The organism is Clostridium sp. MCC353, assembly GCF_018785315.1.
In the GTDB taxonomy this organism is placed as follows: Bacteria; Bacillota; Clostridia; order Lachnospirales; family Lachnospiraceae; genus CHH4-2.
On record NZ_WQPN01000054.1, the window covers coordinates 57,672 to 115,342 of the forward strand.

The window sequence follows — 57,671 nt, forward strand, 5'->3', positions numbered from 1 at the left end:
AAGCGGAGATTCTGGATACTCAGATCCGCTATATTACGCTGCTCTATACGGGCGGTGGAATTTTGATTGCCCTTCTGCTGTTTTTAGGCATTTACGGGGTAGCGGTTAATTACAGGCATATCCAGTCGATTATAGAACGGCTGATGAAGAACAATGAAAAAGAATGTGAAAAAAACTACTCGGAATTTGATTATATCAACAATGCCTTAAATGCCCTGGAGGAAAAAATGCAGGGACAGGAGAGAGAGGTGCTTGACAACTGTATCAGGAAGGCAATTTACGGGCTGCTGGATGAAGAGGACAGCGGCTGTGTGCATTTGTTTAAACATCAGGAGCAGCTTTGTTATGGGCAGAGCATGATTGCAGTGTTTGAAAACTGTTCTGAACATGAAAGGGAAGCCAAGGAAGTTAATCTGGATCTGTTTATCATCGATAATGTTTTCAGGGATATTTTTGAGCAGAACGTGCAGAGCTGGGGAGTAGCGGTCTACCGATGGGAAATCCTGGTCCTGAACTGGTGCAATGAAGGCGGTATCGAGGCAGAATATGTGCAGAACGGCCTGAGAAGCGCCAGAAAGTTTCTGGAAGAGAGGCTGGAACTGCCCTATACGGTGGGAGTTTCCGAGCCTGTCTGCGGCATTAAGGAATTTCCCCGTGGATACAGAGAGGCAGTGGAAGCTGTGGAAGAAAAGCAGGTTTTAGGGGAAAAGCAGGTGATCTGTTATGGGAAGATCAAAGATGGCGGCCATCATTTTGAGTATACCGGCGAGATGGAAAAACGGTTTAAAAACTATATCCGCTTAGGGGATTACGAAAAGGCCAGGGAACAGATTGAAAACATCTATAATGAAGCATTTCGCCAGAATCCCATATCGCCTGAAGGGGGCAAGCTTCTGCTGTTAAATCTGATAAAAACCGTCAATGAGATATCCAAAGAACGTAATGACCCAAGGCAGGTTGACGCGGCTGCCGTATTGAAGAAAAAATACACGGCTCATTCCATGAAAAATGAGATTCTGGAAGTGGTGGAATACCTGTGCGCCCAAAGTATGGAGACTGTGGACAGCGCGGAAACACGGATAGACCAGATCCGGCAGTATGTGGCTGCCCATTATGAAAATGTTGATTTGAACGTATCCATGATTGCGGAAGCATTTCATTTAAACCCATCCTATCTTTCCAGATTCTTTAAAGAGGAGACTGGAGAGAATCTTCTTAATTATATCAATCATTTCCGGGTGGAGAAGGTGAAGGAACTTTTGAGGTGCACAGATGAGACAATAACCGTGACGGCCGGTAAGACGGGGTTCTTAAATGCGGCGGCATTGTCCAGAACATTTAAGAAGATGGAGGGGATAACGCCGGGGCAGTATAAGGCGATTCATCAGGCGGAGGGGAAGCTTTGAGCAGATGTGAGAGGCCTGATTGGTCCTATCAATACGTGAATTTAACATGACAAAAGGTAATGTTTTCCGAATGAAATGTTGAGTAATCCTAAGAAAGCGATTTGTATGTTTGTAAAAAAGGGGGAGATTATAAAAGCTGGGATATAGAAAACAAAGTTCAGAGTTGGGAGAAATTTTATGAAACTTATGCAGATGATGAATTTGTGACAACACTGTTGTCACAAATAAGCTGGTCCAATCATCTGGCTATCATTTCAAAGGGAAAAACCCCTGAAGAACGTCATTTTTATATAACTCTTTGTATAAAAGAAAATTATTCGGCACGAGAATTGGCCCGTCAGATAGATAGTGGATATTACGAACGATATATGTTGTCTAAGGAAAAAACGTTACCTGAGCCGATAAAGGGATTGAAAGAAAATCCGTTTCTGGACTCTTATGTGATAGAGTTTCTGGATTTACCATCTAACTTCAAGGAGCCTGATTTAAGAAAGGGCCTGATTAAAAATATGAAAGATTTTATTCTGGAGGTTGGCAGGGATTTTACGTTCATTGATGAAGAATTCAAAGTCCAGGTTGGCGGTGAAGATTACAAGATTGACCTGCTTTTCTTTCATCGGGGATTGCAGTGCCTTGTGGCATTTGAACTGAAAATTGGCAAATTTAAACCGGAGTATATATCGAAAATGGATTTCTATCTGGAAGCTCTTGATCGTCAGAAGAAAAAGGAAAATGAGAATCCAAGTGTTGGGATGATATTATGTGCGTCTAAAGACGATGAAGTTGTTGAGTATGCTATGAGCAGAACATTGTCTCCAATGATGGTTGCAGAGTATCAACTTCAATTGCCGGACAAGAATGTACTGCAGAAGAAATTGCAGGAATTGATCAATATGCCTTTATTAGAGAATGATGAGTAAATATTGGTGTTAAGGAATGTGGCGAGAAGATATTTTTAATGGTCTTTGATATAGTACCAAAGGACATTACCTCGACAGAAGCATAAAGAGGAATTGCACCTTCATGGTTGTAGAAATTATGTTCTATAAAAATAACGTTTGAACGGCTGATTTCAGAGGCAATCGTGCCTTGATTTCTCCAGTACAATTATTTGTCCTTAAATGCGGAAGGATCATGGAGATTTAAGGCATCCTGTGTAGTCTGAAATACATTGACGAGACGCGCTCTTAATGCAACTTCAATTTGAGATAAGCAGCTGAATAGCAGATGGGATAGTTCAGAGTCAAAGTGATAGAGTTTTAAGATGTGGGAAAATTTCGTGCCTGCTATGTACTTTTTCGTAACAGGGTCAATACGATGAAAGCTGTAGCCTTTCAATCGATAATATCCGATTGTTGTTAATGCCCCTTCCGCTTCGTCAAGTGTCATTCCAGAATCTTTGAGCTTTTGTATTAGCTGTGTAACTGATAAAAAATTCTTAGGGTATCGATACATTGGTTCTCTTCGAATATAAAAAGTCCCGCCGGGTTGCGCATTCTTACTGAAGCAAGACTAAGCGTGGCGGGTTCTGTTGTTTATAGTGTACTTACAATGAGCCGTTTTGTCAATTGATTTGAGAAAAATGCCTATATTGGCATAACGTTGGTACATTTCATAATTAGTGTAAAAAAGAAGCTTCCCGGTCTGGGAAAGCTTCTTTTTTAGAATACCTCTGCGCAAGTTATTTTAGTTAATTCTGATCAGCTGGTCTTCAGGAATGAATTGACCTAGAGTGTGGTACAAATACATCTCTCATATACAAGATATCTTTGCTTAACACTGCCTCAATCTGCCGGTTAACCAGTTCTTCCATCGCTTTCACGCGCCATTCCGGGAAACGTTCATCTCCGCGGAAGGTGAATTGAAAACCTTTAAGCCCTACCAGGTCAGAGCGGATTTCGGAAGTCACGGCCTGCCGTCCGTGGTTAATTCCGGTGAAACATTATTGAGTTTAATTCCGTACAGCCCGATTCCTTTGAAAGCCAGTTTGGAGATCACTTCATTGAACTCATTGAGGTAAAAGGACACGTCCTGCCACTGGATATCCTCCTGTTCTTCTTTTACCCAAAAGGTATCATTAATGGAGGCAGCATGGGTAACCCGAATAAAACCCTCGGTCCTGTCGCATCCGCAGTTCTTCATGATCTGCCGGAGGTGGGAATTGTGCTTCGAAGCTTTCCGGTTATCAAGCCACGCTTCGATATAATCAAACCCTATCGGCAGATGTTCATTTGTATGTTTTTCAAGGGAATATGTGTTCCCAAATCCGCTGTCTGTGATGGTAAAACGGGCGGCTTCCCGGTCTTTGTTCATAAGCAGATACATTTTGACACCTCCCTGCTCTGTAATGTTCTAATTATATGTAAATCCGTACACAATGTAAAGATTATCCTTTTCTCTCCGATGCGGTCTCCACATGATGTGCAGCTGCCGTTTTTCTCAAATCCGGGGTTATTATCAGAAAAATTTCATACGCCTAACCACACGGAAATAAAGCTGAGGTAAAAAAATGATAAGAAAGTAAAAAAATGATGGGCCAAAAAGTAAAAATCAGGCAAAAAAGCAAAATATTGGTTCTGGGAAAACCCGGATAAAATGATATATTCAGGGAGTAACGGCGCTGAGACCAGTCGCCCAGCGGTGCTGAGACCAGCCGCCGCGGAAAAATAATGAGAATCGGGAGGTATTTATCAGTGAAGGGAAAGAAACTGGCATGTTTGTGCATGGGGGTTATCATGGCACTGGGTACGGCAGGATGTGGAAAGAAGGCAGAGAATCCGCCGGCGTCCGCCACAGGAGAGACACAGAAAGAAGCGACGGAAAAGAGCGGGGAAAAATCGGGAGGCAAGTTCACTTATTGGGTGGAGATGAATCCCAGTGCGGCCACGGTGGTTCAGAATTATGGAGATATCGAGTATTTTAAGAAGCTTCAGGAAATCACCGGGACCCAGATCGAGTTCATGCATCCGCCGGCAGGGCAGACCACGGAACAGTTTAAGCTGTTGATCGCATCCAGAAAAGATCTTCCGGACGTGGTATCGATTAACTGGCTGACAGAGTATCCAGGAGGGCCTGAGAAAGCGGTAAAAGACGGGGTGATTATTGATCTGAACGATTATATTGATCTGATGCCCAATTACAAGGCATTTTTGGAATCCGATCCGGAGATCAAGAAACAGTCCGTTACCGATGAAGGAACCCTTTACGGTTTTCACGGCATCAATATGGAAACAGTCAGGACATGCGCCTGCGGCCTGATCGCGAGACAGGACTGGCTGGATGATCTGGGGCTGGAAGTGCCGGAAACCATTGATGAGTGGGAAAATGTGTTGAGGCTTTTTAAAGAAGAAAAAGGGGCGACAGCGCCATTTACTGTTCAATTGAAGGATTTCTTCAAATACAACCTGTTTAATGCCGCTTACGGCATAACCAATGAATTCTATCTGGATGATAACGGCCAGGTGCAGTACGGGCCGATCCAGCCGGAATATAAAGAATATTTAACTACAATGAACCGCTGGTATCAGGAAGGGCTGATCGATCCTGATTTCGCATCCATTGATAAGAAAATCATCAGTTCCAATATGCTGAATGATAAATCAGGCGTTGCGTTCGGTTTCGTAGGAAGCGGCATGGGCACATGGCTCAATGCTGCATCCCAGGAAAATTACGCTTTGACCGGCTGCCCGAACCCGGTGCTGAGTAAAGGGGACGAAGGAAAGTTTTCACCCGAATATAAGGGGAAAGTGCTGATTACGGCTGCTGTCACCACCAATGCCAAAGATATTGAGAGCATCATCAAAACATTCGATTATCTTTATACGGAAGAAGGCAGACTTCTTAAAAATTTCGGCATCGAAGGTTTGACCTATAACATGGTGGACGGAAAACCGGTCTACAGTGACCTGATCACCCATAATCCGGACGGCCTTGCCATCTCAGACGCCATGGCTAAATACATCCAGCCCAACTATCCGGGCGCAGGACAGGCCAATCTGCCGGAATACATCGACCAGTATTACGCGGAAGAATCCCAAAAAGAGGCTAATGTCATCTTCAACAAGTTCTCCGAAGCGTCGGCGAAATACTCCATGCCGCCTGTGACGGCTACCGCGGATGAGAGCAAAGAGCTGGGCAACATCATGTCCCAGATATCCACTTACAGGGACGAGAAAGTGGTAGCGTTTATCACCGGCGCGGAATCCCTGGATCATTATGATGACTTTGTGGCAGAGATTAAAAACCTGGGAATTGACCGGGCGATTGAGATTAAAACGGCGAGTTTGGAACGCTACCGGGCGCGCTGATGAACCACAGGCAGGCTGGAACCACCGGCCTGCCTGTAATAAAAAGCAGCGCAGAAATGAGGAGAACAATGGGTAAAAAAATCAGGATAAAGATTCAGAGGGAGTGGAACCGGAATAAATACCTCTATTTTCTTTCCGTGCCCTTTTTATTATATTATCTGATCTTCCACTATGGCCCTATGAGCGGCCTGTTGATGGCATTTCAGGATTACAGCATTGTGGATGGAATATGGAACAGCCCATTTATCGGGCTGGAGAATTTCGTCCGTTTTTTCCAAAGCCAGTATTTTTGGAGACTATTGAGAAATACATTTTTTTTGAGCATTCAGAATATCGCCTGGGGATTTCCCGCGCCGCTGATTCTGGCGTTGTTATTAAATGAAATCCGCAATGAAAGGTTTAAAAGGACGGTGCAGACTGTCACTTATCTGCCCCATTTCATCTCACTGGTGGTTGTATGCGGTATGATGACCCAGTTTTTAGCAAGAGACGGTTTCATCACCAATCTGCTGGTAAAAATCGGCCTGATTGAGCCTGCCAATCTGCTTGGGATGAAGGAGTATTTCAGAACCATCTACATTACCAGCGGAATCTGGCAGGAAATCGGATGGGGAACCATCATCTATCTGGCGGCGCTTACCGGCGTGGATGAACAGCTTTATGAAGCGGCCAAAATCGATGGGGCCAACCGTTTCCGGTGTCTGATTAATATCACACTGCCTTCCATCGCACCCACAATCATCATGCTGCTGATCCTTCAGGTGGGGAAGGTGATGAGCGTTGGATTCGAAAAGATCATCTTATTATACAATCCCCAGACGTATGAGGTGGCGGACGTATTGTCCAGCTACATTTACCGGTATGGTTTGGGCGGCAGCTTTGATTATGGATATACCACGGCAATCGGGTTGTTTTCTTCTGTGATCAACTTCATTTTAGTGATATCGGCAAATAAAATCAGCAGAAAAATTACGGAAACAAGCTTATGGTAAAGGAGTGGGGACATGAAATATAGAGGTTCTTTAGGTGAACGGATTTTTGATGGACTGAATGTGGCAGGGCTCACCCTTCTTATGGTTGTTACCCTGTATCCGGTGATCTATGTGGTGCTGGCGTCTTTCAGCGATTCCAATAAACTGCTGGCCTATACGGGGCTGCTCATCAAACCCCTGGGATTCAACCTGGCGGCTTACAAGGCAGTTCTTAAAAATCCTAATATTTTATCAGGATATATGGTAACATTGTTTGTAGTAGTTATCGGCACATTTTTAAATGTTCTGGTTACGGCGGTATCCGCTTTTGTACTGACCAGAAAGAGATTCCCGCTGAGAAATGTTTTTGTGCTGTTTTCCGTATTCACCATGTATTTCAGCGGCGGCATGATACCCAGATATTTGTTTGTAAATGATACTCTGGGGCTGGGGAACAATGTGTGGGCGCTGATTCTGCCCGGACTGATTTCCACCTATAATCTGATCATTATGAAAAGCAATTTTGAATCCATACCGGACAGTCTGGAGGAATCGGCCAGAATCGATGGGGCCAATGATATTGTGATCCTGTTTAAGATCATTCTGCCGCTTTCGAAGGCCATCCTGGCGGTTATGGTCTTAATGTACGGAGTGAGCCATTGGAACGCCTGGTTTGACGCCATGCTGTTTATCAGAACCAGGAGCCTGTATCCCCTACAAATCATATTGAGGGAAATTCTGATCGCCAATTCTACGGACAGCATGATGTCCGGCGGCGGCACAGGCGGCGATATTCAGGCTATCGGAGAGAGCATAAAATATGCTACAATTGTAGTGGCCACAGTGCCGATTCTATGTGTTTATCCCTTTGTACAGAAGTATTTTACTAAAGGAGTTATGCTGGGAGCAGTGAAAGGATAGGAAAAATGGAGAAGAAACCAAATGTAGTGATTATTATGGCGGATCAGCTTAGATATGATGTGATGGAAATGGGAATCACGCCCAATATACGGAAGCTGGCCGAAGAGGGAGTGGAGTTTACAAACTGTTACTGCGCGTGTCCGCTCTGCGTGCCGGAAAGAGGGGCATTTTTTACGGGAACTTATCCCAATCACAATGGAAGCCTGATCAATCCATGGGCGGAAGCGGACCGGGGGTACGGTTCGGTGAAAGAGGGAATTGATAATCTGTATACACTGATGGAAGAGGAGTGGGACAGCATCCATTCAGGAAAACAGCACCTCTATACAGAAGGGGTGAAACTGGAAAACAGGGAGGACAGTAAAACTTACTTTGCGGCTACGGATGATATCTATTTCAGGCATCTGGAAACGGAAGGAAAGAGAAAACCGGGCGGCCCCGGGTTCCGCACCCTGGTTCCTGAGATGACGGAAGGGAAATATACCAGGGCGGTCAGCTATTCCACCCCGGCCACCGGATGTTATGAAGATGGATATGAGCATTTTTATGACGGATTTTATACGGAGCAGGGTTTGAAGGCGCTGAAACAGAGGAACCGTGAGAAGCCGCTGCTTCTGAACATGATGTATCTGGCCCCCCATCCGCCCTTTGACATCCCTGAACCATGGTATTCCCGGTTTGAGGAAGTAAGCCTTCCTGAAAATGTGGGCGAATGGTACAGCAGGCAGTCGCCGCTTCAGATGTACAACCTGACCGGCGTGGTGGGCAGCAGGTACAGCAGGAAGGAATGGGAGCAGCCGTGGAAGGTCTATCTGGGCCTTGTTAGCTTATTAGATGACTGTGTGGGAAAGATTCTGGACGAATTGAAGGAGCAGGGAATCTATGACGATTCGCTGATCATTTTCACCTCGGATCACGGGGAGATGCTGGGTTCCCATAAGCTGTTCCAGAAGATGTGCATGTATGAGGAATCGGCGAAAACGCCTTTGTACATAAAGTTCCCCAAGGGATTTAAGTCTGGGAAAAAGGTATTTGATGAGCTGGTCAGCGGAATCGATGTATTCCCCACCCTTTGTGAATATCTGGGCCTGAAACCGGGACATGAGGTGGACGGACAGTCGCTTTTGGGGCTGATAGAAGGAAGGGAAGAGGAGCTGCCCAGAAAAGAGGCATTTATCCAGTTCGACGGTAATGGGGCCAGATCGAATTTCCAGAGATGTGTGGTGAAGGACGGGTATAAGCTGATTGTGGATTTATTCAAGGATGAAATATTCCTGGAACTGTATCATGTTCAAGAAGACCGGCAGGAGAAGGTGAATCTTGCGTTTGATGAGGAGTACGACGGGATTACAAATGAGCTTCTGGGCCATTTGCGGGAACATATGAGAAAGACCGGGGACGGGATTGAGATCGGGGCGATTTCTCTGAAAGAGTTCAGGGATAATTATAACAGAGGGTTTAGAAAATAGAAATTTAAAAAGCATAGATCAAGAACTGGCGGCGTTTTTTAGAAAACGCCGTCATTTTTATCAATAAGAGTTTTTAATTAACCTTGTTTTTATGCCTGAAATTGTTTATTTTAAGTAAAAATCATAAAAATACGTAAGACAAGGGAGTGGATTGGATGGTATTGAGTATGGAAATGATTCCCGCTTTTGAAAAGTACCTCTATGAGCAGGAGCGCAGCCAGGCGACGATTAAGAAGTACATCAGAGATTTGAAGAAACTGTTTACTTATCTGGCGGAAGACCTGGAGATCAGCAAGGAGAAAATGATCCGGTTTAAGCAGGAGCTGACGGGCTGTTATAAACCTGCCAGTGTAAACTCTATTTTGGCGGCGGTCAATCATTTCCTGGAGTTCGCCGGGCTGGGAGAATATAAGGTAAAACAGGTACGGGTTCAGAAAACGCTGTTCTGCCAGCAGGAACGGGAACTGTCAAAAGAGGAATATTTCCGCCTCGTCAATGCGGCTAAACAAAAGAAAAACCAGCGGATCAGCGTCTTGATGCAGGCAATCTGCAGCACCGGAATCCGGGTGAGCGAGCACCGTTTTATCACAGCGGAGGCGCTGAAGGAAGGATATTTCAGGATCTATAATAAAGGAAAGTCCAGAATCGTCTTTCTCCCTCCGGAACTAATCCATGTTTTGAAACAGTACTGTCTGGAAAATGGGATCGAACACGGGCCGGTGTTCATCACAAAAAGCGGGCGTCCCCTGGACCGGAGTAATATCTGGTCGATGATGAAGGCGCTCTGCGGGGAGGCGGGGGTGGATCAGAAAAAGGTGTATCCCCACAATCTCCGGCATCTGTTCGCATTTACCTTTTACGGAGTGGAAAAGGATCTGCTTAGGCTGGCGGATATATTGGGGCATACCAGTGTGGATACCACCAGAATTTATACGGTTTCAAGCGGATGGGAACATAAAAGGATCCTGTCGAAATTAGGACTGGTACAACAGAACGAGGGGCAAATCGGTGAAGGAGGGCCGGAAACGCCACAACTATTTTCCGGGCAAAGCTGGGGAAAATGACTGGGGAATGAACTGGGAAAAGAATGAGGTAAATGACAGGGAAAAGGATGAGGGAAAGAGCTGGAGCAGGTCTGTGGAGGACTGAACGGAATGCGCAGAAGATTTTGCTGTAATCGAATGACCGGGCAGACAGGCGGATTGCCACGCCTGCTCTTATGGTATCCGAAAGTATAGAAATAGGAAGGAAAGGAACCGGAAACTCTTTAATGGGGCCCGTTTTTTTGTAGTGGGGAGTTAAGTGTGCAGGGGGGGATTTTGTGGGGATGATTTTGCGGGGATGGAAATATGACATAATCGGAATTATGTGATCATATTATAGTTTTTTTGATTTCCACATGATAAAATACAATAGAATTAAGTATTTTTTTACCTGTTTTTTATGTTGCGTTATATAATAGTGTAGTAAAATTACGATAAGACTTGAATTTTTTGCCGAAAGATTGCATAATAGGTTAGAGCATCAAGAGCTATTCAGAGAAACAGACTGAACCAATCATTATTTGTCCTAAACAGTGTGCGAAAAACAGATTCATTTTGACGCCTGGGCCTGCAATTTTATGGAAATCGTATTTTTAAATATTTGCTAAAACCGTTTTATGTTTGTATTGTAAAAAAATCGCTTTGAGACTTACTACATAATTCCGATTATGTGGTAATTTTTATATCATAATTATCGTATAATTACGATTTTGGCCGAAAGTGAAGAGAGCTGGAAGGATTGGGCGGAAAGGGAGAAAACATGGAACCGGTGATCGATGTGCATACCCATATCCTGCCGGGCATTGACGATGGGGCAGGGAATATGGAAGAAACAAGAGAACTGCTGAAACTGGCTTACATACAGGGAATACGCGTTTTAATAGCCACGCCCCATTATCACAGAGGAAAATATTACGTGGATCCGGATGGAATCCGTGAACTGGCCGGCAGGGTGCAGAGCGAAGCCGATAAGATGTTTCCCGACATGCATATATATGCAGGCCAGGAGCTGATTTACTATAATGGGGTGTTCGATGCAGTATCTGCGGGAAAGGCCGTGCCGTTGGCGGATTCTGACTGCTTTTTAATAGAATTTGTGCCGGACATTTCTTATGAAACTATTTATCAGGCAGTAAGGCAGATGGTTTTAATGCGTTACCGTCCGGTGCTGGCTCATGTGGAGAGATACCCGTGTCTGAAGGCCCCTGGACGGATTGAAGAACTTCGTAAATCCGGTGCATATATGCAGATGAATTTTGACAGCCTGAGGGGAGGGTTCCGGCAGAGGAGAGAAATATCCTGGTGCAGGAGAATGGTCCTGGAAGGTAATATCCGGTTTTTTGGAACAGACATGCACCGGACCGATTTCCGGCCGCCGGATATTGAGAAGTCTGTGAAATGGATCTATGACAAATGCGGGAAAGAACAGGCAAAACGGTTGACGGTCGTTAATCCGATGGAAATTCTGCTTTAAAATGTCCGGTAGGCAGTGGGAGGACGGAAACAGACTGCATTTGACGGCCCGCAAAGCCTGAAAAAACGACAGATAACATAGTAAAGGAACCGAATTATTTATGGAAAAGAGATTTAACGAGGATCAGGACGAAATTGAAATTGACTTACGGGAGCTGCTGTTTGAATTAAAGCGGAGATGGTGGGTTCTTTTGATGGCGCTGATTTTGGGCGGTGGACTGGCGGGGGCTTACAGCTATTTTGTGCTGACACCCCAGTATACCTCCAGCGCCAGTTTATATGTGCTGTCCAAGGAAACCACCCTGACTTCTCTGGCGGATCTTCAGATCGGAAGCCAGCTGACCCAGGATTATAAAGTGATGGTAAACAGCCGCCCGGTTTTGCAGAATGTGGTGGTAAAGATGAATCTGGATATGGATTACAAAGAACTTCGCAGAAAAATATCAATCGACAATCCAAACAATACACGGATTCTCATCATTTCTGTTAAAGATTCTGATCCGTATCTGGCAAAAGAGATTGTGGACAGCATTGCTGTGGAAGCTTCCGATTATATTGGGGAGATCATGGAAATGGTGCCGCCCAAAATGATCGAGGACGGCGTTGTGGCGACGGAAAAAACCAGTCCCAACGTGAAGAAGAATGCAGCCGCAGGCGGTCTGGCAGCTCTGTTTTTCGTCTGCGCGGCAATTACCTTGAGCGTGATATTGAACGATACCATTAAGACGGAAGAGGATATCAAAAAATATCTGGAACTGCCGGTTCTGGCAGTCATCCCGTCCAAGGAATCGGTGGGTGACGATGACCGGAGCCAATCACAGAAAAAACGGAAGACATCAAGAAGAAAGGCGGGCAAAGCCAATGGAAAATAAAATCAGTCTCTCCCAATATGAGGTAACTGACTATAACTTTGTGGAAGCGATCAAAACGCTGCGGACCAACATCCAGTTTTCAGGAAGCAGTATCCGGCTGATCATGTTCACCAGTTCCGTTTCCAATGAAGGAAAGAGCGAAATTTCTTTCCAATTGGCCGCGTCCCTTGCACAGCTTGGAAAACATGTGCTGCTGATAGATGCGGACATCCGAAAATCGGTTCTGGTATCCAGATACCAGCCGGACCGGGAAGTAAATGGCCTGTCCCAGTATTTGAGCAGCCAGATAACCAGAGAAGAGGCTGTCTACCAGTCCAATGTAAACGGTCTGGAGATCATGTTTGCCGGGCCCTATTCGCCAAACCCGGCAGAGCTTTTGGAGGAAGAACAATTTGGGAACCTGCTGGATTGGGCTAGGGACGCCTATGACTACGTGGTGATTGATACGCCGCCTATGGGAAATCTGATTGACGGCGCCATTGTGGCAAGGCACTGCGACGGTGTGGTGATGGTGATTGAAAGCGGAGCTATTAGTTTCCGCCTTCTGCAGAAGGTTAAGGCCCAGCTGGAAAAGAGCGGCTGCCGGATTTTGGGAACGGTTCTGAATAAGATTACGGTGAATCACTGCGGTTATTACCGCTATTATGGGAAATACGGCAGATACGGCAAGTATGGAAAAGAGTATGAGAAGGCAGGAAAAAGGCAGTAAGAAAGTCATTTCAGACCCGTCGGCATGGTGTACGGCCTGCAATACAAAGGAGGAAACGGAGGGGTGAATCATGCTTGTGAAAAACAGGTCTTTTTACATATTGTTTGATATTTGCGAGATCATCATTTCCTTTGTACTGGCGGTTCTTTTGAGGTACAGAGTGGTGCAGGGAAGGATGATATCCGATGCATGGTATGGCTGTATTTTGATGATATTTGTTTATATGGTCATCGTTCTGGTCTGCCAGGCGCCAAAACCATTGATGAAACGGAGTGGCTGGGACGAACTTCAGATTGTGCTGTCCGCAAATCTGTACATGGCGCTTCTGCTGTCCCTTATTTTGTATTTAAACCGGGCTGGGAACCTGTTTCCACGCTCCGTATATATCACCTTTTTTGTATTGAATACTGTTTTGATGTATGTTGGCCGGTTTTATTTAAAGAGGTTTCTGCGGGCTTATTATAAGAAATCCGGAAACCGGAAAAAACTGCTGATCTGTGCCAATCAGGAAAATCTGATCGCGGCGATTGATACGTTTGTCCATTCGTCCCTGATTGAATATGAAGTGACTGCAGTTGTGGAAGTGGGTAAAAAGGGTAATGGAAAAGAGATCAGGATACATCAGATTGAACAGGGGCCCCGAGGCGAACGGATTGTACTGAGCAGGGAAAAGCTGAGGGAGTTTTTGAAACATCAGGTAATTGATGAAGCGCTTCTGTGCATGCCTTTCAGCACACGGGGAGAGATAAATGATTTTATCGTCCGGCTGGAGACTATGGGAATCGAAACGCATGTGGCGGTGGATACTTATGACCATCAGGAAAAGGCAATCGAGCGGCTGGGGGCTTACCGGGTTCTGACTTACAGCCCCAGGATCTTTGAACCTACGGAATTATTTATAAAACGGGCCATGGATGTGGTGGGAGGGGCAATAGGATCTCTGATTACCATCCTGTTAAGCATAGTGATCGTACCTGCAATCCACCTGGAATCCCCTGGCCCGGCTATATTTAAACAGGTGCGGATCGGCCGGAATGGCCGCCGTTTCCAGATCTATAAATTCCGGACCATGTATGAGGATGCGGAAGAGCGGAAAAAAGAGCTGATGAAGCAGAACGAGATGAAGGGCCTGATGTTTAAGATAAAGGACGACCCCAGAATCACCAAAGTGGGAAAATTTCTCAGAAAGACCAGTCTGGACGAATTCCCCCAGTTTTTCAATGTTCTCAAAGGTGAAATGAGCCTGGTAGGTACGAGGCCGCCTACGGAAGATGAATTTTTGCAGTATGAAGAGCGTCATAAACGGCGCCTGAGCCTAAAACCCGGAATTACCGGCTTGTGGCAGGTAAGCGGCAGAAGCAGTATTTACGATTTCGAAGAAGTGGTGAGCCTGGATCTGGAATATATCGACAAGTGGTCGGTGTGGCTGGATATCCGTTTGCTGATACAGACGGTGTATGTGGTGCTGTTTCGGAGAGGGGCTTCCTGAGGGGGGAAGGTGAGTTGGGAAAACGATGGAGGAAAATGAAGGAAAAGGGTGTTTTGGCAGGTGGAACAGAGGATGGGGATGGTTCTTTTAATAGGTGGAACAGAGGATGGGGATGGTTTTTTTAATGGGTGGAACAGAGAATGGGGATGGCTTTTTTAGTGGGTGGAACAGAGAAGAAGAATAGTTCTTTTAGTAGTGGAAAAAAGAATGGGGACGGCTTTTTTAGCAGGTGGAAAAATGAATGAAAATGGTTCGCTTTATAGACGGCCGCTTGGCATGGTGAAATGAAGAAGAGATATAAGAAGAGTTACTTGTATACAGCAGGTGCGGTTTTCGTTGTTCTGTGCTTTATGGGCTGGTTCGTGAAATTTAGTTACGGTTCCTATCAAGCCAGCAGGGCGGCCAGAGAGAAGCTGGCTGCCCATGAGCAAGTTGAACGCGCAGATAAAGGCACAGAAATAAGCGCAGACATGAGCATAGATAAAAGCACAGATATGAGCATAGATAAAAGCACAGACAAAAGCGCAGATAAAAGCGCAGACAAAAGCGCAGATAAAAATGCAGACAAAAGCGCAGATAAAAGCGCGGACAAAAGCGCAGATAAAAGCGCAGATAAAAGCACAGATAAAAGTGCAGATAAAAGCAGAGATAAAAGTATAGATAAAAGTACAGACAAAAGCACAGACATAAACAGTATAACTCAGGACAGTGATGTGCTCCCGGAAGGCCGCGATAATGGAAACGGGAAAATACATTATCAGGGAAAGACCTACCGCAGAAACACGGCCATGCGCGCCATCCTTTGCATCGGTGTGGACACAAAAGGGGAGATGGAATCCCACACGGCATCCGGTCAGGGCGGCCAGGCAGACGGAGTATTTTTAGTGGCCCAGGATGCGGCCAGGGACCGGGTAAAGATTTTAATGATACCCAGGGATACCATGACTGAGATCACCTTATTCGACCTTTCGGGAAATGAACTCGGAAAAGACGTTCAGCATTTGACCCTGGCTTATGCCTATGGGGACGGAAGGGAAAAGAGCTGCGAACTGATGGCAGAAGCGGTATCCAATCTGCTTGGCGGATTGAAAATTGATGGATATGCGGCTGTGAACATGAGCGCAATTCCGGTTTTAAATGATGCCGCAGGGGGAGTGACGGTGACCATACAGGATGATGGGCTGGAAAAACGGGATCCTGAACTCCAGAAGGGAAAAACAGTCACTCTTCAAGGAGGGCAGGCAGAACTGTTCATCCGCTACCGTGACATTACCCAATCTCAGACCGCAATCAGCCGTATGAGCCGCCAGAAACAGTATATGCAGGGATATCTGGAAGCAGTTAAAAAATCAGCGTCCAAAAATGACCAGCTGATTCCAGATTTGATGAACCAACTACAAATCTATATGGTAACTAATATGCCGAAAGACCAGTATCTGGATATGGCTCTATCCGTGCTGAACAGCCAGGATAGTCTGGAAGACGGGGATTTTCTTACCGTGCCTGGGGAAGCGGTGGAAACAGACTTATATGATGAGTATCATGTGGATCTGGATGGATTGATACAGTTGGTGCTGGAATTGTTTTATGTGGAGATGTATTAGGAGTTTGTTAGAGACGTATTAGAAGTATACTGGACACGTACTAGAGATATCTTCTATGTGTGTTATGAGATTATTAGAGATGTACAAGGGTGTAGTTGGGAGTAAATCAGAAAACGTATTAAAGATGCAATCGGAGGGGAATAGAAGGCGTTAGATTTGTATTATAGGTTTGATCGAAACATATTTAAAAGCAAAGTTATATCTGAATATCGTAAATTTGCGATATCGTAAAGGTAAATAATCAGCAGATTAGATTAAAATGGCTGGTTATTGAGAGTAAATAAATGAAAGGATAGGTGATATGACATGAAAAAGAGATGGTTAGGTATATTTTTAACAGCAGCCCTTGCGGTGTCCCAGCCTGCAGCCGCATTTGCGGCTCCAAGCCCTAATACGGATGTTAATTTTGATGATGGAGACAGTGATGGTTACTATGAGGATTACAATGATAACTCCACTGCAAACAACCAGACTGCTGGAACCAATACGGTAAATAATGCGGCCAACAATTTGACCAACATTGCAGGAGCAGGCGCAGCTGATACAACGTCTGGAGGAGGCACATCTGCATTAGGAACAGCGGTCATTGGAGAGACCCAGATAGGATTTGCAACCGGTGAGGCGGCAACCGCAGGACTTCCGGCCCAGACAGTAGAAGCGATTAACGCAATCAATGCAGGAACGGCTCTGACGGAAGCCGTTAAGGATGTGGATTTGAACGGATACTCCGCCCTGACTGCGGTACAGGCAATCGTAGCAAAGGATGTGAACTCGAACCAGCCCAAGACCGGTGATGTGGCAATTTCATTATACGTGCCCAACCTGATCCAGAACCTGGATAATGTACAGGTATTGTTCTACGACAATGCGACCGGATTGTGGCGGCTGATTAATCCGACAGTGGTGGATGCGGCTAATAAGAAGATTACGGTGAATATCAGCGGGTCGGGGTCGTTTAGTGTGGTTTATAAGAGGTAGGTTTGTGTGTGGCTGGAATGATAAAAAGGAACTGGAGACAGGAATTAAGTTATTTTATGAAAATCATATGGTTTATAGAAGCGGTATGAGTACAAATTTCTGTTTTTATAGGTGAGGCGAGGAACAACTATGGATGAAAAATATACAATTGCTGTAGCTGGGACAGGTTATGTAGGATTATCAATTGCTATACTATTGTCTCAGTATCATAAGGTTTATGCTGTGGACATCATTCCTGAAAAGGTGGAAATGATTAATCAACGTAAATCGTTGTTTCAGGATGATTATATCGAAAAGTATTTTGCTGAAAAAAAATTGAACCTGACTGCAACTCTTGAAGCAAAGGAAGCATATAGTATGGCTGATTATGTTATAATCGCAACTCCTACGAATTATGATTCTACAACACAGTATTTTGATACATCGATAGTAGAGACGGTGATTAAACAGGTTATGGAATATAATTCAAATGCAATTATGGTAATTAGATCAACTATCCCTGTTGGTTTTACGACAAGTATTAGAAAAAGGACGGGGAGTGAGAATATTATTTTCAGTCCTGAATTTTTACGTGAATCGCAAGCTCTGTATGATAATTTGTTCCCTTCAAGAATAATCGTTGGTACTGATATGGATGACGAACGTTTAGTAGAAGCTGCCCGTGTGTTTTCGCAGCTTCTGCAGGAAGGGGCTATCAAGAAAGAGGTTGATACCCTGCTTATGGGGTTTACTGAGGCAGAAGCTGTAAAGCTGTTCGCCAATACATATTTGGCACTTCGTATTTCCTACTTTAATGAACTGGATACCTATGCAGAGATAAAGGGGTTAAACACGCAACAGATCATCAGTGGTGTTTGTCTTGATCCTCGGATTGGTAACCATTATAACAATCCATCCTTTGGGTACGGCGGATACTGTCTGCCTAAAGATACCAAACAATTATTGGCCAACTACTGGGATGTTCCTGAGAACTTGATTAAAGCAATAGTTGAGAGTAATAGTACCCGCAAGGATTTCATTGCTGATCGTGTGCTGGAACTGGCTGGTTATTATAATACTAGTGAAGAAAATTCACTAGTTATTGGTGTTTACCGTCTTACAATGAAAAGCAATTCGGATAACTTTCGACAAAGTAGTATTCAAGGTGTTATGAGGCGTGTAAAAGAAAGAGGGGCAGTGGTAGTCATTTATGAACCAACGCTCCAAGACGGTAGCACTTTCTGCGGAAATAAGGTTGTAAATAATTTGGAAAAGTTTAAGAAACAATCTCAGGCTATCATTGCAAACCGTTATGACAAATGTTTGGATGATGTGAAGGAAAAAGTTTATACGCGTGATATATTCCAAAGGGATTAAGGATATTAGGCACAGTTTATTGTATTCAATCGATTTACCAATTATCCAGAGGAAAATAATAAGGGAGATAATCAATAATATACAAGTTTTAAATATATATCGACTTGTTGAATTGACTTTTTGGATCAATTGATAATTCACAGATATGCGCTGAGTAACATTTGATTATGTAAAAGGGCAAAGGAGTTCTTATTATGAAAAAAATATTGATGGTGTGTGAAGCATTTGGCGGTGGTGTTTTTACATATGTTTCTCAGCTTTGTAATGATATAGTGGATTTATTTGATGTATATTTGGTGTATTCAGTAAGACCTCAGACACCAAAGAATTATAAAATATTTTTGGATGATAGAATTAACCTTATTGAAATTGAAAAATTTGGCAATATAAAAAGTATCAGCAGTGACATTAAGGTTATTGGGGAATTACGAAAAATTGAAAAGGAAGTAAAACCTGATATTATCCATTTGCATTCGTCTATTGCGGGAGGAATAGGAAGAATAGCTTTCAAAGGGAAATACAATACTGTAATATATACCCCCCATGGTTATGCACATATCTTAATGGGGCGAAGCAAACGAACGCTGATTTATGAAATTATAGAGAGAATATTAGGGCAAACGAACTCAATGACTTTGACATGTTGCGAGAGTGAGGATGAAGTTGCTAAGACTTTTTGTGAGAAAACGGCATATATTGAAACTGGTGTAAACTTGAAGGAGCTATCCACTGCATTAGATAAGATTAAACCAGTAAAAAATACAAAGTTTACTGTATTTACATTGGGTAGGATATGTAACCAAAAGCAACCTGCTTTATTTAATCAAATTGCAGAGTTAGTTCCTGAAGCTAAATTTGTTTGGATCGGTAACGGAGCGCAAGAACACCTTCTTACTGCACCTAATATTGAGATTACAGGATGGAAGGAAAGAAAAGAAGCTTTAGCAATTGCTAAAGGCGCTGATGTTTATGTACTGTGTTCTTTTGGTGAAGCAATAGCAATGAGTCTTATTGAAAATATGTTTATAAAAAAATTATGCTTGGTAAGTAACACGATGGGTAACAAGAGTGTAATCCAAAATGGTATAAACGGGTATTTATGTGAACAAGCTGAGGATTATGCTCAACGAATTAAAGCTGCTATGCGGAATCCTCCTTCTGAATTGATAGAAAATGCCTATTCAGATGTAAAAACAATTTATAATACTGATATAATGAAAAAGAAATATGTCAAATTTTACAATGATGTAATTGATGGCAAATATCGATAAGGACTAGTGTGAAAAATTAATCCTGATGGCTTATTTTTTACACCTAAATTTGTACCGGAGCCACAAATTTGAATCGCAGCTGAGAATCTGAAATTCGCAGCGCGAGCCTACGCAACGCAAAATTTGCACATCAAAACGCTCCGGCATGGGGGATTAAAATGCATCTATATTTAATTCATCGACCAAGACCATTTCCGTAATGCATTTTATTGTAATTGGTAGAGGGAATGTGTCAAAATATTATGGCAGACCTTGAATAATACAGATATTCTGTTGGCTTGAAAGAAATGGAATTAAATGAGTTAAAGTTGCTTAATCATGAATATTGTAAAAAGAAGTCATTCCATAGTGTTATTTACTTCAGAATAAAGAAAAAGTAAAATTTATGCAAGGGTTTTCATATTTTTAATCACTAAAAATCTAACCTGAAAATATATGATGGAAAAATAGGGGCAGGCCAAATAAGCTACTATAGACATATTATAGTCATATTTTGTGAAAGCGTTTTAATTGGAAATCCTTGCATGATTAGAATAGACACATAGAAAGAGTTACGAAAATGAAAGAGAATAAAAAAAAGAAAATTTGCTTTATTTCATCATCAGGTGGGCATTTAGAGCAAATTAAACAATTAAAAGCAGTTGCTCAGAAGTTTGATCATTACTATGTATTACCACGAAATATAAGTACTTCTTCATTTAAGGAGAAAAAGTACCTAGTTGGCGACTTTTATAGGAAAAACAGGCTGCAATTCATTTTTCGGTTTAGTTACACTTCTTTACAACAGCTTTGGATTTTTATTAAAGAGCAGCCTGATGTAGTGATAACAACGGGAGCAGGAGTAGTGATACCTACCTGTTTACTTGCTCATTTTATGGGAAAAAAGCTAGTCTATATTGAGAGCTTTGCTCGGATGAAATCATTAAATAAGACTGCTGAATTGCTTTATAAGTATTCGGATTTGTTTATTGTTCAATGGGAAGAATTACTGAAAATTGTACCAGATGCTGTTTATGGAGGGGGGATATATTGATTTTAGTATGTGTAGGCGCGTCGGAATATAAAATGGATCGACTGTTGACAATTATTGATGAACTGTGTGATGAACAGATTCTTGATGGGAAGCAAATTGTTGCTCAAATCGGTAGCACTAGTTATTCTCCAAGAAACTTCAAGAGTTTTAAATTAATAGGAAGAGATGAGTTTCAGACTTATATAGAACAGGCAGATTTAGTTATTACACATGCAGGTACTGGAAGTGTGATCCCACCTTTGAAACTTGGGAAAAAGGTGATTGTGTTTCCGAGATTGAAAAAATATAAAGAACATTTGGATGATCATCAATTAGAACTTAGAGATGTATTTACAAATAGTGGATATACACTAAGTGCGGAAAATAAGGAAGAACTTTTAGAGGCACTTTCATCGGTTCCTAGCTTTATTCCTAAAACTTTTGTTTCAAATAATAAAAAGATCAATGATATGGTGATTGACTTTATTGAAAGGAGTTAGTAGGTGAAAGTCTTAATGATAGGAAATCACCCATCCGTACATGGCGGAATTACGAGTGTAATAGACCAATTATTAACACATGATTGGGAAAAAGATGGAATAAGTATGAGTTTTATTCCTTCGTATAATGGTGGGAATGTGGTAAATAAAATTATGTTTTTCGCATCTGCGTATCATAAAATAAAGAAATATGTAAAAAAGCAAAAACCCGATGTAGTTCATATTCATATGTCTCATCATGGTAGTTATGAACGGGCATATTTAATTTATAAATTGTGCAAAAAAAATAATATTTCGATAGTAGCACATCTGCACGGTTCAGAATTTCAACAATACTTCTATGGTTGTATTAAGAAAAAGAAAGAAAACATTTCTGCATTTTTTGAAGGATGTTCAACGATAATTGTATTGGGTGAAGAATGGAGAAATTTCATTTCTTCAATTGCCGTTAAAGCTAAAATAACTGTTTTAAATAATACAGTATGCATTCCAGAATATACGACTGAACAGCCAGAAGATGTTATAGATTTTCTTTTTTTAGGGGTTTTGTTTAAAAGAAAAGGAGTTGCGGATTTACTTTCGGCGGTAGTCAAGGTTGTAGAATCTGGGGTAATAGGGAACAAACGAGTAAAGTTTAATATAGCGGGTACCGGACCTGAAGAGGTGATACTGAGAGAATACGTTGCTAAAAATAAACTTGATAAGTATGTGAATTTTTTGGGTTGGATAGCTGGTGAAGAAAAAATAAAACAATTGTCCAAAAACCAAGTATTCGTCTTACCATCTTATAATGAAGGGTTACCGGTTTCTATTTTGGAGGCATTAAGTTTCGGTATGCCAGTAATTAGCACGCAAGTAGGAAGTATAAGTGAAGTGGTAATGGAAGCGGAGAATGGTTTTTTGGTTGAACCAGGAGATATTGAAGGTATTGCAAAAGCAATTACCGAGATGATTTTTAACTATACGTTAAGATGTAGAATGGCTAAGCAAGCAAGACGCATTGCAGAAACTAGATTTAACGAGGAATCATATTTTGAGAGATTAGCCCAAATTTATATAGAAAGCAGATAAGGGTGCTATAGAATGGAGAACACTTTAGTATCAGTTATTTTACCTATTTATAATGTTGAAAAGTATCTTGATATATGCATAAAATCAGTTGTAAATCAAACTTATAAAAATATAGAAATAATACTCGTCAATGACGGGTCTAAAGATACGTCTCCATTGATTTGTGATAGTTGGTCTAAAAAGGATGATAGAATTCATCTTATAAATAAAGCTAATGCAGGGCTTGGAATGGCAAGAAACAGTGGATTAGATGTTGCACATGGGAAATATGTAGTATTTGTTGATTCGGATGATTTTATTGAACATAATGCTATTGAAAAACTACTTGGTGGGTTAGGTGCCTCTGATACAGCCTTTTGTGGACATTATAATTATTATGATGATGAGCATATAGAAAAATTACCAATTCGTTATAAAGGTCAGATGTACTCTGGTGAAGATGTTCAGAAAAAGATTCTATTGGAAATGATGGGGGCACTCCCTAATGATCCGGTCGATACTATGTTGCCTGTTTCAGTGTGGCATGGTATTTATTCAATGGATATAATTAACCGAAATAATATTCGATTTCCATCAGAGAGACAATTTATATCAGAAGATATGATTTTTGATATTGATTACCTCTCAAATTCATACGGAGTATCATTTCTTGATGAGTGTTTATATTATTATAGAAAAAACAATGCGGATTCATTAACGTCTGTGTATAACGAAGAAAGATTTACAAAGGAAATTATCCTATATAAAGAGATTTGCAGAAAACTTAGTTTGAGCATGAAAGAGCAAGATTACATCCTGAGAGTGCAGCGTACATTCTTAGGAAGGGTAAGATCCTGCATTGTTAGAGCTGTCAAACAGAGTGATAATCCGAGGAGAGAACTAATTAGAATCTGTGATAATGCAGAGGTAAGAGAAGTTTTGAGGAACTATCCATATAGAAAAAATAAAGTTACATTAAAAGTTTTCAATTTTTGTATGGAGCATAGACTTATTTGGGTATTACAGCTATTGATTCTAATAAGAGAAAATTAGGGACTGTATATGGATAAAACAATAGAAAACGAAAAACAACTATATTTCAAAGATAAAAAACAGTTTTTTATAAGCAGATTAACCAATGAACATAACTACTTACTATGGAAATATGTGTTTTATCTTAGAAGAGAAGAAAGAGCAAAATACAAGTTTGCAAAGTATTATTATAGAAGAAAAAAAAATAATTTAGGTGCTGAGCTTGGGATTCTTATTTATGCTGGAACTTGTGATTCTGGTTTACATATTTGGCATTATGGTTCTGTAATAATAAGCGGATACGCTAGAATAGGACGGAATTGTAGCCTTCATGGACAGAACTGCATTGGAAACAATGGAAAAGATATAGAATCACCAATTATTGGGAATAACGTTGATATTGGAGTAGGCGCTGTGGTTATTGGTAATGTGTATATAGCGGATAATGTAAAAATTGGAGCAGGTGCAGTTGTTACAAAAAGTTGTTATGAGAAAGGTGCAGTACTTATAGGTGTCCCCGCTCAAATTAAGAATAATAAAGATTAAGGCAGAAAAATAACATGAAAAGACAAGTTAATTGTACCTTGAAAATTAAAATAGACGATATAATGCTATTTTTGATGTTTGCTGGCCTAAATCGTGTTTTTTGGAATGAAGCCAGTGTAACGACAAGGGTACGTTTGTACATTTGTGTTATATTGACATCTTATTTGCTGTTAAAGAATTGTTTGAAATATATCAAAGAGCAAGCAAGTTCTTTGCCATTTATATTTACAATACTAATATCAGGTATTATAAATTATGGGATAGATAAGGATCTTTTAGGTACTATTATAGTATGTACCTTTATTTTTGATCTTTTCGGTATTACAAGCAGATATGCTCGGCGGTTTGGTGTAAAAGCATTAATGGATAAAGTTTACTATTTTTCATTAGTTTTCTTACTTGTAAATGATGCCAGTGTACTTTATGCAGGAAGACTCACATCCTCTATAAGCAGTGATCAAGCTGCGGTAATGTATTTTTCTGGCAACAAGTTTGCAGTAGTATTTTTACATATGATTTATACATTCTTGTTCTGTTGTTATCAGGATGAGAAGTTGAATAATAACTGGGAGGCTAGGATTAAGTTTATTTTTCTGGGCGTGTACAATATATTTTTCTGTCTGTATATGAACTGTGGTACGGGCTTGATTGGCTGTATATTAATTATGATTTTGATTTTCTTTAAGAAGAATCTAAAGTATTTTATCTGTAAACCAATTACATTTGTTATTTCACTAATTGCGTTAAACTATTTATTTATAGGAACTAATATGTTATTGGCTAATTCTGTTATACAAAAATTTGTTCTTATGATAGGTAAAGATCTGACACTAACGGGACGAATAGCAATATATCCTCAATTGACATATATAATTCGTGAGAGTATTTTAATAGGTTATGGTGATTCAAGTCAGGTTGTTATGCGGGTAGTAGGATATGGAAATGCGCAAAATGGAATCTTTCATATTTTAATTCAATACGGTGCTATTGGTGCATTAGCTTTTATTTATTTATGTTATCAAACTATATTAAATGCAAAGAGAAAAAATGTGGATTATGCCTATCCAATTTTTGCATACATTATTAGTATGGTGGTGTGCTCTCTTGTAGAAATATGCTTTAGTTACAACTTTTTGTTTGCTATAGCATTGCTTAATGTTATTGGAGTGTATTATACAAAACAAGAAAATGTGTAAGGAGTATAAAGCTATGAAGAATAAAGAAGGCGGTCTAGCGAGTATAATTGTGCCCATATATAAAGTTGAAAAGTATCTTAGAAAATGCATTAATAGTATCCTTTTGCAAACATATAGAAATATAGAGATTATTCTTGTTGATGACGGTTCACCTGACGCATGTGGAGCAATTTGTGATGAATATAGGCAGATAGATTCAAGGATTACTGTTGTTCATAAAGTGAACGGCGGGCTGTCTGATGCGAGAAATGAAGGCTTAAAATATTCACATGGTGAATATATCTTTTTTGTTGATAGTGATGATTGGCTTGATGCAGATTACTGTAATGCGGCAATATATGACCTAGAAAGCAATAATGCTGATGTTGTTGTATTTGGCTATAATAAGGTTAATGAAGAAAACAATTTAGTTGAGGTATGCTGTGCACTTATGCCTCAATATTTATCAAAAGTAGAAGCTCTCCGTGGATTAATAGAAGGTAAAATTGATAATTATGCATGGAATAAAGCCTATCGTAAAAAAGTATTTAATGGAATAAAGTACCCAATTGGTATGCTATGGGAGGATATTGGAACCACTTATCGAGTATTTGAGCAGTGTGAAGCGATATATATAGCGAATAGAGTAACATACAATTATTTGATTCGTAAAGGTGGTATAACTGGAATGCATTCATTTAAAGCTGATATTGATATTTTTATTCAGAGAAAAGATCAGTATAACTTCTTGAAGGATAGATATCCAGATATGGCAATGATGGCATTACCGGTTCTGGTTGATTCGGCGATTCAAGCTTATATTCATATACCTGAAAAACAAGAATATTTGGATATACTTAAAAAAGTCGAGGCATTTTTGTTGAATAATAAGAGAGATATTTGTGTACTGTGTAGAAATAAAACAAAAATAGCAGTTTTCTATACTAATCATAAAATGTTTAGAAGAATAGCAAGACTTGCATTAAATTACCGGAGAAAGCAGTCTGTGATGATTTCGTTTAATCAATTAATGACTAAAAGTATTAGCAAAATTACAAGAGTGGTAAAGCAAGTAAATAGTAAAGGAGATATAAATAAACTTTGGAAAGATAGTAGGAATAAGATATATATAATTGGGACCCCAGATCATGATAATCTTGGAGATCATGCAATTGCGCTGTCAACACAACAATTTTTGGAAGAACATTTTTCTAATTATGAGGTTATTGATGTAACCGAAGAGGAATATTGGAAATATCGTGATAGTTTGATTAAACGTGTTAATACAAAGAAAGATCTTATTGTTTTACAAGGAGGAGGAAATCTGGGTAATCAGTATATGTATATTGAAAATATTCGTAGGGATGTGATTAAACATATTGAAGCTGTTCAATTTTTATTCCCGCAAACGATGTTCTTTACCGAGACGGCCAAGGGGTATAAAGAATTAGAAAAAACAGAAAAGCTATATGGACAAAATGCAAATCTTACCTTGTTTGCACGAGAAAGAAAATCTTTTGAAATGATGAAGAGGTCTTTTCCGAATAATAAAGTATATTTGATACCAGATATTGTTTTACGATATCGTATCCCAGAAATTAAGAACGATAGGAACGGAATACTGCTGTGTTTGAGACATGATAAAGAATCAGCTTTGGGATTAACTCAACGAGCGGATATTAAGAGAAAATGTTTGAAGTATTGTTCTGATATTAGATATACTGATACATGCGTTAGGTCGTGTATTACTAAAACAGAAAGAATAGGAGCAGTTAATCAGAAACTGACGCAATTTGAAAACTCAAAGGTTGTTGTTACAGATAGATTGCATGGGATGGTTTTTGCAGCATTGACAAAAACTCCTTGTATTGTACTTGCAAACTATAATCATAAAATTCATGGGGTTTATGAATGGATATCTAATTTGGATTATATTCAGTATTTGAATAATATTAGTCAATTTGATTCAGCAATTAAAGAATTGATAAACTATTGTAAAAGAAAGGAATATAGCTATTCTCTAATAGATTATGAGTGTATAAAAATTATTGAATGTATGCAAGATGGCTAGGAGGATGTATGGAAGAAATTAAACGTTTTTTTGAATGCCTGTTACCAGTTACTGCATGTAATTTAAAATGTAGCTATTGTTATATTATTCAGCGCGATAATAGAAATATGAAAATTCCTGAATTGAAGTATTCGCCCGAGAGGATAGGTGCAGGTCTTTCTCAAGAAAGACTAGGTGGAATTTGCTATTTAAGTATTTGCGGAGAAGGAGAAACATTAATACCAGAAGAAATAGTGCATATTACATATGAGATATTAAAACAGGGGCATTATGTAAATCTCACTACCAATGGTACGATTACAAAGCGGTTTGATGAATTAATGAAATTACCAATTGAATATAAGGAACGACTTCATTTTGCGTTCTCATTGCATTATCTTGAACTTAAAAGAACGGAAAAATTGAATGAATTTTATTCTAATGTTAGGAAAGTAAAAGAGAATGGGTGTTCTTTTTTAGTGCAACTTAATCTCTGCGATGAATATGAGCCTTATTTAGATGAGATATCAGAGATATGTAAGAAAGAAATCGGAGCACTTCCTCAATTAGCTGCTACTAGAAAAGAAAATAATTTGTCGAACGATATTGAACTAATGACCTCGCACACTGCAGAAGAATATTTAGAAATTGGAAAAAAATTTGATTCTCCACTCTTTGATTTTACAATGAAGAATTTTGGAAAAAAACAGATAGGATATTGTTATGCTGGAGATTGGAGTGGTCAATTAAACTTGGCTACAGGTAAATTTTCACGTTGCTATGCTTCGCGGATAAAACAGGATATTTTTGCGGATATTAGTAAACCGATAGATTTTTGTGCTATAGGTTCTCATTGCCGATCACTTTTTTGTATGAATTCCAGCCACTTCCTGGCTCTTGGTATGATACCTACTCAGTATAAAGATATTACTTATGCGGGATTACGAAATAGAGATGAGGCACATTGGTATTCTGATAAGATGAACCATACTTTAAGAATAAAGTTGCAACATAACAATCCAGAATATGATTTGAAAATGAAATTGAAAACTGAATTATATGCCATTGCCGAAGCCAGTTTGGATATAGCGTATAAAATGAAATGGCTTCTTAGAAAAGGTAACAATGATGCGAAAAGGTAATGCAAAGTCAAATTATATTTATAGCGTAGCCTATCAGATGCTTACAGTATTGACACCACTATTAACGGCGCCATATTTGGCTAGGGTCATAGGTGCTGATGGAGTGGGTATTTACTCATATTTTAACAATATAGCTACATATTTTGCTATGTTTGCCATGCTTGGATTAACAAATTATGGAAATCGTTATATTGCCCGTGTACGTGATAATCAAAGTGAGTTGAATTATATTTTTTCAAGCATCTATTACATGCAAGTCGTGCTTGGAGTAATTGTATCGATTTTTTATATCCTGTATACACTTTTTTTAGTTCAAAATAATCAGATCGTTAGATGGATACTATTTTTACCTGTTTTATCAACGTTAATAAATCTGACTTGGTTTTATTGGGGATTAGAAGACTTCAGTATAACTGTAACGAGAAGTATAGTGATAAAGCTTATTACACTAGTTTCAATTTTTACTTTTGTTAAAGAGAAAGAGGATATCTGGAAATATTGTTTAATTTTATCTGCTGGAACGTTTATTGGAAATATTCCTTTAGTTTTGCTATTGCGACAATATGTAAGACTAGTTAGAGTTGATTATAGAGACATAATAAAACATATTAAACCCAATCTGGTTTTATTCATTCCAATACTGTCAGTTAGCGTTTATCGAACTATGGATAAAATGATGCTGGGATGGCTTAGCACATATAGTGATGTAGGCTATTATGAAAATGCTGATAAGATAATAAATATTTGCTTGGGATTTATTAATGCATTAGGACAAGTTATGTTGCCTAAATCTGCTAATCTTATTGCTAATGGAAAAATAGAAGAAAGTAATAGATTAATTGTTAAGTCATTCAATTTTTCTTCACTCTTTTGCGCAGCAATGGTGTTTGGGATAATTGGTGTTGCGGACGTTTTTGTTCCAGTATTTTTTGGCATGGAGTTTCTGACAACAATATGGATCATGCAATTGTTAGCACCAAATCTTTTTTTGCTTGCATGGGGAAATGTTCTTAAAACACAATTATTGATGCCACGTGGGAGAGATAAGACATATATCACAGCGACATTAGCTGGAGCAATTGTTAATGTCATTATCAATTTGTTACTAATACCTAGTTTAAAGGGTGTAGGAGCTGCAATTGGTACAATTTCTGCAGAATTAATAAGTTTATTATATATTTTGTGTGCTGTTAAATTGGACTTTTGCCTGAAATCAGTTAGTACATCTCTGAAATATATTTTATCTGGTTTGATTATGATGGTTATTATACTTGTAGTTAAAAAGTCGGTAACAATTTCAATTAGAGGTCTCATAATACTGGTAATAATAGGTGCACTTGTGTACATTGTAGAGTGTATAATAATGATGCTTATGAAGGATCGGCTTTTATTAGAAATTGAAGGCATCCTTCGAAAAATAATTCGAAGGATAATGCGATCATAGAAAAAGTGTTATCACATAATAGTAATATTTTACCTATAATAATCTTTGGTGTCCCATTTCCTCACCTCAAAAAATACCTCGGATAAGCCTCCTTCGCCATAAAACTCATATCCAACACCTGCTCCAAATGAACCGTAAGCGCCTTCTGCGCCCCCAGCAGATCATGCTGTCCAACTGCATCCAGGATTGCCTGGTGCTGCTGGATCAGTGACGGCATTTTATGGGCGAATGGAATCTCAAAATTCTTCCACCGTTTCACCTGAAGCATAGGTTCTTCGATCACCTTCAAAATGGTCTGTTTTTTCAATCCCTTCAATATCAGCTCATGAAATTCATCATCCAGACAGGAAAATTCAGATTCATACTTATCGCGGTCGATAAAGGCCCTTTGCTTTACCATATTAGCCTCCATCTGCTTAATAACCTGATTCAGCGTCTTTTTATCCAGGTATTCAAACAACCCAAAGATCGCCTCTTTTTCCACGCAGGTTCTAAGATGCATCAGATCTCCGATATAATCCGTATCCAGATAGCTGACAAATGTCCCCCGCTGCGGGTAAACTGCGGCCAGATTCAGTTGCACCAGCCGGCTGATGACAGCCCGTATGGTAGAGCGGGTGCAGGAATATTCGGAACAGAGCTGGTGTTCACTGATTTTTTGTCCCGGCTTTAAATCAAGATCAAGGATTCTGTATTTAATATTCTGAAATATTTCTTCAACAGGTATGGGCGGACCTTCCTTAGGCATATATTCCATCAATTATTCCCTCATTTCCAAATCAAATAATAAATGTGCAAAGTTAATTAATAAATGTGCAAAATCAAATAATAAATGAACAAAAGAGCAGGCTTGAATATTCATTGCCATTATCTTTCTGCCCTTTTATGCAGCGTGTCTGGTTCCAGCATAAAAGTGACAGAGGGCAAGAACGCCATCATTAGAACCAGAATTATATATAGTACGTCCTTGAGACAAGGCGCCATTGCATTGTAACATTGAAAGATATTAATATACATAAGAGTATACAATAGATTTTCTCAGAAAGCCAGACTTAGAGAGCCAAACACAGAAAGCCAGATATAGAGAATCAACCTCAGAGAACCAACCCCATAGAACCAACCCCAGAAAGCCAAACATAGAAATCCAACCCCATAGAACCAACCCCATAGAACCAACCCCATAGAACCAATCCCAGAAAACCAATCCCAGAGAACCAAACCTAGAAAACCAATCCCAGAAAGCCAGACATAGAAAATCATACATAGTAATTCCCACATAAAAATCCCACCCCACTCATAGAAAGTTCTGAACCATAATTTTCGTTGGATAAGCAATAAAAACAAGCCCATTTTCCCACTTCCGCAGTTGAAAAAAATTTAACAATATGGTATTCTATAAGTATAAAACTTGTCGACAAGTAAACAAGATCAGGAGGAATATTTCATGGGAGAGGAAGTCAAAAAACCACGCCGTCCAATCGACCCGAATTCAGCAAAATATAAACTGAATCAGATCGTGGCAAAACAAAAACAGGATGTATGGGACGCAAAAGAGAGAGGGGAAAAGATCGGCTGGTGTGCCAGCAACTTTCCGGTAGAGATTATTGAGACATTGGGATTGTATGTCTGCTATCCCGAGAACCACGGAGCGGTTATCGGAGCAAAGGGAGGCGGAGAACGTCTGTGTTCCAGCGCGGAAGGACAGGGCTATTCCAACGATCTCTGCGCCTATGCCAGAATCAATTTTGGATATCTGAAAGAGAAATCCGCCCCGGAAGAAGAGATGCCGATGCCGGATTATGTGCTCTGCTGCAACAACATCTGCGACTGTATGTTTAAATGGTACGAGAACCTGGCGAGGGAGTGCAATATCCCGCTGTTTTTCCTGGATATCCCCTTTAATCAGGATTATGAAGTTTCAGAAGCTACCAGAGATTATGTAAAAGGCCAGTGGTGGGATCTGGTTGCCGAGCTGGAAGAATTTCTGGGTAAAAAATGGGATGATGAGAAGTTCAAAGAAGCCATGTATAACAGCAAACGTTCCAGCCAGGCATGGCTCGAAGCCTGCTACTGCGCGGAACACCAGCCGTCGCCATTTAATGGATTTGACCTGATGAACCATATGGCGGTTGCCACCGTTGCCAGAGGTAAAAAAGAAGCTTATGAGGCATTTGAACTTTTGATTTCTGAATATAAGAAAAATATTGCCGAAGGAACCAGTACATACCGTGTGGAAGAGAAATACAGGATCATGTTTGAAGGAATCGCCTGCTGGCCGTATTTAAGAGCCACGTCTTCCGCTTTGAAGGAGAGGGGAATCAATATGGTTTCCACCATTTACGCTCCTGCATTTGCATTTATTTATGATGATTTCGACGGTTTGATCGATGCATACTGCACCACGCCGAACGGAGTGTGCCTGGAACATTCCAGAGACTTACGGGCGGATCTTTGCAAGAAAACACATACGGAAGGACTTTTGGTCCACACCAACCGTTCCTGTAAAGCATGGAGCGGCAGCAACTACGAGATGACCCGCCAGGTAGGCGAACTCTGCGGCATCCCGGTGGTGGCATTTGACGGAGATCAGGCAGATCCCCGCAACTTCTCAGAAGCCCAGTATGTGACCAGGGTCCAGGGCCTTCAGGAACTGATGGATGAAAACAAGAAAATGAAAGAGGAGGGCAGATAGTGATGGCAGATAAAAAGGAGTTATTCTCACGTTTTCATGAAATTGCTGTTTCTCCTAAAAAGCAGATGGAGAAATATCAGGAGCAGGGAAAGAAGATCGTCCTCTGCGTTCCCGGATATACGCCGGATGAAATCGTACATTCCATGGGCATGGTTCCTATGGGCACATGGGGAGCCGACCTTCAGTTAAAAGAAGCAAAACGTTATTTCCCCGCATTTATCTGCAGTGTTCTGCAGTCTGTGCTGGAACTTGGAATTACCGGCGAGTATGAAGGGGCCTGCGCTATTTTGATCCCTCATCTGTGCGATTCCCTGAGAAGTATCGGACAGAACTGGAAAGTTGCCGTTCCGTCGATTCCATTTATCCAGATGAATTACCCTCAGAACCGTAAGATCGAAGCCGGAAAGAAGTTTACAAAAGCCGGATACCAGAGAGTGATTTCCGATCTGGAAAATGCCTCAGGCCTTACATTTTCCGATGAGGAACTGGCAAAATCCAATGATATTTACAATGAGCACAATGCGGTTATGCGTGAATTTGCAGAACTGGCAAAAACCCGCAGCATGACGGCCCAGGAGCGGAACGACGTGTTCAAAAGCGCCTATTTCATGCTGAAAGAAGAACATACCGCAATGGTACGCGAATTAAATGAAGTCTTAAAAGCGGAACCCGAGGACGCCTCCAATAAGATCAGGATCGTGACTTCCGGCATTTTAGCGGACAGCCCGGCGCTTTTAAAAATCCTGGATGACAATAACATGAAGATCGTGGCCGACGATGTGCTCCACGAATCCAGACAATACAGAACGGATGTAAAACCGGCGGAAACAGCGCTTGACGGACTGGTTAATAAGTTCTCCGAGATGGATAACTGTTCTCTGTTATACAACCGCTATAAAGGCCATGTGGATTATGTGGTGAATCTGGTGAAGGAAAATCAGGCCGCAGGTCTATTGATGATTATGACCAAGTTCTGTGATCCGGAAGAATTTGACTATGTATTCGTAAAGAAATTATGCGAGGAGCAGGGCATTTCCATGATTTCCGTGGAAGTTGACAGGCAGATGGTTCATTACGAACAGGCTTCCACCATGATCGAGAGCTGGAAGGAAATGATGATGTAATGAAATGATGATGTAAACATGATAGAAAATCCCATCATTTTATAATCCCCGGCGTCGAAACGCGCCCCCTTTTTCCGCGTCTGAAACCGGCAGAACGGCTATACACCGTTCTCTGGCTTTGGGCGCGGTTTATTTTATACAGAAATTCCCCCTCCTTGCCTGGAATTTTCCCGGCTCTTGTTGTAAAATAAGAAGAAATGGGGCGGAGGAAAATTATGTCAGTTTTAATCATACTGCGGGGCAATTCAGGCAGCGGAAAATCGAGTGCGGCCAAAGCCCTTCAAAGAAAAATCGGAAGAAATACCCTGATAATTCCCCAGGATACAATCAGGCGCGAAATGCTGTGGGTAAGGGACGGGAAAGATACGGCCGCCCTGCCTTTGCTGATCGATCTTTTGAAATATGGGAATACACACTGCGAATATGTCATTCTCGAAGGCATTTTATATGCCGAGTGGTACAAACCGCTGTTTGAAGCGGCAGTAGAGATATTTGAAAACCGGATTTTCGCTTACTATTACGACATTCCGTTTGAGGAGACATTAAGACGGCACGAAACCAAAGAAAAGAGGTTTGAATTCGGAGAAGCGGAAATGCGCAGATGGTGGAAGGAAAAAGACTATATCGGAATCATTCCGGAAAAGATATTGAAAGAGGATATTTCATTGGAATGCGCTGTGGATATCATTTTACGCGATGTTTTATAATGAAGTGCCATTAATGCTTGAAACACGAGTGCAGCCAATGAATAATAATAACCAGTGCGTACCTGGGTTGGTGTAAAAGTATAGCTGGTGTACTTGTAGGAAGGAACCTGAATGACGAATAGATACATGCTTAAAAGGCTTCTGCTGCTTGCGGCGGTAATTGGATGGATGATGGTGATTTTTTCATTTTCCGCCAAACCCGCCGATGAATCGACACAGATGAGCCATGAAACAGGACGAATTGTAGCGCGGATCATCAACAGAGATTTTAATGACTGGAGTGTGGAAAGCCAGAGCAGCTATGTGGAACGCATCGATTTTGCAGTGAGAAAGTCCGCCCATGCAGCGGAATATGCATTGCTGGGCCTGCTTTTGTTTTTGACGGCGGCTGAATGGGCAGGATATTTGAAAAAATGGGGCTGGCTGGGGAAACACCGCGGCCTTATGGCCTGGCTGGCCGGAACCGGTTATGCCGCCAGTGATGAGTTGCATCAGTATTTTGTACCCGGACGGAGCTGCCAGTTTACGGATGTTCTGTTGGACAGCGTCGGCGTTCTGGCAGGTATCATCCTGTGCGCGGTTTTGATTAAACTAGCATCAGCGCGTCTGTATTACATGATCGGCTTTGTTGTGTTGATGGCTGTGGAAATCTATATAGCAGTATGTGTCCACGACCAGTTTATCCGGCCATATATAGGGGATGTGCTGGTTGTGGCTGTTCTGTACTGTTTTATCAGAATGATCATACCTGATGGGATCAAACATCTGCCGTTCTATTTATTTTTGTTCGCAGCAGCAGTGGAAGTGGGGCAGTATTTCGACCTGGCATCCATGATGGGATTAGGAAACAGCCGGATTGCCAGAATTATTCTGGGCTCCACCTTTGACTGGAAAGACATCGCCTGTTATGGGGCGGGATGTCTCATCCTCTACGTGTGGGAGCGGCGGAAATGTGTCTGTTCACACTTCCCTGAAGGTGGAGAGTGAACAGTTGCTGAAACAGCAGCGCAGTGATATAAAAGGCCATGATTTAGTTGCTATTTTTTACGAAAGTTATTAGAATAAATAATATGTGGAGATAAAGAGTAAACGGAGAAGGAGGGAACAGGATGAACAAAAGAAAAAAGTGTGGATTTTCAGCAATTCTGGCTGCGGCTCTGATCATTACAACTGCGATGCCGGCATGGGCTGAAAAGGAGGAACGGACACCGGTGGGCGAGGTCTGTCTGTCATTTGCTTCCGACATCGAGGCAGGGGAAAGCGGCGGCAGCGTGGATGTCAATGTGGAATCAGGCCCATGTGAAGTGGACAGCGTGGAGATCGTCGGCGAGAAGGAAGTTTGGTCAGGAGGGGATAAGCCTAAGATTAAGGTCTATTTAAGCGCTGAGAATGGATATTATTTTGCGAAAACAGGGAAAAATATGTTTGGGCTGATCGGTGAAGACGCTAAATACGTGAGCGCCCACACCAAAAATGACAAAGAGACGCTGGTTTTGACCGTAAGGCTGGACGAACTGGAAGCGGGAGATATTTTTGTCAGCGGTTTAACCTGGGATGCCGTCGTCGGCCATGCCAGTTGGGAACCGGCGGATGGAGCGAAGAAATATCGTGTAAGACTGGTACGGGGAAATACAAGCCTTGGCTCAATCTATACCACCACGGAAACAAGCTATGATCTGTCCGGCCTGATTGACCGGGAAGGCGTTTATTATTTCAAGGTTCAGGCAGTGGATGGAGGGAATAATGCCGGTGACTGGATCGAATCACCCAGCCTGTACGTAAAGAAGGAAAATATACCGGAAATCAAAGAAAACAGTGCTGCGGTGAAGCAATCAACAGCACCGGGCCCCGGAACCGGTAAGTGGGTTCAGGACGAAACCGGATGGTGGTATCAGAATGCCGATAACAGCTTTCCTGTTAACTGCTGGCAGAAGATCAACAATGAATGGTATTCATTTGACCAGCGCGGTTATATGCAGACCGGATGGGTGTGCTGGAATGATAAATGGTATTACTGTGATTTAGAAAGCGGCGCCATGTGGGCCGGAACAACAACCCCGGACGGCCATAGGGTTGGAAATGACGGGGCTAGGGCGGATTAAGAGAGAAGGTACTTATGAAAAAATCTTATTTTCCAGAAAAAGGCTTGTGGTTAAAAGGCAATTTACATAGCCATACCACCGTATCAGACGGTGTTTATACGCCTCAGGAGATCGCAGAATTATATGCATCCCATGGATATGACTTCTTTTCCATGACAGATCATAACGTGTTTGTGTCCCACGAAGAAGTACCTCAGAGCCGTATGCTGCTGCTGACCGGCGTGGAGCATGATATCGTATATCACGAAGGAAAATGCACTCATATCGTAGGAACCGGAATGCCGGGAAAAACAGAAACCGGTTATGAATGCCGGAAATATACAAAGGAAGAACGGTCAGACCAGCAGCTCATCGATATGATGCTGGAAGACGGGCAGTTCGTTGTAATCGCACATCCGGTATGGTCACGCATGACGCCGGAGGAGCTTTTGAAGCTGAAAGGCTTTCATGGGTTTGAAGTTTGGAATCATGGGATAGAAAAACTGGCTCATGGCGGACATGCTGAAGTATACTATGATCTGCTGCTACAAAATGGAATGCGCATTTTTGCTATGGCCAGTGATGATACTCACGAAACTTATGATGTTTTTGGAGGCTGGATTTGTGTGAAAGCGGCAGAACGGAGCTGGGCGGCCATTATGGATGCTCTGTTTGCAGGGGCATTTTATGCCTCCGGCGGGCCGGAAATTCTGGATTATGGGATGGACGGGGATGAAGTGTATGTGGAGTGTTCCGACTGTAAAGAAATCCATGTGATCAGTTATCCCCCAAGAGGAAAGTCCTATTTTGCCCCGGAAGGAGAAGTACTTAACGGGATCTCCTTTAAAAGAACAGGAAGGGAAAGCTATATCCGCGTGGAATGTATTGATAACAATGGAAGGGCGGCATGGACGCAGCCCATCTATTTTGAAAATTCAGCCCATTGATTTAGAATAATAGTTCTTAAAATATAACTTCGTAATAAAAAGGAGGATTGGTATGAGAATTATTATTGTGCGTCATGGTGATCCAACGCATTATACAATCGACTCACTTACGGAAAAAGGTAAAAGAGAGGTGGAATTTCTCTCGGAACGGCTTATAAAACTTGATGTGAAGGAATTTTATGTATCCCCTCTGCGCCGTGCAAAAGAGACAGCCGCTGCAACGCTGGAAAAAATAAACAGGACAGCCATTGAGTGTGAGTGGCTGAGAGAATTTTCCCCCAAAATAAAACACCCGGATAGTCCTAAGGAGGCTCCATTTGCATGGGACTGGCTTCCCCAGGACTGGACCCAGGATGAGCGGTATTACCGTTACGATGAGTGGGCGAATACAGAAATAATGAAGTCTGGAGGCGTGGATAAAGAAGTTAAATGGGTAACGGATAATCTGGATAAAGTCATTGCCGAACATGGTATTATGGTGATATCTCCCACTTATATGTGAAGGGGGAAGAATTGTCATTTTCAGCAAGATTTTGTGAAACTTATGATAATATGGACGAGCGGCATGATTAAACGGATCATCTATAAAACACATAAAATCCCCTGTCCCCTCAATCACGAGGGGCAGGGGATTTTATGTGTTTTATAGATGATTCATTATTAATTTTCAATTTTCACTCTCCTAAAATGTATTTTCCAACCCAGCCATATAATCGTATCCCGTCATAGAACCGTCATTTATGTGATACGAAACTATCAAATATTATGCAGGAGTATGCGGTAGACAGGAATCTGAATCGGATGAAAAGCTAAATGAGCTTACTAAAGCAGTTGTAAGCATTGCGGAATTTTATTGATGCGTTAATATTTTTGTCAAAATGGGCAGGCTATGAGTATAATAATGTTAGAATATTTCCTGAAAGTTTGACATTAATAGGAGAAAATGTTAAAATAACTAACAAGTGTATTCTTAGGAGGATTATCATGAAAGAGTTTAATGTAAAGAAATTTTGTAAAGATTTAATTGCTTTGCGAGGAAAAGAATCTCAGACAGAATTTGCAGAAAAACTTGGAATTAAAAGACCTACATTGTCCTTATTGGAAAATGGTAAGCAGATGCCTACATTTGATATCTTCAGCCGCATCTGCAATATGTCTGGGAAAAATACAGATGAGTATTTTACAGAATCAACAACAGATTCATTGGTATATCTGATGGGAAGTCTGGATGAAGCGGATAAGATCAAAATTAAGGAAATGGCTGAACGCATTCGTATCAAAGAGAAATATGAATTGTTGGCAAAGAGAGGTAGCTATGTTATCGATTGAAGACAGTGAATTATTTGAACAATATTATCAGAATGAATATGACTTTAATACAGATTCCCTTTCGATGGATGAGATTGCTGATATAAAAAGACTTGCTAAGGAAAAGAGGGTGGACTATGCTCAGGCTCCAATTGGAACGGGTGTATTTAGCTGGATTCTTAATCAAAGCAGTGATATTCGTTTTGAGTTAGTGCCATTTGATTCAAATAAAATTGATGGTATGTTATATATTCCTACAACTGGAATGGAGCGTGCATACATTATTCTGAATGCGAATAAGCCACTGGCAAATCAAATTTTTACAGCGGCACACGAGTTCTATCATTATATAAAAGATTATCAGAAATTTAAAGAAAGTCCATACATTTGTGATTTCAGTATGTTAAAGGATGTTAATGAAAAGAAAGCCAGCAGATTTGCAGCAGAGATTTTATTGCCGGAAGGAGCTTTATATCAGGAGGTAAATGAATACTGCCGTTCCAGATATATTACTGATATTAAGAATATGGGCTTCAGCGAAGTGGCAGCTTTGATTATTATTTTGACCGTAAAATACCAGATGCCACTGAAAGCGGTGATATATAGACTTATAGAAGAAAAATGTATTGACAGTGTTGATAGATATATTGATCAGTATGACTTTATTAAAAAGGTGCTTCAGGAAATAAAGATATTTAAAAAGCGTGTTAATGAGTTATACAGTAAAGAAAATAATTATGCACTTCCATACAGTTCAACGTATCAGGATATGGAAAAGGCATTTTTGACAGGCAATGCTTCGAGAGAGAATATACTGGAAGATGCTGCAACGCTAAAGCTGGATATGAACCTCATTAATGATTTCCTTTCAGAGAATACAGAATTAGACGATGATGATAATGATGATGAATTGTTTTCAATGATAAATGCAAAGCGGAGGCAGTAATATGATAACACCACTAAAGAAAAACGCTTTACATAATTTACTAAATAAACCGATTTTGTTTGACGCCAATATATTTATGGTGGGGATATCGGATCGGACATCAGATAAGAATTGCTCATTTGAAAATATGAAGCGGCTATATATTAAACCATTATTTGAAAGTTTTACAGATATTTATATTCATGAAGAAGTATATAAAGAATTAGATGGAGATTCCAGAACCTTTTTAAACGAGTACAAAGGGAAAAATGTGACAGTTGTAAGCGAAGGCGATTTGTATGATAAAGATCCGAAATATATTACTATTTTTAACAGCATAGCAAACCATGAATTGGTAAGATATGAGCGTGGCCGTTCAAAGGATCGTGGGGAGGTATACAGTTTGGCCTATGCTGCGTATTACAACATGAACTATTTCTGTTCAAAGGAAATTATGGTCGATAATGTGGCCAGAGAATTAGAGGCTTTAGAAAATGTAGATATTATAACCTTTGATATTATCTTGCTCCAGGCATATGTATATTATGCCCTGCAAAATGATAAATCAAATAGCAAAGGATTGAAATCGATTTACAAAAAATACTGTGCAGATGTAATCCGAAGACATAATTTACCTGCAACCTTTAGTGAATATATTAAATCCTCATTGGACTATTTATAAAAATAGAAATGTGGAATCCCCCACACCCTCAATCCTGAGAGGCAGGGGATTTTATGTATCTGATCTTTCTTAAATCCTGTTTTTACACCTTAAATCCTATTTTTCACCCATCCAATCACATCCTGTATCACCTCATCCCGGCAGTATTCATTGAATATCTCATGGAAAAGGCCGCCGTAAATCTTCATCTGTTTATCAGTGGAAGATGCGGATGCGAAAAAATCATAGGTATCCTGAACGCTCACAAGCCCGTCTTTTTCCCCGTGAAGCATGAGAACCGGATACTTGAAATTCTCCATGTTGGAAGCGAACCAGTCAAGGCCGCTGCAGATCGCGTAGCAGAGGCCGGTGGTAAATGTCTTTGTATTATAAGGATCTTTTCCATACCAGTCCACTACTTCGGCAACGGAGCACACTCCGGCGCCTAATTCATTTGGAAGCTGGGTATGAGGATCTAACCCTTTTGGAACACCGGTGATCAGGCCGCCGTTGTCCTTTACAAGAGCTCCGCTGGTGATGATGCCTCTCAGCTTTTTATCCGTGTATTTGGCTCCGTAAAGGGAGACGGTAAAACCGCCCATGCTGTGTCCGATTAAGAATACGGGAATGTCCGGATTTTCACGGATTGCCATATCCACGACTACATTGGTATCGTCCAGCAGTTCATTAAAATCCTCGTAATAGGTGCGCTCACCTTCGGAACGGCCGTGGCCCCGGTGGTCAAAGCGGTAGGTTCCGATACCTGCTTTGTGGAACAGGCCGGCAAAGTAATCGTAACGCCCCTGGTGTTCGCAGAGCCCATGGACGATGACGGCCACAGCCTTGCAGGAATCGGGCAGTTCCTTGTTCAGATATAGTTTTGTGTTGTCATAAGAAGATATTATTTCTCCCATGCGTAAAACCCCCTTTTTATATTTTATACCCTTTCAGGTATCGTTTCTCACAAGATCAGGGAGGATGTCGGAAGACGTCCGCCCGGTTTATGACCGGTTTATCACCAGGTAGTTGTCAAGCTCATGACACGCTTTCACTTTCTTATAATCCTACGGCGCTTAGTATGACTGCAAACAATACAATAGCCAGCAGAAGGAGAATCAGAAAAAATAAACCAACTAATTTCACAATCTTTCCTGCCTGGGCCGAACCTTGTTCTATTATTTTTCCTAATGTCTGATTCAGTTCATCAAAAGCCTGCTGGCCAAATTCTTCAGCAATCCAATTCGGATTATATTTGCCGTTATTGTTATCATAGGTATAGCTTTTGGATATTTTAACGGAGTTTTTGGTAAGTTGTCCGCTGTTATTATATTTCCTATAATCGTAATAAACGGTAAAAAAGGACAGGATTGGGATGATGGATGCATATTCATCTTTTATGTGAAGAAAATAGACATCCAGATTATCTACAACCGTTAAAGGTTTGGTGATTTGTGCAATCTGTCTGTCACCATCATAGATTGACACATAATTGTTTCTTCCCTTATCGAGGCTGTATCCCAGGTAAACCTTTCCTGAATTCTCAATGCAGAATTTGATGTCAAACATACCATTCTGCATGATATAGAAAGATCCTTCGCCGTCATTTTTGCCGACAATTTCATACTGCCCAAAACGCTGTTCCTTTGTCAGCAGATATTTATAAGGAATGGATTCCTCCACAAGATTATCAATGAATTTATAACGTGTAGTATATATTGTCTCACCTGTAGGATTAGAAAAAGTGAGTTCCCTTAAATTTTCCGCATTAAACGGCAAAGAGAGATTCATCCATGGAGCTTTCGCCTGAAAAAGCAGTTGACCGTCCCAGGACACTTCAAATAAATTTTCCGCATTCGCTTTTACTTGTTGTATTGTAACCAGCATAGTTTAATCCCTTCTGCAAATAACATTTCTCCAAACTTCCGCCAGCGGTGCACCGCACGCTTTCACAGCTTCTATCCTTTCCCCAATTATACCATTATATAGGAAAATGCGATAGATAATTCGGCAGTTATCTATCGCATTTACTATACAATTAAAATCGAAATACGTTAATTACTATACGGACACATTACCCTATGGAATCCATACTCCATTCTCATCCACCCGGAATCCATCCGGCGTCAGGGTATCGGTCAGCAAAGCGCCTTTTGTCCTGCCTTCCTCACCGCTGAAATAATACCATTTCCCCAAAATCTGATGCCAGCCTGTATACATAGATCCGCGGCGTCCGTCAGAACGGTCATGGAGGAAGTATTTGTTTCCGTTAACGGCCAGCCAGCCGTCGGCCATATAGCCGGAACTGTTAAAGTAGTACCAGTCATATGAGCTTTGGTATGGCAGGTATGCCCATTGGGAGGATGGATAAGTTCCGTTTCCGTAACTATACCACCAGCCGTTTGGATCGGAAATCCAGCGTCCCTCCGGCCCTTCACTGGCGGAACCGCCGGAAGTGTCTTCAGAGCCTGCGACAGGGTCCTTTTGCTCTGGAACATCCGATTTTGGATCTGGTTCGTCTCCTTTTTCATCATCTTCGTCACCGGTGATTTTTTCCGTATACTTATATCCGAGGACAAAGGGGCTGAAGTTCTCCACAGTCATCTTGATTCCCTGTTCCGTCATTTCAAATGGAACAAAATACGGCTGGCCGGAGGAGGGGATGTGAAGAATTGAGATTTCATAACGGTCAGGATTGGTTCTCATATCTTCAACCGGATATTCAATTGTGAAGGTGGAGCCTTTTCCCTCTGCCTCCTCCCCTGTGGATACATCGATCAATTTGATTTCCATAGGAAGAATGGTGGTATGTTCGTCAAACTGAGGATGTTTTTCCAGTTCTTCATCAATGGTTTCCAGGATATCAGGAGTTACCTTTTTGGCAACCAGAATATAGCCGGTTTCATCCGGGGCCAGTTCAGGAATCAGGGAAGCGGCGGGTTCTTCTACCGTCAGCTCAAAGCTGTCTGAAGCAAGCCGGTATTCTATGGACTGTTTATATGCGGTAATCGTTGTTTTGCCCGCTTTTTTCAGCGTGATCTTTCCTGATTCGTCAATTTCGGCGACGGATGGATTACTGCTGGTGTAATGGATCTTGAGAGCCTCTTCCCCGCCCGTTACATCAGGCGTGAATTCCGGCTCGCCTAAGGTTTTTTTTACCCTGTTTTCTGACGGTGTTTCGATAACCAGAGGGGGTTGATCCTTCAGCAGAACTTCTTCCAGGGATGCAGTGATTTCTTTGCCGCCTTCCAGACCAGTTATGACTGCCGTATCCATTTCATCTCTCTCGATTTCGGTTCCGTCAATGGCTGCGGAGGTAAAACGGTATCCTTCAGGAGGGGCCAGGGCCAGTTCATCCAGTGTACCGCTGTCGAATATCAATGCAGTTTCGGAATTGAGGTTCAGAATTATTTTTCCGATGGATGCCGAGGCTCCGAAATCAATATAGCCCTCCGGTAAAAAGAGCAGGCCCTCTATTCCTTCGTCCGCAGTCTCGTCTAATACGGAGTTTATGAAGGTGTATTGAATGGTTCCGATATTGATATGGAGATCGTCTTCCGGATTAGTCCTCTCTTCGCCTACATAACAACCGGCTCCGATGATGGAAAATTCTTCTGTAAACCAATGAGTTCCATTGACCGTGCAGGAATCCAAGGTTACATCTATGCTGTCTATATTGAAATTAAAACTTCCCTGGTAAACGCCTCCCGCCTGTATGCTGGCAATATTGCTGTTTTTGGCATAAATGCGGATGTTTCCCGTATCGATATTGGCCTCGGCAGTGGCATCGGAGGCGCCCAGTATATCGCCTTCAATTGTGCTGTCGTACACTTCTATATTAATCGATTTACAGGTTCCATTCTGGTGTCTGTCCCGGACGCCGTTAATCAAATGGCTTCCGCACAGGCCGTCTCCCAACACAATATGGCTGTTTCTAACCAGAATCTCCGAACTGCCAAGGGCGGCATTTACCCCCGAATAGCTGATATAGCTGCCTCCTGCGATCATATCCAAATCCAGTGTGGAGTTAATGATTGATAATTCGGTTGCTTTTATTGACACATCGGAATCTTTGGAATAGTTATCCAAATGTGCCCCGCAGTAAATCTGGTTAAAACAGGGATCGGTCAATTCCGCATCTTCAATGGTCAGTTTTGATGTTCCGTCAACCCTGGCTGTAACTCCGGGTTCCGTCACCCAGGCGCCGCCGGAGCATTCGGAGAACTTCCCGCCCCTTATGGTAAGATCGGTTGATGGAACAGATGTGTTCCATCCTCCCCCCGCCAGATTACGCACATGTCCTGCTTCAAAAACCATGGGGATGCCGTTGGCAACTACGGAAACAGGGGAATCCGCTCCGATCTGATAATCTTCCTCTCCTTGTATAATGATCTTGTGGATCCCCTTATCTTTTGGAAATACCACGGTTTCCGAATCGGCCGTGTCTCCCTGGAGATCAATGGTTAAAACCCCGGTGTCTGAACCCAGAGCCTCTATCACATCGGCTATGGATGCATAGTCCCCGTCATTTCCCGATCCCACCACAGCGGTGACGCCGGAGCCGTCGGATAAGAGGCCCAAAGGCATCCGTTCATACATATCATTGATGAGTTCTTCGCCGTTTGAAGGGCTGGCGTCCTCATAAAAAGAATTCTCGTTTTCTTTCTCATTCCCATCCCGCTCATCCTCTTGGATGTCATCTGCCCTGTCTGCATTGGAACTGCTGGCGTATGCGGTCAGCCCCCATGAGCTTTTTCCGCCTTCGCTGCTCTGTGCCGGCGGCAGCATTGGAATGGTGCTGAAAATGAGACACCAGATCATCACCAAAGCGGCCTTTTGCTTCCATATCTTTTTCATATTCTTATCCATCTCCTTTCAGAAATATACGAAAATGTGTCGATAAACGTTCCAGTTACAAAATCTCTGCGCCCCATTGCAGATACCCCGCAGGGCAATCCCCAAAATGGAAAAAGCAGACCCTGCTGCAGTCTGCTAAAGCCCGGTCATGATCTGGCCGGGTAATGGATGCAGCTGGCTGGCTTTTCATATTAATATATGAGGAAGCCCCTTTAGTTTTGCGCCGCCGCCTTTCGACGGGTTTGCCAATTATGTACTTTTCACAATAAATCATGATATACAGTTGCATTTTCGTATATTTACTATAATTTTATTATAACCCGGATCGGATAAATAGCAACCATTATTTGATATAAATGATCTTTATACAATCTTTATACCCGGTTTCATTTTCTTTCTATCATCTTAATGCGGTTTTCATTTACAATAAAGGTGTATAAGGAGGTGTTTTTATGCTGTTTAGAAAGACGAAAACCATTATTATTGTGGGTTCCAGCCGGTTCGGCGCAGGGCTTGCGGGAATGTTGTCTCAAAAGGGTTCCAGGGTGGTTGTGATAGATGTGAAGGAGGATGCCTTCAGAAAGCTGCCGGATGATTTTTCCGGATATGAGATTATCGGTGACGGAACCGATATGGATATATTAAAACAGGCGGGGATTGAGGAGGCGTCCATCGCCATAGCGGCCACCAATGATGACAATACCAATCTGCTGATCGCCCAGATCGCCAGCAGAATCTTCCATGTCCCCAGCGTTTATTCCCGTTTAAACGATAAAAACAAGGAAAAACTGATCCGGGGATTTAACATTAAACCCATCTGTCCATTTGTGCTGTCGGTAAATGAATTCGCCAGGCTGTCCAATGAAGAATATAGGGAGGTCAGCAGCTTATGAAAATAGTAATTGCAGGCGGACGCAATGAGGCGGATTTCCTGATAGGCATGATGCTGGCCGGAAAACATAAGCTGATCGTGATCAATGAGGGCAGAAATTACTGCGAACATCTGTCGTCCGTACATGACATGCCCATCATTTTCGGGGATCCCTGCAAAGAGTATATATTGGAAGACGCAGGAATCAAAAATTGCGATGTCATGATCGCCCTTGGCGACAAGGATGCGGATAATCTGGCTGTCTGCCAGATGGCCAAACGATTGTTTTCAGTTAAGAAAACGGTTTGCACGGTCAGCAACCCAAAAAATGTGGAATTGTTTGAAACCCTCGGAGTGGACCGGGTGATCAGCGCCACCTATATGCTGGCCCATTTCATCGAACAGGCGTCCATGGTGGAAAATATTGTAAATGTGCTGCCGCTGAACACGCAGAAAGTGCTGATGAATGAAATAAAAATCGATTCTTCCTATCCGGTGGTGGACAGGCAGATCATGGAAGTGGATTTTCCCCATAACGCCATTATCAGCTGTATCATCCGAGATGCCCAGGTGATCGTGCCCAACGGCCAGACGAAAATCATGGCAGGGGACCGTCTGCTGGTTTTGGCTACGCCGGAAAATCAGGATGAAGTAGTGAAATTAATTGTGGGAAGCCGCTCTAATGCTTAGAAATGAAGGAAACTATGAATAAACCAGAAATAAATGATAAGATAACAATCTCCGGATACACTCTGATCACAGGGTATTTGGGGATTGTTATGATTATGGCGGGAGTGATTACCCTTCTCCCTTTGCTGACATTGATCTTTTACCCCCAGGAGCTGGATCAGGCGGGATATTTTATCGTCCCGGGCGTGATTTCCATACTGGCCGGATATCTGACCAGCCTGGTTTTGAGGGGGAAGAAATTGGGGAATTTGGAGAGAAACCAGGAGATGATCGTGGTTGTGGCCACCTGGATGATCACCATCGGCGTAACGGCTGCGCCCTTTGTTTTGACAGGAAATTATACGTTCACCCAGGCGGTGTTTGAAACCACCAGCGGACTGAGCACAACCGGCCTCAGCGTGGTGGATACGGCCATGGCGCCCCGCATATTTTTGATTCACCGGACGGTACTGCTGTTTTTTGGCGGGATCGGCCTTGTGCTGGTGATGACGTCCGTACTGTCCGATATCTATGGAATGCGGCTGTATAACGCGGAAGGCCATTCGGACCGCCTTCTGCCCAATCTGCTGGAATCGGCCAGGCTGATTATCGGCATTTACAGCGGTTATATCCTGGCAGGGACGGCGCTGTATGTCCTGTTTGGAATGAGCCCCTTTGATGCGTTCAATCATTCCATCGCGGCTCTGTCCACCGGCGGATTTTCCACCAGGCCGGAGAGCATCGGTTTCTATGACAGCGCGGCCATTGAAATGATAACCATTGTGCTGATGCTGCTGGGAGGGACGAATTTTTTGATCCACCTTCTGCTTTTAAGGGGAAAAATAAGAGAGGTTCTGTTTCATTGTGAGACCAGAATTACACTGTTTCTTCTGGCCTTTTTTTCACCGCTCATGCTTGTGCTTTTGATGCATGGAATGTATAATGAGGTATCGACAGGGCTGAGAACTGCTGTTTTTCAGGCGGTTTCCGCCCTTACAACCACTGGATTCCAGACTGTGGAAACATTTCAGACATGGAGTTCTCCTCTGATGCTGATCATGATCGTGCTGATGCTGATCGGCGGAAGCGCCGGTTCAACTGCGGGCGGTTTGAAGGCTTACAGGGTTTATGTGATTTTAAAAGAAATGAAATGGAAACTGGTCAGAGATATCTGCCCGAACCGGATGGTGTTTACGGAGACGATTCCCAGGTATGGAAAAGAGGAAGCGGTAACTTCCAGAGAAAAAGAGCAGATTCATACATTTGTCTGCGTTTATCTGCTCCTGTTTCTGGCGGGGACATTTGTATTCTGCCTGTTTGGCTATTCTGTCCAGGATTCCATGTTTGAGTTCGCGTCCGCACTCAGTACGGTGGGACTGTCGATGGGAATTACCGCTTATGACGCCAGTCCGGTGATCCATTGGACGGCGTCGGCTGGAATGTTTTTAGGAAGGCTGGAGGTGTTTGCGGTGCTGATCGGAGCGGCCAGGATGTTTTCAGACGGGAAAGGGAAGGCAGCGGAAAGAAAGACGGGAATCAGGAGGTAGGCCGGGCATGTTTTACAGTTTTGAAAAAGAATTGAACTTAATAAAAAAGGTGCTGAAGGTATCCATTGTGTGGGTACTGTCGACCATGCTGGCCATTGTTTTAGAGCGGATGTCCATCCGGGTGGAAAATCTTCTGCTGATCTATATGGTGGGGGTTTTAATCAGCATTGTGGAAACCAGCAGCATGGTCTGGGGAATTGGTTCTGCAGTCGTTTTTGTATTCACATTCAACTTTTTGTTCACCGCGCCCAAATTCACATTTGCGGTGGATGATCCCAACTATATCATATCATTTGTAATTTTTATCATTGTGGCGGGGATTGTTTCCACGCTGACCATAAAACTGCAGAAACAGATGCAGATCGCCAATAAGAAGTCGGAAATTACCTTGAAGATCAATGACATTGGAAGCGGATTTTTGAATTTGACTGGATACGGGGCCATAGAGCGGTACAGCCAGGAAAGCCTGAGCAACCTGACCGGGCGCCGGGTGGATGTGCTCCTTCGGGAAAATGAAAAGGATGAATTTGACGACAGCATTGCAGAATGGTGCTACCGCCATGCAATGCCTTGCGGCCATGGGGAAATCCAGTTTACCCAGGATAAAAACCTCTATCTTCCCATTCAGAACAGCAATAAAACCTATGGCGTGATCATATTTGACTGTGGGGATGAAGGGCTTCAGGAAGATGAGGATATCTATATAAAAACCGTGATTTCCCAGATCACCCTGGTTCTGGAACGGGAACGGCTTGGCAGGGAAAAAGAGGAGGGGCGGATCCAGGTGGAGAGGGAAAGGCTGAAAAGCACCCTGCTCAGAAGCATTTCCCACGATCTGCGCACGCCCCTTACGGGAATTGCCGGAAGCGCGAATTTCCTCTTTGACAACCTGAAGGAGCTGGATCAGAATACGGCCCAGAGCATGTTGAAGGACATCTGCACCGATGCGGAATGGCTCAATACCATGGTGGAAAATCTGCTGAACATGACCCGGATTCAGGAAGGGCGGCTGGAAATTAATAAGAAAAAGGAAGTGGTGGACGATATCATTTCCTCTGCCGTTTCCCTGGTGTCCAAGCGGATCGGCAGCCACACCCTTAAAACGGAAACGCCGGAAGAAATCGTGCTGTTCCCAGTAGATGCCCGCCTGTTTATCCAGGTTCTGGTCAATTTGCTGGATAATGCGTTCCGTCACTCGGGAGAGGGGACTACGGTGGTGATTTCCGCATTTGCCCAGCGGAATAATATGGTGTTCCGGGTCTCTGACAACGGCGTGGGGATACCGGACGATAAGCTGGAACAGATATTTGATAATTTCTTCACAACGGCGTACCAGAACGGGGACCGTCAGAGAGGAGTTGGGCTTGGACTGACTATCTGTAAAGCGATTGTGGAAGCCCACCGCGGAAAAATTGTTGCATTTAATAATGAAAAGGGAGGAGCGGCCTTCCAGATCGAACTGCCAATGGAGGACAAAAACCATGAATGAGCCTAATATTTTAGTAGTGGAAGACGACCAGACAATACAGAATTTTATAAAAATATCATTGAAAACAAAGGGATACCGATATGTGCTGGCAGACGACGGCCTGACCGGAATTTCGCTCTTTTACGCCAACAACCCGGATCTGGTGTTATTGGATCTGGGGCTGCCTGATATGGATGGAATGGAAGTGTTAAAGCTGATCCGCCAGGAATCCGAGACTCCGGTTATCATCGTATCCGCCAGAGGCCAGGAGAAGGAAAAGGTGGCGGCTTTGGATGGTGGCGCGGACGACTATATTGTAAAGCCATTTAACGCAGGAGAGATGCTGGCCCGGATCCGTGTCGCTTTAAGGCATAAAGGGGCGGTGGCTAAACCGATGACAGAATTTGAACTGGACGGGATCAGGATCGATTTTGAAAGGCGGAAAGTGTATAAGAGAGGGGAAGAGATTCATTTGACCCCGTTGGAATATAAGATGGTGGTTCTCATGGTGAACAACAGCGGAAAGGTGCTGACCCATAAATATATCCAGCAGGAAGTGTGGGGATATGATACTACGGACGATTATCAGTCCCTCAGGGTGTTTATGGCGAATATCAGGCGGAAAATTGAGGATGATACCACGAAGCCCAGATATATACTCACCGAAGTCGGGGTGGGGTACCGGTTTGTGGATGAATAAATAATCAATGGGGACTGATTGGCGAGAGGATCGCAGGAAAGCGGGGAGAGGCGGCAGTTGGAAGGCCGGGGGTTCGGAACGGGCCGGGCGGGACGGTATCGGATGGTGCTGGGGACCGGCTTCCAACCGTTAAGTTGAACTAAGTCCGCAGGGATGGCAAAAGACGGTCCGATGCCCATTCACGGTGAACTCTTTATGGACTTCACCGTGAATGGGCATCTCAGAGTTTAGCTGAAGTTAAAAGAAATGGCTATCGTAATGTTATATTGGTATTAGGCGGGGTAAAAATCATCTTATCTTTAGACCCGCCGTTTATGAATGCTTGAGAAAAGGCATCAAATCCTTTTGCTTTATAATCATTATAGCTAATTGCAACTTTAATCATACCACCTATACAAGTTATCTCTTGCTTCTTTAACAACTCTTCCAATAAATCATCAAATTCTTCTTTTGATTCCACGATGCCTTTTTGAATACAAAATTCTTTTAATTTTTCGCTGGAAATCTTTTCTTCATTCCAAAGTTTACATAATACATAGAAATGCTGGTCCTTTTTATTCATTGTAATCACCCCTTTTAGAATCCTTTTAATGTTTTGAAGATATTCTCTAAACACAGGGATTTATTAAGTTTTTACAGGCTTTAACAAAGTTTGTTTTGAAATAGCACAACAGGTTCATTTAAATTATATCAGTTGTTTTGTTAGGGAATTGTTTGTATTTAGTAAACTTACTCTATATATAGTTTGCAAAATAAAATATAAAAAGTCAATATTTAAGAGAAAAACTTAAAAAATAGATAAATATAAAATATAGGACTTCTATTAATAATTTCAAAAAACGTTCCTAAACATTTTATTTTTGAAAAATAAAGTGTTTAACTTGTGGATGATGATGGTAATTAAATAACTAAAAATCGTTTTGTCAATAAGCTTACTGTATTTGGAAACATGGTATTTTCATAAAAAAGATCTCCTGCATTCAGAACTAAATTTCTGAATGCAGGAGATCTTTTTTATTGCTGTTTTTTTACTGTCTGACAACATTTTCCTTCCATTTACCGGACAGATAAAAAATGATAATTAATATCAGACTGCCCAATGATGCGATAGGGGCGCCCAACCCCACTCCGCGCAGTCCCAATCCCATCACAGATCCGAACAGAATGCTGGCTGGAACCCGGAGGCCTAAGGCGGACAAGACTGAGTTAATCAGTGAAAACGTGGTGTGTCCTGAGGCGATATACAGGCCGTTGATAGAAAAACACAGCGGCACGAATAAATAATCAAAGCTGAATGTGCGGAAATATTCCACCCCGCTGCGGATCATCTCCGGGTTGTCGTCGAAGAGTTCCAGAATCTGCTGCGGATAAATCTGGACCAGGACGAAAATCATGTAGCTGCAGGCCACTGCGATGAGGGTTCCCACACGGCAGGTTTTAATGGCCCGGCCCCATTCCCCGGCTCCGATGTTCTGGGCGCACATGGTGGCTATGGAACTGCCCATGGCTACGGCGGGCATGATGGCAAATCCGTTGAATTTGCTGACAACTCCGACGGCGGCGGAAGCGTTAACGCCTCCGATGGTATTGACAAGAGCCGTAATGATCAAAAAGGAAAAGCTGGTGATGCCGTTTTGTACGGCGGCAGGAAGGCCGATTTTGATGATCAGCTCCATCTTTTCCTTATGGAATTTGAAAGAGGATGGTTTGAAGTCAAAGATAAACTTATTCTTCACCATATATAAGATGCATAAAAGCATGCTGAGGGCCTGGGAAAATACGGTGGCCACAGCAGCGCCTAAAGCGCCCATTTTAAATCCGGCTACCAGCAGGAGATCCAGAAAAATATTGGTTACGCAGGCGATGAGGACAAAGTAGAACGGACGCTTGCTGTCCCCCATACCCCTCATGACGGCGCTGAGCACGTTGTAGCCGAAAATGAAAATGATTCCGGTTACGGTGACGGTCAGATAGCGGCTGGCCTCTTCAAAGGATTCGGCCGGAGTTTTGATTAAAACCAGAACCTGGTTCTTCAACACCAGCATGATCAGTGTGATGACGATTGCGGCGGATATGAGTGTGCTCATCAGGGTGGCGATGGTTTCTTCCATATCCTTGGGCTTTTTGGCCCCCAGGTACTGGGCGACCAAAACCGTACCGCCTGAGCACAATCCCACCACAATATTAGTGAGAATAAATGTCACCTGTCCGCCGATATTGACCCCGGACATGCTGGCGGTTCCGCTGAAGTTGCCCACAATCAACATATCCGCTACATTATAAAGTGACTGTATGATGCTGGAAACTAAGAATGGAAATGCGAACAGAACCAACTGGCGCACTACATTTCCTTTTGACAGATCGTTTTCGAAGTGTCCCATAAAAAAATCCTCCATGCCGGAGCGTTTTTTGCGGGGGCCCGCACTGGGAATTTCATATTCCCAGCCGCGATTCAAATTTGCGGCTCCGGCACAAATTTGGGTTTGAAAAATGAACCATCAGGATTATTTTTCAAACGAACCTCCATTCCACCTGTAGGGACAGGCGTTTCTATTGTGTAAGTATTGACATGATGAATATGATACCATAGTACGGCGTTTACTTCAATCCTTAATTTCCCTTACTGTTTCCTATTTGCCCATAAATGGGAAATTTTTTTTGACCATGTGTTTCTTTATTAACAATCTCTTTATACAGAAGCCCAAGTGCCCTATAGAATCTTTATAAAATGCCATGGTAACATACGGGTATCAAAAAGGAGGTTATGAAAATGTTGATAATTATTGGAACGGCTGTATTATTCCTGTTGATTTATCTGATCGTTATCTTATTAAAAGGAGATCAGGCATGAGAAGAAATCAAAAAAAGAAAATTCCATATGAAAATGGCGCTGCAGGCGCCGGAATTAGGAGGTAACAGTCATGAATGTGGTTATTCAAATGGTGGCGTACTGTTTCATATTGGTGCTCCTTGCAGTTCCGCTTGGAAAGTACATAGGTAAAGTTATGAATGGGGAGCGGGTTTTCTTGTCTAAACTGTTTCTCCCGGTGGAAAACGGCATTTATAAAATCCTCAGGGTTAACCGGGAGGAAGAGATGAACTGGAAGAAATATGCGGTCTGCGCAGGCGCTTTCAGCGTCATCAGCCTGGCAGCCCTGTGGATGATTCTCATGTTCCAGAAAATCCTGCCGCTGAACCCCGAGGGGATTGACAATACGTCCTGGCATCTGGGATTTAATACGGCGGCCAGCTTTGTGACAAATACCAACTGGCAGGCATATTCGGGAGAATCGGCGCTGAGTTATTTTTCGCAGATGATCGGCTTGAACGTACAGAACTTTGTATCGGCGGCAGTGGGAACCGCGGTTTTATTCGCTTTAATCCGGGGATTTGTCCGGGTGAAACAGCGGGGGCTGGGGAATTTTTATACGGATGTAACCAGAGTGGTTCTCTACGTTTTCATTCCCCTCTCATTGATCGTATCCGTCACCATCATTTCCCAGGGCGTTCCCCAGAGCTTTAAGCCCTATGATGAAGTGACCCTTTTAGAGCCGGTAGAGGTGGAACAGGAAGACGGCACCACATTGACGGTCACAAAACAGGTGGTTCCCTTAGGACCGGCCGGAAGCCAGATCGCAATCAAGCAGCTTGGAACCAACGGAGGCGGTTTTTACGGGCTTAACTCCGCCCATCCCTTTGAAAATCCAACTCCTCTCAGCAATGCATTTGAGATGATTTCCATTCTTTTGATACCGGCTGCCCTTTGTTTTACATTTGGAAGAAATATCAAGGATAAACGGCAGGGAGTGGCGGTTTTCCTTGCGATGTTCATTATGCTGGCTGCGGCTTTGGCCATTATCGGATTCCATGAACAAAACGGAACTCCCCAGTTGGCCCAGGATGGCGCTGTTTATATGGGAACCGACGGACAGTCAGGAGGAAACATGGAAGGGAAAGAGACCAGGTTTGGGATTGCGTCGTCCGCCACATGGGCGGCATTTACCACGGCGGCTTCCAATGGTTCTGTCAATTCCATGCACGACAGCTATACGCCTATCGGCGGCCTGGTTACCATGCTTCTGATGCAGTTGGGCGAGGTGGTGTTCGGCGGCGTGGGCTGCGGGCTTTACGGAATGCTGGGATTTGCCATTATGACCGTCTTCATAGCCGGTCTGATGGTGGGGCGGACGCCCGAATACCTGGGCAAAAAAATCGAGCCCTATGAGATGAAAATGGCGGTTCTCGTCTGCCTGGCAACCCCGGTTGCCATCCTGGTGGGCAGCGGCATTGCGGCAGTCCTGCCAGGCACTGTGGACAGTTTAAATAACCATGGAGCCCACGGGCTTTCGGAAGTGCTCTATGCTTATTCCTCGGCAGGAGGAAATAACGGTTCTGCATTTGCCGGTTTCAACGCCAATACGCCGTTTTTCAATGTGAGCATCGGTTTGGTCATGCTGTTTGTGCGATTCCTGCCCATGTTTGCAACTCTGGCCATAGCAGGCAGCATGGCGGCCAAGAAAAAAGCCGCCGTCAGCGAAGGAACCCTGCCGACCCACAATGCCATGTTCATATTTTTGCTGGTATTCATCGTATTGCTGGTAGGAGCGCTCAGCTTTTTCCCGGCCCTGGCATTGGGGCCGATTGCAGAATTTTTTGAAATGACGGCATAAGAAGCCATAGGAGGGAATTTGCCATGAATGAGACAAAGAAAAATATATTTGCAGATAAACAGATCATGGGCAGAGCGCTGAAGGATTCGGTATTAAAACTGAATCCCAAAGTGCAGATACAGAATCCGGTCATGTTTCTGGTTTACGTATCAGCGGTTTTAACCACCGTATTATTCCTGTTTTCATTGGCTGGAATCAAGGATACGGGATCGGGCTTTATATTGGGAGTTGCGGTGATCCTGTGGTTTACTGATCTGTTCGGCAACTTCGCCGAGGCCATTGCGGAAGGCAGGGGCAAAGCCCAGGCGGACGCCCTGAGAGCGTCCAGAAAAGATGTGATGGCCTCTAAAATCCCATCAAAGGAGTTTAAAAATGAAATTCACAAAGTTTCTTCAGCCAGTCTGAGGAAAGGGGATATTGTGCTGGTGACGGCAGGAGAGCAGATTCCGGCGGACGGCGACGTGATTGACGGGGCCGCTTCTGTGGATGAAAGCGCCATTACAGGCGAATCCGCCCCGGTTATCAGGGAGAGCGGCGGCGACCGAAGCGCGGTGACCGGAGGGACCACGGTGATTTCCGACTGGCTTGTAATCCGGGTGACCAGCAATCCAGGTGAAAGCTTTATGGATCAGATGATCGCCATGGTTGAAGGGGCGGCCAGGAAGAAGACGCCCAACGAGCTGGCCCTTCAGATCTTCCTGGTTGCTTTATCCATCATTTTTCTGCTGGTAACGGTTTCCCTGTACTCCTATTCCATTTTTTCAGCAGGACAGAAGGGAATGGCAAATCCCACTTCAGTGGCTTCGCTGGCAGCCCTGTTTATCTGTCTGGCTCCCACCACCATAGGGGCGCTTTTGTCCTCCATCGGGATTGCGGGAATGAGCCGTTTGAATCAGGCCAATGTGCTGGCGATGAGCGGAAGAGCCATTGAAGCCGCAGGCGACGTGGACATTTTGATGCTGGATAAGACAGGTACGATTACGTTGGGAAACCGGCAGGCGGATGCGTTTATACCGGTGGACGGAGTGACGGAGCGGGAGCTGGCGGATGCAGCCCAGTTGTCTTCCTTAGCGGATGAGACGCCGGAAGGCCGCAGCATTGTGATTATGGCTAAAGAACGGTTTAACCTGAGGGGCCGCAGTATGGAAGAACTGAAAGCGGAATTTGTTCCCTTCACTGCCAAGACCAGAATGAGCGGAATCAACTGCCAGGGATTGGAGATCAGAAAAGGGGCGGCAGACGCTGTGAAAGAATACGTGATATCCTGTGGAGGCAGTTTCAGCCAGGAATGTGAGGATACGGTTAAACGGATTGCCAACCAGGGCGGAACACCCCTTGTGGTGGCCCAAAATGGCAGGGTTTTAGGTGTAATTGAGCTGAAAGACATTGTAAAACAAGGGGTTAAGGAAAAATTTGCCGATCTGCGCAAGATGGGGATAAAAACCATTATGATAACAGGCGACAACCCTTTAACAGCGGCCTCCATTGCCGCAGAAGCGGGAGTGGATGACTTTTTGGCTGAGGCCACGCCGGAAGGCAAGCTGGATATGATCCGTAAGTTCCAGGCCCAGGGACATTTGGTGGCCATGACAGGCGACGGCACCAACGACGCTCCGGCCCTCGCCCAGGCCGATGTGGCGGTGGTCATGAACACGGGCACCCAGGCGGCCAAGGAAGCCGGAAATATGGTGGATCTGGATTCTTCGCCCACGAAACTGATTGAAATTGTCAAGATAGGAAAGCAGCTTCTGATGACCCGCGGTTCCCTGACAACCTTCAGCATTGCCAACGATGTGGCCAAATATTTTGCCATCATACCGGCTCTGTTCATGGGCCTCTATCCGGGGCTTGGGGCCCTCAACATCATGAAGCTTCACAGCGCCCAAAGCGCCATCTTTTCAGCCATCATTTACAATGCGCTGATCATCATCGCCCTCATTCCATTGGCTTTAAAGGGCGTAAAATACCGGGAGGTTCCGGCTTCTAAAATGCTGTCGGGCAACCTGGTGGTCTATGGTTTGGGCGGAATTGTGATTCCGTTTATAGCGATTAAGGCCATTGATATGGTACTTACCGGGGCGGGATTTTTCTTATAGGACAGGAAGTGGGATTAACATGAGTTTTAAGGCTGCGCGGTTATTTCGGAATACATTTATTATAACGGTTCTGCTGGTCATTTCCTGCATGGTTTTAGGGCAGATGGCGGAGACTGTGGTGTTTGAATGGTTCGGTTTTATGAAATGAGGAAACAGGATGCCGTGTTGGAAGCGGCGGAACGGAGGAGACAATGAAAACTATAAAATCTGTAGTTCCCAGAGCATTTGGTTTTTTTCTGGTTTTGACGGTTATCTGCGGTGTGATCTACCCGTTGACGGTGACCGGGATTGCAAAAGTATTTTTTCAAAAGCAGGCGGAAGGTTCCATCATTGAAATTGACGGTGTAAAATATGGCAGTGAACTGCTGGCTCAGGAATTCACTTCCGATACGTATCTGTGGGGCAGGCCGATGATTACGGACATTTCCACTTACACAGACGATGAGGGCAATGTGCTTATGTATGCCGGGGCGTCCAATAAGAGCCCGGCGGGAGAGGAGCTGGAGGCAGTGATCGCTGAACGGGTGGAAC

At 42.7% G+C, this 57,671-nt stretch carries 50 protein-coding genes and 1 riboswitch (2 of these 51 cut by a window edge); of the genes, 43 read left to right on the forward strand and 7 right to left on the reverse strand.

All coding sequences use genetic code 11. The annotated features are described in order from the left end of the window. Positions 1 to 1,406: the 3' portion of a helix-turn-helix domain-containing protein gene (locus tag GPL15_RS11140; protein ID WP_215698751.1), read on the forward strand. The gene continues 841 nt to the left of window position 1, outside the view; only the last 1,406 of its 2,247 coding nucleotides appear in the window; the start codon falls outside the window, past its left edge; its stop codon occupies positions 1,404 to 1,406. A 101-nt stretch (positions 1,407 to 1,507) separates the two neighbouring features. Next, a complete protein-coding gene (locus tag GPL15_RS11145) occupies positions 1,508 to 2,326 on the forward strand; it encodes a PDDEXK nuclease domain-containing protein (protein WP_252198309.1) in 819 nt (272 codons plus the stop codon). Positions 2,327 to 3,311: 985 nt separating this feature from the next. Here the strand turns inward: GPL15_RS11145 and GPL15_RS11160 are convergent. Next, the gene (locus GPL15_RS11160; protein ID WP_215698753.1) at positions 3,312 to 3,731 is read right to left on the reverse strand and encodes a hypothetical protein; all 420 of its coding nucleotides are present in this window, start codon (positions 3,729 to 3,731) and stop codon (positions 3,312 to 3,314) included. 368 nt (positions 3,732 to 4,099) lie between these two features. On the opposite strand from GPL15_RS11160, the gene GPL15_RS11165 reads away from it, so the two are divergent. The 22 genes from GPL15_RS11165 (at position 4,100) to GPL15_RS11270 (ending at position 29,820) form a co-directional block, all read left to right on the forward strand. Further along, positions 4,100 to 5,713 carry an extracellular solute-binding protein gene (locus GPL15_RS11165; protein WP_215698754.1) on the forward strand — a complete coding sequence of 538 codons (1,614 nt, stop codon included), beginning with the start codon at positions 4,100 to 4,102 and terminating at the stop codon, positions 5,711 to 5,713. A gap of 68 nt (positions 5,714 to 5,781) precedes the next feature. Further along, a complete protein-coding gene (locus GPL15_RS11170) occupies positions 5,782 to 6,705 on the forward strand; it encodes an ABC transporter permease subunit (RefSeq protein ID WP_215698755.1) in 924 nt (307 codons plus the stop codon). Between the two features lie 12 nt (positions 6,706 to 6,717). Continuing rightward, a complete protein-coding gene (locus GPL15_RS11175; RefSeq protein WP_215698756.1) occupies positions 6,718 to 7,605 on the forward strand; it encodes a carbohydrate ABC transporter permease in 888 nt (295 codons plus the stop codon). A gap of 5 nt (positions 7,606 to 7,610) precedes the next feature. Next, entirely contained in the window at positions 7,611 to 9,074 is a 1,464-nt protein-coding gene (locus GPL15_RS11180) for a sulfatase-like hydrolase/transferase (RefSeq protein WP_215698757.1), read from the forward strand. 155 nt (positions 9,075 to 9,229) lie between these two features. Further along, the gene (locus tag GPL15_RS11185) at positions 9,230 to 10,138 is read left to right on the forward strand and encodes a tyrosine-type recombinase/integrase (RefSeq protein ID WP_215698758.1); all 909 of its coding nucleotides are present in this window, start codon (positions 9,230 to 9,232) and stop codon (positions 10,136 to 10,138) included. Between the two features lie 739 nt (positions 10,139 to 10,877). Beyond that, positions 10,878 to 11,591 carry a CpsB/CapC family capsule biosynthesis tyrosine phosphatase gene (locus tag GPL15_RS11190; RefSeq protein ID WP_215698759.1) on the forward strand — a complete coding sequence of 238 codons (714 nt, stop codon included), beginning with the start codon at positions 10,878 to 10,880 and terminating at the stop codon, positions 11,589 to 11,591. A 100-nt stretch (positions 11,592 to 11,691) separates the two neighbouring features. Beyond that, positions 11,692 to 12,462, forward strand: coding sequence for a Wzz/FepE/Etk N-terminal domain-containing protein (locus GPL15_RS11195; RefSeq protein WP_215698760.1), 771 nt, complete (start codon positions 11,692 to 11,694; stop codon positions 12,460 to 12,462). Next, positions 12,452 to 13,171 (forward strand): CpsD/CapB family tyrosine-protein kinase, encoded by a 720-nt coding sequence (locus GPL15_RS11200; protein WP_215698761.1) that lies wholly within the window; start codon positions 12,452 to 12,454, stop codon positions 13,169 to 13,171. Before GPL15_RS11195 ends, GPL15_RS11200 begins: the two co-directional genes overlap by 11 nt. Positions 13,172 to 13,241: 70 nt before the next feature. Next, positions 13,242 to 14,660, forward strand: a complete 1,419-nt coding sequence (locus tag GPL15_RS11205) for a sugar transferase (protein ID WP_215698762.1) — start codon at positions 13,242 to 13,244, stop codon at positions 14,658 to 14,660. A gap of 284 nt (positions 14,661 to 14,944) precedes the next feature. Beyond that, positions 14,945 to 16,264 carry an LCP family protein gene (locus GPL15_RS11210; protein ID WP_252198311.1) on the forward strand — a complete coding sequence of 440 codons (1,320 nt, stop codon included), beginning with the start codon at positions 14,945 to 14,947 and terminating at the stop codon, positions 16,262 to 16,264. 306 nt (positions 16,265 to 16,570) lie between these two features. Further along, the gene (locus GPL15_RS11215; RefSeq protein WP_215698763.1) at positions 16,571 to 17,242 is read left to right on the forward strand and encodes a hypothetical protein; all 672 of its coding nucleotides are present in this window, start codon (positions 16,571 to 16,573) and stop codon (positions 17,240 to 17,242) included. Between the two features lie 129 nt (positions 17,243 to 17,371). Then, on the forward strand, positions 17,372 to 18,598 hold the full coding sequence (locus GPL15_RS11220) for a nucleotide sugar dehydrogenase (RefSeq protein ID WP_215698764.1): 1,227 nt from the start codon (positions 17,372 to 17,374) through the stop codon (positions 18,596 to 18,598). A 194-nt stretch (positions 18,599 to 18,792) separates the two neighbouring features. After that, a complete protein-coding gene (locus GPL15_RS11225) occupies positions 18,793 to 19,869 on the forward strand; it encodes a glycosyltransferase (protein WP_215698765.1) in 1,077 nt (358 codons plus the stop codon). Positions 19,870 to 20,428: 559 nt separating this feature from the next. Further along, on the forward strand, positions 20,429 to 20,902 hold the full coding sequence (gene pssD, locus GPL15_RS11230; protein ID WP_215698766.1) for a PssD/Cps14F family polysaccharide biosynthesis glycosyltransferase: 474 nt from the start codon (positions 20,429 to 20,431) through the stop codon (positions 20,900 to 20,902). Then, positions 20,845 to 21,381 (forward strand): PssE/Cps14G family polysaccharide biosynthesis glycosyltransferase, encoded by a 537-nt coding sequence (pssE, locus tag GPL15_RS11235; protein ID WP_275950472.1) that lies wholly within the window; start codon positions 20,845 to 20,847, stop codon positions 21,379 to 21,381. The genes pssD and pssE overlap by 58 nt, the downstream gene beginning before the upstream one ends. Positions 21,382 to 21,384: 3 nt before the next feature. Further along, positions 21,385 to 22,452 (forward strand): glycosyltransferase family 4 protein, encoded by a 1,068-nt coding sequence (locus GPL15_RS11240; protein ID WP_215698768.1) that lies wholly within the window; start codon positions 21,385 to 21,387, stop codon positions 22,450 to 22,452. A gap of 12 nt (positions 22,453 to 22,464) precedes the next feature. Next, positions 22,465 to 23,484, forward strand: a complete 1,020-nt coding sequence (locus tag GPL15_RS11245) for a glycosyltransferase (RefSeq protein ID WP_215698769.1) — start codon at positions 22,465 to 22,467, stop codon at positions 23,482 to 23,484. A gap of 9 nt (positions 23,485 to 23,493) precedes the next feature. After that, entirely contained in the window at positions 23,494 to 24,009 is a 516-nt protein-coding gene (locus GPL15_RS11250) for a serine acetyltransferase (RefSeq protein WP_215698770.1), read from the forward strand. A gap of 14 nt (positions 24,010 to 24,023) precedes the next feature. Continuing rightward, positions 24,024 to 25,205 (forward strand): O-antigen ligase family protein, encoded by a 1,182-nt coding sequence (locus tag GPL15_RS11255; protein WP_215698771.1) that lies wholly within the window; start codon positions 24,024 to 24,026, stop codon positions 25,203 to 25,205. Positions 25,206 to 25,218: 13 nt separating this feature from the next. Next, positions 25,219 to 27,255 (forward strand): glycosyltransferase, encoded by a 2,037-nt coding sequence (locus GPL15_RS11260; protein WP_215698772.1) that lies wholly within the window; start codon positions 25,219 to 25,221, stop codon positions 27,253 to 27,255. A gap of 8 nt (positions 27,256 to 27,263) precedes the next feature. Continuing rightward, the gene (locus GPL15_RS11265; RefSeq protein ID WP_215698773.1) at positions 27,264 to 28,376 is read left to right on the forward strand and encodes a radical SAM protein; all 1,113 of its coding nucleotides are present in this window, start codon (positions 27,264 to 27,266) and stop codon (positions 28,374 to 28,376) included. After that, complete coding sequence (locus GPL15_RS11270) at positions 28,360 to 29,820, forward strand: flippase (RefSeq protein ID WP_215698774.1); 1,461 nt, start codon at positions 28,360 to 28,362, stop codon at positions 29,818 to 29,820. Before GPL15_RS11265 ends, GPL15_RS11270 begins: the two co-directional genes overlap by 17 nt. 61 nt (positions 29,821 to 29,881) lie before the next feature. Here GPL15_RS11270 and GPL15_RS11275 read toward each other — a convergent pair whose 3' ends face one another. Beyond that, the gene (locus tag GPL15_RS11275; protein ID WP_252198322.1) at positions 29,882 to 30,577 is read right to left on the reverse strand and encodes a GntR family transcriptional regulator; all 696 of its coding nucleotides are present in this window, start codon (positions 30,575 to 30,577) and stop codon (positions 29,882 to 29,884) included. 687 nt (positions 30,578 to 31,264) lie between these two features. Between GPL15_RS11275 and GPL15_RS11280 the strand changes: the two genes are divergently transcribed. The 10 genes from GPL15_RS11280 (at position 31,265) to GPL15_RS11325 (ending at position 40,286) form a co-directional block, all read left to right on the forward strand. After that, positions 31,265 to 32,512: a 2-hydroxyacyl-CoA dehydratase gene (locus GPL15_RS11280; RefSeq protein WP_215698776.1), complete on the forward strand. Its 1,248-nt coding sequence runs from the start codon at positions 31,265 to 31,267 to the stop codon at positions 32,510 to 32,512. 2 nt (positions 32,513 to 32,514) lie between these two features. Then, positions 32,515 to 33,636 carry a 2-hydroxyacyl-CoA dehydratase family protein gene (locus GPL15_RS11285; protein ID WP_215698777.1) on the forward strand — a complete coding sequence of 374 codons (1,122 nt, stop codon included), beginning with the start codon at positions 32,515 to 32,517 and terminating at the stop codon, positions 33,634 to 33,636. Positions 33,637 to 33,851: 215 nt separating this feature from the next. After that, a complete protein-coding gene (locus GPL15_RS11290) occupies positions 33,852 to 34,343 on the forward strand; it encodes a kinase (RefSeq protein ID WP_215698778.1) in 492 nt (163 codons plus the stop codon). Between the two features lie 111 nt (positions 34,344 to 34,454). Continuing rightward, a complete protein-coding gene (locus GPL15_RS27990) occupies positions 34,455 to 35,330 on the forward strand; it encodes a VanZ family protein (RefSeq protein ID WP_215698779.1) in 876 nt (291 codons plus the stop codon). Between the two features lie 122 nt (positions 35,331 to 35,452). After that, the gene (locus GPL15_RS11300; RefSeq protein WP_215698780.1) at positions 35,453 to 36,445 is read left to right on the forward strand and encodes a hypothetical protein; all 993 of its coding nucleotides are present in this window, start codon (positions 35,453 to 35,455) and stop codon (positions 36,443 to 36,445) included. Positions 36,446 to 36,459: 14 nt separating this feature from the next. Beyond that, complete coding sequence (locus GPL15_RS11305; RefSeq protein WP_215698781.1) at positions 36,460 to 37,371, forward strand: CehA/McbA family metallohydrolase; 912 nt, start codon at positions 36,460 to 36,462, stop codon at positions 37,369 to 37,371. 52 nt (positions 37,372 to 37,423) lie between these two features. After that, positions 37,424 to 37,873 carry a histidine phosphatase family protein gene (locus tag GPL15_RS11310; protein WP_252198313.1) on the forward strand — a complete coding sequence of 150 codons (450 nt, stop codon included), beginning with the start codon at positions 37,424 to 37,426 and terminating at the stop codon, positions 37,871 to 37,873. 482 nt (positions 37,874 to 38,355) lie between these two features. After that, positions 38,356 to 38,700 (forward strand): helix-turn-helix transcriptional regulator, encoded by a 345-nt coding sequence (locus tag GPL15_RS11315; RefSeq protein ID WP_215698782.1) that lies wholly within the window; start codon positions 38,356 to 38,358, stop codon positions 38,698 to 38,700. Continuing rightward, a complete protein-coding gene (locus GPL15_RS11320; protein ID WP_215698783.1) occupies positions 38,687 to 39,625 on the forward strand; it encodes an ImmA/IrrE family metallo-endopeptidase in 939 nt (312 codons plus the stop codon). Before GPL15_RS11315 ends, GPL15_RS11320 begins: the two co-directional genes overlap by 14 nt. Position 39,626: 1 nt before the next feature. Further along, positions 39,627 to 40,286 (forward strand): hypothetical protein, encoded by a 660-nt coding sequence (locus GPL15_RS11325; RefSeq protein WP_215698784.1) that lies wholly within the window; start codon positions 39,627 to 39,629, stop codon positions 40,284 to 40,286. 89 nt (positions 40,287 to 40,375) lie between these two features. On the opposite strand, the gene GPL15_RS11330 is transcribed toward GPL15_RS11325, so the two are convergent. The 3 genes from GPL15_RS11330 to GPL15_RS11340 all read right to left on the reverse strand — a co-directional run bounded on the left by GPL15_RS11330 (position 40,376) and on the right by GPL15_RS11340 (position 45,119). Then, on the reverse strand, positions 40,376 to 41,179 hold the full coding sequence (locus tag GPL15_RS11330) for an alpha/beta hydrolase (RefSeq protein WP_215698785.1): 804 nt from the start codon (positions 41,177 to 41,179) through the stop codon (positions 40,376 to 40,378). 142 nt (positions 41,180 to 41,321) lie between these two features. Then, a complete protein-coding gene (locus GPL15_RS11335; protein ID WP_215698786.1) occupies positions 41,322 to 42,149 on the reverse strand; it encodes a hypothetical protein in 828 nt (275 codons plus the stop codon). 192 nt (positions 42,150 to 42,341) lie between these two features. Beyond that, the gene (locus GPL15_RS11340; RefSeq protein ID WP_215698787.1) at positions 42,342 to 45,119 is read right to left on the reverse strand and encodes an Ig-like domain-containing protein; all 2,778 of its coding nucleotides are present in this window, start codon (positions 45,117 to 45,119) and stop codon (positions 42,342 to 42,344) included. Positions 45,120 to 45,285: 166 nt separating this feature from the next. Further along, positions 45,286 to 45,376: riboswitch (cyclic di-GMP riboswitch) on the reverse strand. Positions 45,377 to 45,571: 195 nt separating this feature from the next. Between GPL15_RS11340 and GPL15_RS11345 the strand changes: the two genes are divergently transcribed. From GPL15_RS11345 to GPL15_RS11365, 5 genes are read left to right on the forward strand one after another with little or no spacing between them, the layout of a single operon-like run. Next, positions 45,572 to 46,012, forward strand: coding sequence for a TrkA family potassium uptake protein (locus GPL15_RS11345; RefSeq protein ID WP_215698788.1), 441 nt, complete (start codon positions 45,572 to 45,574; stop codon positions 46,010 to 46,012). Then, positions 46,009 to 46,680, forward strand: a complete 672-nt coding sequence (locus GPL15_RS11350; protein ID WP_215698789.1) for an NAD-binding protein — start codon at positions 46,009 to 46,011, stop codon at positions 46,678 to 46,680. The genes GPL15_RS11345 and GPL15_RS11350 overlap by 4 nt, the downstream gene beginning before the upstream one ends. A gap of 14 nt (positions 46,681 to 46,694) precedes the next feature. Next, positions 46,695 to 48,206: a TrkH family potassium uptake protein gene (locus tag GPL15_RS11355; RefSeq protein ID WP_215698790.1), complete on the forward strand. Its 1,512-nt coding sequence runs from the start codon at positions 46,695 to 46,697 to the stop codon at positions 48,204 to 48,206. A gap of 7 nt (positions 48,207 to 48,213) precedes the next feature. Further along, positions 48,214 to 49,695 carry an ATP-binding protein gene (locus tag GPL15_RS11360; protein ID WP_215698791.1) on the forward strand — a complete coding sequence of 494 codons (1,482 nt, stop codon included), beginning with the start codon at positions 48,214 to 48,216 and terminating at the stop codon, positions 49,693 to 49,695. Further along, entirely contained in the window at positions 49,688 to 50,374 is a 687-nt protein-coding gene (locus GPL15_RS11365; protein WP_215698792.1) for a response regulator transcription factor, read from the forward strand. The genes GPL15_RS11360 and GPL15_RS11365 overlap by 8 nt, the downstream gene beginning before the upstream one ends. 250 nt (positions 50,375 to 50,624) lie before the next feature. Here the strand turns inward: GPL15_RS11365 and GPL15_RS11370 are convergent, their stop codons facing one another. Both GPL15_RS11370 and GPL15_RS11375 read right to left on the reverse strand, forming a co-directional pair. Beyond that, positions 50,625 to 50,936, reverse strand: coding sequence for a hypothetical protein (locus tag GPL15_RS11370; protein WP_215698793.1), 312 nt, complete (start codon positions 50,934 to 50,936; stop codon positions 50,625 to 50,627). Between the two features lie 466 nt (positions 50,937 to 51,402). Continuing rightward, on the reverse strand, positions 51,403 to 52,755 hold the full coding sequence (locus tag GPL15_RS11375) for an MATE family efflux transporter (RefSeq protein WP_215698794.1): 1,353 nt from the start codon (positions 52,753 to 52,755) through the stop codon (positions 51,403 to 51,405). 540 nt (positions 52,756 to 53,295) lie between these two features. On the opposite strand from GPL15_RS11375, the gene kdpA reads away from it, so the two are divergent. The 4 genes in view from kdpA to kdpC are tightly spaced (at most 43 nt apart) and all read left to right on the forward strand, a layout consistent with a single transcriptional unit that may run on beyond the window. Then, on the forward strand, positions 53,296 to 55,044 hold the full coding sequence (gene kdpA, locus GPL15_RS11380) for a potassium-transporting ATPase subunit KdpA (protein ID WP_215698795.1): 1,749 nt from the start codon (positions 53,296 to 53,298) through the stop codon (positions 55,042 to 55,044). A gap of 23 nt (positions 55,045 to 55,067) precedes the next feature. Beyond that, positions 55,068 to 57,140 (forward strand): potassium-transporting ATPase subunit KdpB, encoded by a 2,073-nt coding sequence (kdpB, locus tag GPL15_RS11385; RefSeq protein WP_215698796.1) that lies wholly within the window; start codon positions 55,068 to 55,070, stop codon positions 57,138 to 57,140. 19 nt (positions 57,141 to 57,159) lie between these two features. Then, a complete protein-coding gene (locus GPL15_RS27715; protein WP_275950473.1) occupies positions 57,160 to 57,288 on the forward strand; it encodes a hypothetical protein in 129 nt (42 codons plus the stop codon). 43 nt (positions 57,289 to 57,331) lie between these two features. Next, positions 57,332 to 57,671, forward strand: the 5' portion of a protein-coding gene (kdpC, locus tag GPL15_RS11390; RefSeq protein ID WP_215698797.1) for a potassium-transporting ATPase subunit KdpC. 269 nt of this gene lie beyond the right edge of the window; 340 of the gene's 609 nt are visible here — the first part of the coding sequence; its start codon is at positions 57,332 to 57,334; the stop codon falls past the right edge of the window.

Bases quoted from the DNA above. Each gene is read 5' to 3' on its own strand.
- GPL15_RS11345 (WP_215698788.1), top strand. From the start codon at position 45,572: ATGCTGTTTAGAAAGACGAAAACCATTATTATTGTGGGTTCCAGCCGG.
- GPL15_RS11335 (WP_215698786.1), bottom strand. From the start codon at position 42,149: ATGCTGGTTACAATACAACAAGTAAAAGCGAATGCGGAAAATTTATTT.
- GPL15_RS11365 (WP_215698792.1), top strand. From the start codon at position 49,688: ATGAATGAGCCTAATATTTTAGTAGTGGAAGACGACCAGACAATACAG.
- GPL15_RS11245 (WP_215698769.1), top strand. From the start codon at position 22,465: ATGGAGAACACTTTAGTATCAGTTATTTTACCTATTTATAATGTTGAA.
- GPL15_RS11250 (WP_215698770.1), top strand. From the start codon at position 23,494: ATGGATAAAACAATAGAAAACGAAAAACAACTATATTTCAAAGATAAA.
- GPL15_RS11260 (WP_215698772.1), top strand. From the start codon at position 25,219: ATGAAGAATAAAGAAGGCGGTCTAGCGAGTATAATTGTGCCCATATAT.
- GPL15_RS11360 (WP_215698791.1), top strand. From the start codon at position 48,214: ATGTTTTACAGTTTTGAAAAAGAATTGAACTTAATAAAAAAGGTGCTG.
- GPL15_RS11310 (WP_252198313.1), top strand. From the start codon at position 37,424: ATGAGAATTATTATTGTGCGTCATGGTGATCCAACGCATTATACAATC.
- pssE (WP_275950472.1), top strand. From the start codon at position 20,845: ATGGGAAGAATTACTGAAAATTGTACCAGATGCTGTTTATGGAGGGGG.
- GPL15_RS11170 (WP_215698755.1), top strand. From the start codon at position 5,782: ATGGGTAAAAAAATCAGGATAAAGATTCAGAGGGAGTGGAACCGGAAT.
- GPL15_RS11190 (WP_215698759.1), top strand. From the start codon at position 10,878: ATGGAACCGGTGATCGATGTGCATACCCATATCCTGCCGGGCATTGAC.
- pssD (WP_215698766.1), top strand. From the start codon at position 20,429: ATGAAAGAGAATAAAAAAAAGAAAATTTGCTTTATTTCATCATCAGGT.
- GPL15_RS11225 (WP_215698765.1), top strand. From the start codon at position 18,793: ATGAAAAAAATATTGATGGTGTGTGAAGCATTTGGCGGTGGTGTTTTT.
- GPL15_RS11255 (WP_215698771.1), top strand. From the start codon at position 24,024: ATGAAAAGACAAGTTAATTGTACCTTGAAAATTAAAATAGACGATATA.
- GPL15_RS11355 (WP_215698790.1), top strand. From the start codon at position 46,695: ATGAATAAACCAGAAATAAATGATAAGATAACAATCTCCGGATACACT.
- kdpB (WP_215698796.1), top strand. From the start codon at position 55,068: ATGAATGAGACAAAGAAAAATATATTTGCAGATAAACAGATCATGGGC.
- GPL15_RS11330 (WP_215698785.1), bottom strand. From the start codon at position 41,179: ATGGGAGAAATAATATCTTCTTATGACAACACAAAACTATATCTGAAC.
- GPL15_RS11160 (WP_215698753.1), bottom strand. From the start codon at position 3,731: ATGTATCTGCTTATGAACAAAGACCGGGAAGCCGCCCGTTTTACCATC.
- GPL15_RS11185 (WP_215698758.1), top strand. From the start codon at position 9,230: ATGGTATTGAGTATGGAAATGATTCCCGCTTTTGAAAAGTACCTCTAT.
- kdpA (WP_215698795.1), top strand. From the start codon at position 53,296: ATGAATGTGGTTATTCAAATGGTGGCGTACTGTTTCATATTGGTGCTC.
- GPL15_RS11350 (WP_215698789.1), top strand. From the start codon at position 46,009: ATGAAAATAGTAATTGCAGGCGGACGCAATGAGGCGGATTTCCTGATA.
- GPL15_RS11340 (WP_215698787.1), bottom strand. From the start codon at position 45,119: ATGAAAAAGATATGGAAGCAAAAGGCCGCTTTGGTGATGATCTGGTGT.
- GPL15_RS11300 (WP_215698780.1), top strand. From the start codon at position 35,453: ATGAACAAAAGAAAAAAGTGTGGATTTTCAGCAATTCTGGCTGCGGCT.
- GPL15_RS11175 (WP_215698756.1), top strand. From the start codon at position 6,718: ATGAAATATAGAGGTTCTTTAGGTGAACGGATTTTTGATGGACTGAAT.
- GPL15_RS11290 (WP_215698778.1), top strand. From the start codon at position 33,852: ATGTCAGTTTTAATCATACTGCGGGGCAATTCAGGCAGCGGAAAATCG.
- GPL15_RS11270 (WP_215698774.1), top strand. From the start codon at position 28,360: ATGATGCGAAAAGGTAATGCAAAGTCAAATTATATTTATAGCGTAGCC.
- GPL15_RS11275 (WP_252198322.1), bottom strand. From the start codon at position 30,577: ATGGAATATATGCCTAAGGAAGGTCCGCCCATACCTGTTGAAGAAATA.
- GPL15_RS11325 (WP_215698784.1), top strand. From the start codon at position 39,627: ATGATAACACCACTAAAGAAAAACGCTTTACATAATTTACTAAATAAA.
- GPL15_RS11285 (WP_215698777.1), top strand. From the start codon at position 32,515: ATGGCAGATAAAAAGGAGTTATTCTCACGTTTTCATGAAATTGCTGTT.
- GPL15_RS11205 (WP_215698762.1), top strand. From the start codon at position 13,242: ATGCTTGTGAAAAACAGGTCTTTTTACATATTGTTTGATATTTGCGAG.
- GPL15_RS11200 (WP_215698761.1), top strand. From the start codon at position 12,452: ATGGAAAATAAAATCAGTCTCTCCCAATATGAGGTAACTGACTATAAC.
- GPL15_RS27715 (WP_275950473.1), top strand. From the start codon at position 57,160: ATGAGTTTTAAGGCTGCGCGGTTATTTCGGAATACATTTATTATAACG.
- GPL15_RS11280 (WP_215698776.1), top strand. From the start codon at position 31,265: ATGGGAGAGGAAGTCAAAAAACCACGCCGTCCAATCGACCCGAATTCA.
- GPL15_RS11195 (WP_215698760.1), top strand. From the start codon at position 11,692: ATGGAAAAGAGATTTAACGAGGATCAGGACGAAATTGAAATTGACTTA.
- GPL15_RS11320 (WP_215698783.1), top strand. From the start codon at position 38,687: ATGTTATCGATTGAAGACAGTGAATTATTTGAACAATATTATCAGAAT.
- GPL15_RS11375 (WP_215698794.1), bottom strand. From the start codon at position 52,755: ATGGGACACTTCGAAAACGATCTGTCAAAAGGAAATGTAGTGCGCCAG.
- GPL15_RS11210 (WP_252198311.1), top strand. From the start codon at position 14,945: ATGAAGAAGAGATATAAGAAGAGTTACTTGTATACAGCAGGTGCGGTT.
- GPL15_RS11305 (WP_215698781.1), top strand. From the start codon at position 36,460: ATGAAAAAATCTTATTTTCCAGAAAAAGGCTTGTGGTTAAAAGGCAAT.
- GPL15_RS11265 (WP_215698773.1), top strand. From the start codon at position 27,264: ATGGAAGAAATTAAACGTTTTTTTGAATGCCTGTTACCAGTTACTGCA.
- GPL15_RS11220 (WP_215698764.1), top strand. From the start codon at position 17,372: ATGGATGAAAAATATACAATTGCTGTAGCTGGGACAGGTTATGTAGGA.
- GPL15_RS11315 (WP_215698782.1), top strand. From the start codon at position 38,356: ATGAAAGAGTTTAATGTAAAGAAATTTTGTAAAGATTTAATTGCTTTG.
- GPL15_RS11370 (WP_215698793.1), bottom strand. From the start codon at position 50,936: ATGAATAAAAAGGACCAGCATTTCTATGTATTATGTAAACTTTGGAAT.
- GPL15_RS11180 (WP_215698757.1), top strand. From the start codon at position 7,611: ATGGAGAAGAAACCAAATGTAGTGATTATTATGGCGGATCAGCTTAGA.
- GPL15_RS27990 (WP_215698779.1), top strand. From the start codon at position 34,455: ATGACGAATAGATACATGCTTAAAAGGCTTCTGCTGCTTGCGGCGGTA.
- GPL15_RS11215 (WP_215698763.1), top strand. From the start codon at position 16,571: ATGAAAAAGAGATGGTTAGGTATATTTTTAACAGCAGCCCTTGCGGTG.